Genomic DNA, 57,671 nt, shown 5'->3' on the forward strand with positions numbered 1-57,671 from the left:
AAGAGTGGAATCTTCGGATACTTGAAGTACCACAAACCATTCGGTTTTTAGTGGCACTCCGTATCCGACCTCACTCTCATCCCACCCCTAAAGGGAGTGCTAATGCACCGTAGTGGGCTTTCACGTTCGGGAAATCTGTAAATAGCTAGTCCAATAGAATTATTTTTCAATCAAAAATAATAAAATGGGAACGTATGTGCTATAATGATGGTAGCACAGTATTGTAGGGTGGGCAGTGGTCACTCCTTCACAGAAGGGGGGTCCTGCAGATGATCACAGTATATGAGGCGTTATCTCTTATGGTTACGTTCGGCTCACTAATCGTAGCAGTGATTGCAGTTGTTATTTCCCTTGTTAAACGGAAATAACCCACCCTGCATGGCCTTAGCTTGGGTGGGCTATCTAATCTCGGGCCACTGCACTTCATGCAGTATGTTGTGCCGGGAGCATTGGTTGCAGCCAATGCTCATTTTGAGTTTCATCTGTTAACAGCATTATATACAAAATCCATCTTATATTCAACGGTCTCAATAAGATGTAAATTATTTATATTAATAACTCTTAATATTTTCATAATAGTATTATGTAAACGAAAATGTTTTTGAAAAATTTGAAAATTAACAGGGGAATTTAAGAAGATATGAAGAATAATATATTAAAAATAAAATTATATGAACACCTTTTCCGTATCTAAATTTAATCATTTTAAAAGTGGAGGGTTTTTTTTGAAGCTTTCATTCGATCATCTAGTTCATTTAGTGAATCAACCTGAGGAGGCGATAGAAGCTTTTGCAAAGATTGGATTAAAAGCTTTTCTCGGGGGGAGACATGAGAATTGGGGTACATACAATGCTCTTAGCTATTTTGGTTTAAGCTATATTGAATTTTTAGGGATTTTTGATAATGAAAAAGCCAACAAAATATTAGAAAATGATTTGGTTGTTCAAGCAGCAAAATTATTACCTGGTAGAGAAGGATTTGCAAGAATTGCTTTACGCACAAACGATATGGCTGCAGTTGTAAACTCCTTAACAACAAGAGGAATTAATATTATTGGTCCGATTAAAGGCGAAAGAAAGAGAGAAGATGGAATAACGTTAAAATGGCAAATGCTCTTCATTAATGATGGTTCAACAGAATTACCGTTACCTTTCATTATCCAATGGGGAGAAGAGGATGAAATCAGACAAAAAGATATAGATGCTATTGGTACCAATAGTATGCAATTACATGAACTCGTGTTTGCAGTTAACAATCATATTGAAGCTGCAGAAAAATGGTGTAGCATTTTTCAATTAAAAAAGAGCGATGTATATAAAAATAAAAAATTGAAATCGGATTGTATTCAAATTGAGCTTGAAGGTTGTAATCTTGTATTTGCCTCTCCTTCTGGACAGGGGGAAATGTCAAGGATCCTCGAGTCATCAGGAGAGGGACCATGTTTATTAAGAATTTCTAATGATAATATCGTGTTGGAAAGAGAAATATTCGGTGGCCGTTATCAATTTGTTTAAAATCAAGCTAAAAAGTGAATAAAACTTCGATAAAAGGAACTTTTATCCTCTACAGAAAAAAATACGTTAAGAAGAAAACCGGTGAAAAAATGATTTCACCGGTTTTATTACTATTTACTTTTCTTTCATTATCTCAGATACGATTTCATAAGAATGAAGTCGTGCTGGATGGTCAAATATTTGGGAGTTAATAATAATTTCATCAGCTTGTGTATCATTTAAAAACGTATGAAGTTTTTCTTTAACCGTTTCCTTATCCCCGATAATAGAAGAGCCAATTCTTTGTTGTAAGAGAGCTTTTTCATAATCACTGCATAACTCTTCAAAATTCTCCACTGGTGGCTGCAATGGCATTGGATTGTTTCGAATAAGGTTTAGAAATTGCTGTTGCATAGAAGTTGCTAAAATTTCCGCTTCCCAATTAGTATCTGCAGCAATTACATTTACTCCAACCATTGCATAAGGTTTATCCAAGACTTTAGAAGGTTTAAAGGTACGTCGGTATAAATCTAACGCAGGCAAAGTATTCTCTGGTGAGAAATGGCTGGCAAAGGAAAACGGAAGGCCGAGAAGGCCGGCAAGATGCGCACTAAAGCCACTTGAACCTAATAACCAAATTGGAATGTTTAAACCTTCACCAGGAATTGCACGAACATGTAACTTTTCAGTTGCGAGTGACGGATCAAAATAAGCGCGTAATTCAGCTACCGTTTCCGGGAAATCCTCAGCATCCATACGGCCATCTCTTCGTAAAGCGCGTGCAGTAAGTTGGTCTGTACCAGGAGCACGGCCTAAGCCAAGATCAATTCGCCCGGGAAATAAAGATTCTAGCGTACCAAATTGTTCGGCAATAACAAGTGGTGCATGATTCGGAAGCATGATACCACCAGAACCTACGCGAATTGTTTTCGTTCCAGCAGCAACATGACCAATAACTACTGCAGTTGCGGAGCTTGCAATGCCAGGCATACTATGGTGTTCAGCAAGCCAATATCGAGTATACCCCCATTTTTCAGCATGTTGGGCTAGATCCAATGTATTTTGTAATGAGTCAGAGGCTGTTCCTCCTTGGACGATGGGAGAAAGATCTAACAAGGAATAACGAATATCGCTCAAATTAACCATTATTTCATCTTCTTTCGTGTGAAATCGAAAATATTATATATGTACATTTTATCAGCGAAAGTATGGTTCTCAAAATTTATTGCTTTTAAAGAATAGATGTCCAACTGAAAAAGAAGGAATATAAGTTATAATAGGAAAATTTGTAAAGTAATTAACAAGGGGTACTTTTTAGCTGATTTCAAATTCATAATCACAAGTACGTAAGAATATGAATTGGGTGTAATTTTATATGAAGTCCATTTTTTATTATATTTCGGGTATTGAAATAAATATTCTATTTGATATGATTACCTTATAAAAATAAAATATTAAAAATAGTGTTTAATTTGATAATATTCAAGATTAGTAAGGGATAAAATGAAACAGTATTATTATCGGAGGTTATAAAACATGCCTGAAATTCAAACTCAATTAAGAATTTCTTCAAAAGTTAATCAAGTATTTAACCAATTAGTACAAGAGTTTTGTGTAAAACAAGGATTGGAATTTTTGAAATTAGATAATGAAAGCACAGTTAAGGAACAAATTGAATTAACTTTAATACCTGCACCTACTTTTCAAGAACAAGAAAGAGGGGAATTTTATAAAAATAGATTGATAGAATTAGGATTACAAAATGTGAAAGTGGATTCAGTTGGAAATGTCTCCGGGCTGCGACCTGGATCCAGAAAAAGTCCTAAACTTGTAGTTTCAGCCCACTTAGATACTGTTTTCCCTGAGGGAACTTATATAAAGCCGAGTCAAAAGGATGGAAAAATATATGCACCGGGTATTGCCGATGATGGCAGGGGACTGGCATCAATTCTAACTCTTATTCGTGCACTAGACGAAGCAAAAATTAATACGATTGGTGATATTGAATTTGTAGCAACTGTAGGAGAAGAGGGGTTAGGCGATTTGCGAGGGGTGAAACATCTTTTCGACAACCGAAATGATATCGATGGTTTCATCTCTATCGAGCCAGGAAGTCCTGAAAGAACGACATACTTAGCAACTGGAAGTCATCGCTATAGTGTGACATATAAGGGACCTGGCGGACATAGTTTTGGCGACTTTGGAATTCCCAGTGCCATTCATGCATTAGGACGAGCAATTTCACATCTATCCTGTTTGGAAACTCCGAAGGAACCAAAAACCACTTTTACAGTTGGTACAGTAACCGGTGGTACATCTGTCAATACTATTGCAGCAAAAGCGAATATGGTGATCGATTTACGTTCTACATCACAACAAGAGCTACTGAAGCTGGAAGAGAAAGTTTTAACTGTGATAAAAAAAGCGGCTGAAGAAGAAAATGAACGCTGGAAATCTGAAGATATTCAGGTTGATATCGAACTTGTAGGTGACCGGCCAGCTGGATCACAATCAGCTGACTCTATTATTGTCCAATCAGCTTTGGCAGCTACCAAAACACTTGGATTTTATCCAATTTTGGATCCGCCTAGCAGTACAGATTCCAACGTTCCAATTAGCTTAGGCATACCAGCTGTAACTTTAGGTGGAGGAGGAGCATTTGGCGGAGTACACACCCTCGAAGAATATTTTGATCCTAATGATGCATTTTATGGTGTCCAAAAAATATTTTTAACCATACTCGGTCTTGTCGGAGTGGAAAATGTAATTGATCCATTGTTAAAAGCAGGAAAATAATGATAAAAGAGAGGAGTGACCCAGTTGGAAACAATAGGTGTTAAACAATATTTACATGTTCGTACCGCAGAGCACCCTGTATATTCCCCATGTGGTGAGAAGATTTCTTTTATAACGAATTATACTGGTTTGCCACAAGTATGGGAACTAAAGCATGATGAAAGTTGGCCAGCACAAATTTCTTTTACAGAAGAAAGAATTATATTTGTTCAATACATATCCAAATCCAATCTCCGTATTATTGGAATGGATGTCGGCGTGAACGAGAAACAACAACTTTTTTTATTAGATGATAGAGGTGAATTGACCCCATTAACCAATTCACCTGAACATATTCATCATTATGGTGGAAGTTCACCAGATGGAAAATGGATAGCTTGGTCAAGTAATCGGCGTCATCCAGCATTTTTTGACTTATATATCCAAAACTTAGATACGCTAGAAATTCAAAAAGTATTTACAGGAGACGGACTATTTGAAGTGATTAAGTGGCATCCAAGTGGAAACTGGCTCCTAATAAAGAAAATAAATACGAATTTAGATAATGATTTGGGATTGTTACAACTTGCGACAGGTGAGGTTAAATGGTTAACAGTTCACGAAGGTGAAGCTATTTTCGAATCACCTCATTTTAGTGAGGATGGCAAGAAACTCTATCTATTATCAAACAAAGATTGTGAATTTACTGGCTTAGCGGTCATAGAGTTATCAACAAATAATTTTTCATGGTTGGATCAAAGAGAATGGGATCTAGAAGGTTTGTCGACGAGTCATAACAAAAAATTATTAGCTTATACTGTAAATGAAGGTGGAATATCAAAAGGAGTAGTGTTTAATCTTCAGGAAAATACTATTTATACTTGGAAAACACCAATTGGAGTGATAACGGAGATTACATTCTCACCAGATGATAAGAAGCTTGCTTATGTATTCAATAGTCCAACACTTCCTTCAGACATATGGGAACTTCATCTCACGTCTAGTCTATTAAAGAGGATAACCTTTGTTTCTCGTTCGCCGATAATTGAAAATCTTTTAATTGAACCAGAATTAATTGAATTTTCATCGTTTGATAAATTGAAGATACCCGCATTTTTCTATAAGCCAAAAACTGCCGCTGATAATGTACCCGTTGTTATTTTTGTACACGGAGGACCCGAAAGTCAGATACGTGCGGTATATAATCCATTTCTCCAATATTTTTTAAATCGTGGCTATGCTGTTTGTACACCAAATGTTCGTGGAAGTACTGGGTATGGAAAGAAATATACCCATCTTGATGATGTTCGTAAACGAATGGATTCTGTAAAAGATTTGACATACTTAGTAGAGTGGTTGAAATCGAACGGAAATGCAGATCCCGAAAAAATTGCTATCATGGGAAGAAGCTATGGTGGATTCATGGTTCTTGCTGCGGTTACTCATTATCCTGAATTATGGGCTGCAGCTATAGACATTGTTGGTATCTCAAGTTTTAAAACATTTTTAGAAAAAACAAGTCCTTGGCGCAGGAAATTGAGAGAAGCTGAGTACGGAAGTATTGAACAAGATAGTGAATTTTTCGCTCAAATTGATCCGATCCATCATACCGATAAAATCCAGGCACCATTAATGGTATTACACGGTGCAAATGACCCTCGTGTCCCTATTGAAGAAACTGAACAAATTGTAAATGAATTAAGAGAACGAAATCATCCGGTACAATATATTCGCTTTGAAGATGAAGGACATTTTTTTGTGAAACTTCAAAATAATATTACTGCATATACAAGTGTAGCCGATTTTCTGGATCAATATATTGGACGTTAATGAGTAAACACGCTAATCAAAATGAGATTAGCGTTTTTTTATTTTTTAGGGTCACATAAAATCGGAAAGAGGTAACGAACAATCCACTTTTTCAACACTACAATGCTGTGAATTCCTATTAATAAATTCTAAAAAATCTGCACGAAGAATTCTTAAGTTAATAGGTTTTCAGCCAATTGGAGCTGGAAAGTCAATAACTTATACAAGACCTTTAGTTTAATCGGAATGTAAAACAAAATATATAAAAGCAAAACGGGGCGCTCCATTTGGATGCCCCTTTTCATGTTCAAGAATGCTTTTATATCACGAATTTGCCCTTTTCTGACCTCAAACTAAAAAGTACGAGATGATTCTATTTCAATCTCCACATTCTTCTTCCTAGGTGAAATTACAATTGGGACGATTAATCCAATTAATAAAACTGGCAGAAGTAGTGATATATCTAACGGCGGAGTAATTAATACACCTGATTTATGAATGCCATATAAAGTTAGAAAGTAAGTAGCACTTCCCAGAAGACCTGCGATCCATGAATATCTTTTTATTAAAAGATAGAATAATGGAATAAATAATAGAGTTATTGGTACATAGGAAGTAGGGTATCCGACTGCAAAAAAGATCGATTTGCCTATAAATCTTAAAATAATGTACAATGCGGTTGCCGCTATTGGAATCGTATAGCTGCGATAAAGTCGGATAATTAAAACAGTAAAAAGTGCAACCATTAATACAGAATAACTAGGGTATAGCCAAGGAGGGATTCCTCCAAAAATTTGAGACTCAGGGTCAGACAGGATGGCTAATATTTCTTTTGATGCGATGGATTTTCCATGAATGTATTGATCATATGAGATTGCTCCATTTTCTTGCTGCATATTTGGAAACACAAGACATTCTAATAGGAACATCGCAAACCAAGTATGCATCGATTTCCACGCCGGTAAGTTCTCATTATTATACAGAGTATATCCACGCCAAACTCCTACAATCATAATTGCAGTTGCAATATAATAAACAAAATGAGTCGGACTCCAAGTCGTCAAATCAATACCGTATGCGATATGATAGCTAAAATCTAGAGGTATTCCGATCAAAAATAGGACATAACCGATGGTTGTTAGATTTCTAGAAAAACCATCCATATATTTAAGACGTCTCCATTCTTGAAACAAAAGAAAAGCTCCTAATGCAAACCCAGCAAAGTTTACTAAGTGAGGGATGGAGTATTTTTCAAATAAATATCTAAAGTGATAGGATGCATCCCAAGCCGAGCCTATGAATTTAAGAAGTAGTGCAAGGACCCATAATCGGTAAAATTTCAAATCAACATCTCCTTTCCTTTATCCAAGTAAATCAAATACACTCCCGAATATTAATACTAGTAAATAATTTATTACAAGAGCTATTCCAAAAGTAATCGCCGTTTTTTTCAAAGTCTTCTGTTTGAATAATTTGTACATAAAAATAAAGCCAGTAACGACAAGAAAAAAATTGCATACGAAGATCATCCATAACTGCCATTCACTTTCTGTATGGGGTTCATCTGTAATATGCATTAAATATAAAGGAAGTAAAGAGATCATAATCCCCTCCTAGATAAATAAAAGTGCGTTCAAAGTAATACTAGTAGAATAAATGATAAGATTCAATAGGGTTTTTAATAGTTTTACTTCTTCACCTTAAAGATCCGGAAATTCCACTATTAATATTATATGCATAATTTTGGGGAAAATGGTATAATTGACAACAAATTTTATAAAAAAAAGGTTATACAATGCAAGAAATCATGTTTTCTGGCCATTAAAAAAAGTAGTTTACTTATATGATAAAAGTGAAAAACATTTTGAAATTAATACTGTCTTACTTCCACAAGAATAATAGGGGTTGTAACCATAAAGTAAATAATTAAAAAAATTTAAAATTAATGAAGATATAATATGAAAACTATATACCTTGTTCGACATTGTCAGGCAGAAGGGCAATCGCGTGAAGCTAATTTAACGGAATTAGGGGTAGAACAATCTAAAAATCTAGCAGATTTTCTATTAACGAAAAATATCGAATACATCATTTCAAGTCCTTTCAAGAGAGCATACAGTTCGATTACTCCTCTAGCTGAAAGCCTCGGGATGGAAATTGTAAAAGATGAACGATTGTCAGAGCGAGTATTGAGTTCGGTCGATCATCCAGATTGGTTGAATATGCTGAAGAGAACTTTTGATGATTTGGATTTATGCTTTGAAGGCGGCGAATCCAGCAGGAATGCCGCAAACAGAGCCATTAATGTTATAAATGACATACTAGAAAGACCCTATCAAACTTCAGTAATAGTTACACATGGTAATCTCATGTCGCTCATTCTCAACAATTACAATAAACATTTTCATTTTGATCAATGGAAGGAATTATCAAATCCCGATGTATATCAGCTCGATATTTTTGATCAAAAGCCAAAAATTAATCGTGTTTGGAAATAGCAGTGCCCGACACTGACGGTGTCAGGCACCACTTTTTATTTATGACTGTTTTGTTAGGTTCTCTAGTTCTTCATCAATTCTTTTGGTATCGATTCTTTCAAATAGTGGTACCACTCCGTTTATTTTTTTGGATTGAACATAAGTAGGTTTCCATGTTAGCTCTTCAAGTTCTAATATCTCTTGAATAGTTTTGCTTGAAAAAGGTAAAAACGGATGTAGCAGCTTTGAGATGTTTGCAATAATATGCACACAGGTTGCAAGTGAATGTTGACAGGACACGGCATCCTCTTGAATCTGTTTCCAAGGTTGAGCTTGATCAAAAAACTTATTTGAAAACCGAATGAACGCAAATATTTCTTCAAGTGCCTGCTTAAAATGAGTATTTTCAATATGTTTCCCAATAGAATCGTAAAGTGCTTTCACCCTATTTTCGATGTCTGGATCTACTTCGCCTTCAGGAATGACACTAGAATAATATTTTTCAATAAACTTTAAAGTTCGATTGACGAAGTTCCCGTATGCCCCTAATAGTTCGCTGTTATGACTATATATAAATTCTCTCCAAGAAAAATCTGTATCCCTATTCTCTGGTGCATTAATTGTTAAAAAATAGCGTATAGAATCCGGATGGTATGTTTTAAGTATATCTGGCACCCAAACAGCCCAGTTCTTACTTGTAGAGAGCTTCCTTTTTTCTAAAGTTAAATATTCATTGGAAACGATATGTTTCGGTAATGCTTTATTATTAATACCCATCAAGATTGCTGGCCAAATTATTGTATGAAATGGGATGTTATCTTTTCCGTGTACATAGTAAGTAACTGTATTCTCATTCCAAAACGGAGAATCATCAATAAGATTGTTTTTTGCCCAAAGTTTACTTGCAGAAAGATAACCAGATACAGCTTCAATCCAGACATATATCTTTTTATCTTCATATCCCTTAACAGGGACATTAACACCTAAAGGTAAATCCCGAGAGGCTGCCCGATCATGAAGACCTTCTTGCAAGTATCTTTTTGTCAGTTGAATAGCATTCTCTCGCCATGTATGGTTGTCTTCTGTAGTAGCTACGTAGTTTACAAGCTTTTCATGAAATCTGCTTAATAAGAAATAAAAATGCTCTGTATTTTTTATAACAGGAATGGTACCGCAAATTTTACAAGTTCTTTCAAGCAAATCCAGCGGATCTAATATTGTTGAGCAATGATCACATTGGTCACCTCGTGAAGGATTGCCGCATTTAGGACAAATTCCTTCTACGTAACGATCAGGAAGAAATTGTGTACAGCTTGGGCAATAGGTTTGTTCGACCTCTTTTTTATCTATGAAGCCTTTTTCAAGTAAATCCAGAAATATTTGTTGAACAATTTCATGGTGATGGTTAGAGTCTGTCCTTGTATAGCAATCGAATGAAAACCCAAGCTTTGAAAAGGAATCCTCGAATTCTTCGTGATAACAATCAGCAATTTCTTTAGGTAAAACATTTTCCTCTTTTGCACGTATAGCAATTGGAGTTCCATTGCAGTCGCTCCCTGAAACATAAAGTACATTTTTTCCTGTTAATCGGTAATATCGCGCTAAAATATCTCCCGGTAATAAACTTGCAACATGCCCTATATGTAAAGAGCCGTTTGCATAAGGCCATGCACCGCCAATAAAAACATTCATCTTTGTTTCCTCCTTTTTTAATAACCTGGCTTTGTTAATAAATATGTTAGATAAAATTACTTGTAGGATTTGTGTAAAGCCGAAGTATATCTAGCTGAACCCATCCCTACAAGCTTTTTCAGATATAAAAGCATTGATTTGGAAAGCCAATCAAATAAAAAAGCCCCGCCCTTATCTTGGAAAAGATAAGGACGAGGCTTGGATCCTCGTGGTACCACCTTAATTCACTAATAGCTCACACCATTAGTCTCTACAAGTACGGAGAAAAGTACATTTCCTCTTATACTGTGGCTTTTGTAACAAGTACCAACACTTGTCGTAACCTACTAGTATGAAAAAATACGTTCAGCACGAAGCTCAGAGGCCATTTTCAAATGAGTCGTTTTGCTTCTTTTCAGCTACCGAAGCTCTCTGCAGAAAACATCGTCATTTTACTTTCCCTCATCATAGCTTTTATTAAGGTGAAATTAATGGAATTATATCTAAAATATTTTTAAAAGTAAAGACAAAAAGTTTGAAAAATTCTATATGGTACATAAAACAGGATAATTCAATAAATAGAACGAATAAGAGATATTATCCTTTTTGTCAAAGCGGAGGGAATGAAAAATGAATAAACAAAGCATCCAAAATAAAAAAGCGTGGGAATATCGCGCATACGAATTCTGGAATAAAAGTTTCGGTTCTCCAAAGGAAAAATCCGCTCAACTATTAAAAAATCCACAATCATATCTTAAAAAACATAAACAATATTTTGAACATATTGAAGGAAAGAAGATCGCTAATCTTTGTGGTTCGAACGGAAGAAAAGCAGTTCCATTGGCATTATTAGGAGCTGAAGTAACAGTATTTGACATTTCGGAAGAAAATAAAAAATATGCTTTAGAATTAGCAGAATTTGCAAATGCCTCAATCAACTATATTGTTTCTGATATTTATGATATAGACATCAGAAAGTTTGGAGGATATTTTGACATTCTTTATTTAGAAGGGGGAATATTACATTATTTTAATGATATAGATAAACTAATGACTATTCTCTATTCATTATTAAAAGATGGTGGACAAATGGTTTTAAGTGATTTCCATCCTCTTAGGAAATGTTTTACAGAGAGCGAGGATGTCAATTATTTTGATAAGGAATTACAAAAAGGAGATCTAGCATATAAGAATTTCTTTAATGAGCATGAACAACAAGATTTTCCCAATGTGTCTATTAGATTATATACGCTAAGTGAGATTATTAATTCAGTAATCAAATCTGGTTTTAGATTAGAAAAATTTGATGAACACCCTGGCTGGAATAATGAAAATATACCATGGGAATTTACTATTCTAGCAAGTAAGTCTATTTTAAAAAAATAAAAAAATGAAAATCATAATCTGTAGAAAAAGAATGCATTTTGATCTTTCAAAATGGATTTTTTTTATTGGCATTTAAATTCATAACCAATATGCATGAATATCATGCATATTCGGGATTGGTAGTTATATATAGTGTGGAGTATGATAATAATGAAAAAACAATATATAGATGAGGTTTTTAATGATGGAATGGCATCAAATTCAATATTTTCAAGTGGTTGCTAAGACCCAGCATATTACTCGTGCAGCTGAACAACTTTCAATTTCACAGCCTGCTCTTAGTCGAGCTATATCAAAACTCGAGGATGACCTAGGTGTACAGTTATTTGACAGGAAAGGCCGAAACATTAAATTAAATCAATATGGAAAAATGTTCCTCAACCGAGTGGAGCGTTCAATAAACGAAATTGAGATCGGTAAACAAGAAATTCGGGACGCTATACACCCTGATCATGGTACGGTATCTCTAGCATTTTTACATTCGCTTGGAATAAGCTTCGTCCCTGAAATTGTTAGTTCATTCCAAAACAAGTTTCCCGATGTAAAGTTCTGTCTAAATCAAGCTGCAACACAAAATGTATTGGAACAAATTCAAATGGGAGAAATAGATGTAGCACTTATTTCCGATATACAAAATTTTAAAGAAATCATTTGGAAACCTTTGCTGACTGAAGAATTATTTTTAATTGTGTCCATACAACATCCACTGGCAAAATTTGATGAGGTCGATTTAAATGAAATTAGCGAGGAACCTTTTATCGCCTTTAAAAATGGATACGGAATGCGGACGATTATTGATAATCTCTGTGATCAAGCAGGTTTTTCTCCAAAAGTGGTTTTTGAGGGAGAAGAAATTGGAACAGTTGCAGGGCTTGTTGCAGCTAAGTTAGGTGTATCACTTGTGCCTGACATGAAAGTTTTGGACAAAGCAAAGGTGAAGCTTTTACGTATTAAGAATCCAAAATGTTCGAGAGTGATTGGAATAGCTTGGAGACAAGATCGGTATTTATCTCCTGTAACAAAAAGATTTATCCAATACGTTGAGAATTTATCTATAAAAGAGATGTGAATCTCTTACTTTAGATGAAAAGAATATTGTTCTATTAGTAGGATTTTAAACATCATTTGAAAAAGCATCAATGTTTATGATAGGCTGTTTTCGTAAAGTTTGTTGCTTTTTTTGTGATATTGTATTAACAATCTGAGTTGATTGTAGCGGAGGGCACTTCCCTCCCCGCGGAAAGCAAGTGTCTGGAGCGGAAATCAACGGACTAAGTTTATTGTCTAAAAACAACAATTTATACGAAAAGAGCCTTATGATAAAGGAGTATATTTCATCATGAGTTATATAAAACGTGGAACTGCCACTTTTCGTTTGGCGAATTTAGCTTTATTTGCAGGTGGTTTTAACACATTTGCTATTCTTTGGAGCACCCAGCCATTACTACCAGAGATTGCTAAATAGTTCCATATATCACCAGATTTATCTAGTTTAACACTATCATCTACTACGATAGCATTAGCTATTAGCATGTTACTTGTCGGTTCATTATCTGAGGTGTTTGGACGTAAATCGGTCATGTCCATTTCTTTAGTCGCTTCCTCTATACTGGCGATCTTAACAGCATTTAGTCCAAACTTCCATTTCTTACTCGTTTTTAGAATCTTGCAAGGTATTGTTTTAGCGGGATTGCCTGCCATAGCGATGGCATATTTAGGGGAAGAAATAGAACCAAAGAGCCTAGGTATGGCAATGGGATTATATATAAGCGGAAATTCTATCGGAGGAATGGGTGGCAGAATAATCAGTGGAGTGTTAACGGATTATTTTGATTGGCATATTGCCTTAGTAGGGATTGGCGTAATTAGTTTCTTGGCAAGCATACTCTTTTGGTTCACTTTGCCAAAATCAACTCATTTTCAGCCTAGAAACTTTGAAATTGGAAAACTAGTAAAATCACTCATAAGTCAATTTAAAGAGCCAGGATTATTCTATTTACTTGGAATCGGTTTTTTATTAATGGGGAGCTTTGTAACCTTGTATAATTACATTGGTTTTCAATTAGTTGCTCCACCCTATTTATTAAGTCAAACAGTAGTAGGATTTATTTTTATTGTATATCTTGTTGGGACATTCAGTTCAACATGGATGGGGATGTTAGCAGATCAACATGGCCGAAGGAAAATTTCACAAGTTTCTTTACTCATTTTACTTATAGGGGCTTGTATTACATTAAATACAAACCTTTTATTGAAAATAATTGGAATTGCAATCTTTACCTTTGGCTTTTTCGGAGGTCACTCCATTGCTAGCGGCTGGGTTGGTAAACTGGCTACCCATGATAAGGCCCAAGCATCAGCACTTTATTTGTTCTTCTATTACGTAGGGTCAAGCATTGGAGGAACTGCAGGAGGTACTTTTTATAGCGATTTTGGATGGATCGGAGTAATAAGTATGATTGTTTTGTTTGCGGTGATTGCTATTGCAATGTCCGTTCGTCTAGGAGTCATTGCGAAGAAACGGTTACAGCTTTCATCAAATGTCATCTAGTATAAATAAACTTGCATATATAAACAAAAAGAGGCTGGGACATAACTAGCTTCATATAATGAGAAAGATGAAATTGATCATCCTCAATTCATCTTTCTTTATTTCTGTTAATAATTTTTGTTAATTTTTAGCTAATGGCCGTGAATTTTCGTAAATTCACGGCCATTAATGCTATACCCATTTCGTTTTCAACCTTCGATTTTCCCCGTACAGAAAATCGAGTGAAACGCAAATTAGCCTTCAAGAATCCAAAAACTGGTTCCACATCGATTTTTCGTTTTCGATAGATTGAACTCGTTTTTTCTTCTGAAAGCTTCGCTCTCACATATTCTTTTTGTTGTTCCCACTTCTCATTCACCATTAACTTTCGATTATTTCCCTCTTTTGCTTTTGTACATGATGAACGAAATGGGCAACCTGAACAGTCTTCACATTCATAGATCTTAAACTCTCGTTTGAAGCCTGTTTTATCCGTACGTACAGAATAATATTTAAAAACTACGCTTTGTTGATTTGGGCAAGTGTATGTATCGTTATCTTCATCATAATGCCAGTTGTCTGGATTGAATTCGTTTTGTTTATATTTTTTCTTTTGCTCTTTGAGGTACATGCCATACGTAATTAAAGCTTCTCGTTTACGATTCGACATGACATCATCATAATTCTGTTCACTACCATAACCTGCATCTGCGACAATGTGCTTTGGTAACTTAAAATAATCTTCCTCAATTGTGTCTAAGAAAGGGATTAATGTACGTGTATCTGTGGGATTTGGAAATAGACTATAGGCAAGCGCATATTGACCTTCTGTTGCGACTTGTACGTTATAGCCTGCCTTCAATTGACCATTTTTCATATAATCATCTTTCATGCGCATAAATGTCGCATCGTGATCCGTCTTTGAATAACTATTTCGTTCGCCAAAGATTTCAAAGTCTCGTTGATAGTTTTGTTTTCGTACAATATAATCCATTAGTTGTTTCCGTGCTTGTTTCGGGAATTTCCGCTTACTTCTTAAGACTTTACGTTCTTCTACATCTGAGGAATCTCCGATTCTTTTGTCATATTCAGTAACGACATCGTCTACCTTTTTGACCAATTGAGCGAGTTCTTCAAGTGATAACTGTTCTTCACTTTCTCGTTTAATTTCAGGTATAATTTCTTTTTCAAGTAACTCATCGTATAGTTCATTTGACTTTTCAATTAATCCAATATGATACTTTTCGATAGATTTCTTCCATACAAAGGTAAATTTATTCGCATTTGCCTCTATCTTTGTACCATCAATAAAAACAGCTTCTTGATCGATAAGCTTTTCTTCGATCAATTGGCAACGGAATTGGACGAAACATTGGCGTATTAATTCTTTCACTTCTGATTGAACACGGAATCGGTTGATTGTGCGGTAGCTTGGTTCATACCCTTGAGCCAGCCACATCATACGGATACTGTCTTTTAATAGGGCTTCAATTTTGCGCCCTGAGAAGACAGATTGCGAATAGGCACATAAGATAATTTTAAGCATCATGCGTGGGTGATAGGCAGGACAGCCCTCATTTCGTAGAAATGGTTCGAACGCTTCCTGAGGAATACTTTCAACTAAATGATGGACATGGAAGGCGATATCATTACTTAGTAATTTTACTTCTAAATCTAAAGGCAAAACTATTTGATTCATGTTATAATTTTTAAACATAAGGACACTTCTTTCTGATTAGATTTTGTGTGGTAACTTAATTTTATCAGAAGTAGTCCTTATTTTTATTAAAAAATAAACAAAGCCGGTGAAATTTTACGACAAGTAAAATTTCACCGGCTTTTTCATCTTAAAGGTGAGTTTTGTCCCAGCCTCTTTTTGACTACTCCAAAAACCTGTCTCTTTCCTCTTTTGTAGGCAACATGCAGCTTTCTCTAATCCCGAACCATTTATAACGGTTCTTAGCGATTAAATCGTAAAAAAAATCCCTGATTGGAGGTGGAATGATTAGAAACAAATACAATAGCCTCCACAACCCCTGAAGGTTTTTGCACATTCTCAATGCAGCGCTTGATTTTATATAATATGTGTTATCTTCTATTAAAACAAAACTATCGATTTCATCATGTATGCCATGTTCCCGTAGAAGCTTTTTTCCAATTTCACTTTGAAGAGAAGCGAACTTGAAACATCCAGCTGGGTCTCGCTTAATAATAAACTGAACACTGCTATTGCAAAAATTACAAACACCATCAAATAATATAATGCCAGCCATGTACTCACCAGCTTTTCGTATATAAATTTAGAAGTTCTATATGTTTAGAATAACATACACTTTCTTGAAAATGGGAAGTACTTTTAACATATAAAAAACCTCCACATAGTTAGATGGAGGATAAAAGTTTATAGTTTACTTTATTTCGACTTTGGAACATGCTTAAATATTTCTCCGCTTTCAAAAAAATCAATTAATCGTGTAAGCCAATGATAATAATCTGACCAGATTTTCATTTCTTTTAATAATTCATTAACTTGAGCTTCGATTTCTTGGTTTAATTCCTCCTTTTCCTTCAGCTCCGAAAGCTCGCGAGTTAATTTTTTTTCAAATATTTTATTTCGATTGATCGTTTTTCTCCAATTGGAAGTAAAGATAGATATAAATGTTTCATAGTAGTCTGATTCTACATCATATATATCTTTGCGAACGCCTTTTTCAAATACTTTTTCAGCGATATTTATATCAAGCATTTCACGAACGACTTGGCTCATTCTTGTTTTACTCATACCTGTCGCCACAGATAGCTCGTCAAGTGTCATCGGTTTACGATTCATATATATGATTCCAAGTACCCTTCCAACTGTAGTGGAAACTCCATAGGAACGCATATTATCAGCAATTTTTTCAATATATTGTTCCTTTGCTTGGTTAATCATTTTTAATGATTTATCTTCCATTGGTAGCAAGCTCCTTTTAAATACCAAATATACTAGGACAATGTAACATAAATCATGGGAAAAATAAAATGGGAAGTAGGTCAGGAAATCGAAGTATTTGTAAGTAATAGTAAGAATGAAATTGATCATGAGTGTTACAGTATATATATTTCATAAAATAAGTGTAATATGTACAATTTGTAAACTTTTTATTTTACGAAGTTTACGGTAAGATAATAAGGTAACCCAACACTGACAAAAATAATTACGGAGGTGCGGGCAATTTGCTTAAATTTGAACATGTAACAAAAGTGTATAAGGGAGGAAAAACAGCGGTTGAAGATTTGAACTTGGAGTTTAAATCGGGTGAGTTCATAGTTTTCATAGGTCCGAGTGGCTGTGGGAAAACGACAACTATGAAGATGATTAACCGTTTAATTGAACCCACGAGTGGAAGCATTTATATTAATGGAAAAAACATTTTAGAAAAAGATCCAGTACAACTTAGACGAGAAATTGGATACGTCATTCAGCAAATCGGTTTATTTCCCCATATGACCATTCAGCAAAACATATCACTCATACCTAAGCTTCTAAAATGGCCTGAAGAACAGCGCCGTAAACGTGCAAAAGAATTACTTCAATTAGTAAACATGACGGAAGATTATTTAGATCGGTATCCACATGAATTAAGTGGCGGGCAGCAGCAAAGAATTGGTGTTTTAAGAGCATTAGCAGCAGATCAGCCACTCATCTTAATGGATGAACCATTTGGTGCATTGGATCCCATTACTCGAGATTCATTACAGGATGAATTCAAAAAGCTGCAGCAATCATTAGGGAAGACCATTGTCTTTGTAACCCATGATATGGATGAAGCGATTAAATTAGCTGATAAATTAGTGATTATGCGTGCTGGAAAATTAGTTCAAGTTGGAACACCAGAAGAAATTTTACGTGAACCCGCGAACGATTTTGTTGAGGAGTTTATTGGGAAAGAACGTTTAATCCAAGCACGGCCGAATATCCAAACGGTCGAACAAGTAATGAATCCTGACCCAATTACGATTACGGAAGATCGATCCCTTTCGGAGGCAATCCAACTTATGAAGGACAAAAGAGTGGATTCCCTCCTTGTTGTTGATCATAATCGAGTTTTGAAGGGGTATATCGATGTTGAAATAATTGATCAAAACCGTAATAAACCGGTTCGAGTATCTGATATGGTAGAATCAAAAATTTTCGCTGTAGAAAAAGAAACTTTACTTCGGAATACGATAAGAAAAATTTTAAAAATGGGAATGAAATATGTTCCGATTGTGGATAAGCAGCAGCGGCTTGTTGGTATCGTGACTAGAGCTAGTCTTGTCGATATTGTTTATGATTCCATTTGGGGTGAAACACAAGATGAAATTTTAAAGGAGAATATCGGATAGGAGGGGAGTCAGTTGAATAGTATTGTTCAATTTTTAGATAGCTATTGGAGTGAATTGTTATTTAAAACATGGCAGCATTTCTATATATCTATCATTGCTGTTCTCCTTGGTATTATCGTTGCCGTTCCAGTTGGAATTTCTTTAACAAGGATTCCGAAAGTGGCAGGATTTATTATGGGAATTGCAGGTGTAATTCAAACGTTTCCAAGCCTCGCTATTTTAGCTTTTTTCATACCAATCCTTGGTGTTGGTAAGGTTCCGGCAATTATTGCATTATTTTTCTATTCAGTCCTACCCATCTTGAGAAACACCTATATTGGTGTAAAAGGTATTAAACGAAACTTGCTTGAAGCAGGACGCGGGATGGGTATGACTGGATGGGAACGGATCCGCTATGTTGAGATTCCGCTGGCGATACCAGTTATTATGGCTGGTATTCGATTATCAACAGTTTATTTAATTGGTTGGGCAACACTCGCTTCATTTATTGGAGCAGGAGGACTTGGAGATTATATTTTTAGCGGTCTTAATTTGTATCAAACTGAATTTATTATCGCAGGTGCCATACCCGTAACGATACTAGCCTTATTAGTAGATATACTTTTAGGAAAAGTAGAAACTTGGGTAACACCAAAAGGTATTCGCGATTTAAAAGAAGCAATATAGGAAGGAGCATATGTGAACATGAAAAAACGGAAATGGATGGTTGTCTTCGTTTTGTCAATGTCTTTGTTAATCAGTGGATGCTCTTTACCTGGTTTACGTGCTTCATCAGATAAATCAGTTACAATTGGCATGATGAATACAACAGAATCACAAATTCTAGGATATATTCAAAAATTAATGATTGAACACTATACAAATGTAAAAGTTGATATGGTCAATAATTTAGGATCCTCTATCGTTTTACACAAGGCGATGTTAAGTGGTGAAGTAGATCTATCATCTGTTCGTTATACAGGAACAGATCTGCCAGGTGCATTAGGTATGGAGCCTGTAAAAGATCCTAAAGAAGCATTGCGGATCGTCCAAACTGAATTTAAAAAAAGATTTGATCAAACATGGTTCGATTCTTATGGGTTTGCAAACTCCTATGCTTTTACTGTAACAAAGGATTTTGCCGAAAAAGAAAAGATCAAGAAGGTTTCAGATTTAAAACCTTTGATCAACGATTTGAGCCTAGGTGTTGATAATTCTTGGTTGAAACGAAAAGGCGATGGCTATGAAGGTTTTGTAAAGGAATATGGCTTCGAATTTGGCCATACCTATCCAATGCAGATTGGTCTTGTATATAAAGCTGTTAAAAGCGGAAAAATGGATGTTGTTTTAGCTTATACGACGGACGGACGAATTAATGCGTACAATTTGGAGGTTCTTGAAGATGATAAACATTTCTTCCCGCCTTATGATGCCTCACCGTTAGCTCGTAATGAAGTGTTAAAACAGCATCCGGAATTAAAAGATGTTTTGCAAAAATTAGTTGGTAAAATCAATACGAAAAAAATGCAGGAATTGAATTATGAGAGTGATGGCAAAATGAAAGAACCATCTATTGTCGCTAAGGAATTTTTAGAAGAAAATCATTACTTTGAGTAAGTCATTTTTCTTAAATATTGTTGTTGTTGAATTGTAGGTCAAATCATTTTGGAAAATCCATGTTTCTAAGAAAAGAGGCCCTAAAACTAGCAATATTAGGTTGTTAGCTATTATACAATTAAACAATAAACTATTCGAAAATAGCCTTAAATAATGTGGGAGGTGTGGGGGAAATTGAATACACTCCAAGGAATATTCGATTATTATGCTCAAAATGGCAGCTATGTTTGGGAACAATTTTATCGCCACTTTCTTATGTCTGCCTATGGTGTATTATTTGCAGCGATTGTTGCGATTCCATTAGGTATTTTAATTGCCCGTTATCGTAATCTGAGTACTTGGATCATATCTCTAGCCAATATCATTCAAACGATTCCTGCTTTAGCGATGTTATCGGTACTTATGTTAGTAATGGGCTTGGGAACAAATACAGTTGTTCTCGCACTATTTCTATACTCACTGTTGCCGATTCTAAAAAACACATACACAGGAATTGTCAATGTTGATCATTTCCTCTTAGAATCAGGAAAGGCGATGGGGATGACCAAGTTTCAAGTATTACGAATGGTTGAGTTGCCACTTGCATTATCGGTAATTATGGCTGGATTACGAAATGCGCTTGTAGTTGCAATTGGTATAGCAACAATTGGAACGTTTGTAGGTGCCGGAGGACTGGGTGATATTATTGTCCGTGGTACAAATGTAACGAATGGTTCACCCATTATATTAGCCGGTGCAATCCCAACGGCACTTATGGCTGTAGCTGCAGACTTTATTATGGGTTGGTTGGAAAGAATTTTGTCACCTGTAAAAAAGAAAAAAGGAATAAACGTTGATATGAAGGAAGCTGCTTGATGAAAATATTCAAAAATAATAAGGTGTGCCGAAATAGTGGCACACCTTATTATTTTGCTTGATTTACTTATGTTATGGAGGTTGGATCATCAAAAGACCTATCACTCGCCATAAATTAAGGGGCAATGTTCATTCTATCCGAAATTAGAATTTCTATATCTTTACATAATTACAATAATCTATATAAAATGTGCCAATAATTAAAGGTGGGTATTTTTTTCAAAATTCAATCTCTATCGAGAAGTTAATTAAAAAAACAGTTCGGTTTAGGGAAAAAGAATTACTCGGTTATAGTCATACTTGCTAATATTTTGATCATGTATTGATTTCATGTCCATATTTCTATATTCTTGAATTAATATTTCGAATATTGAATTACTTATTCTTGAAAAGAGGGGATTTGTATAAGAAGTCGTTTCATCGTTTTTTGCATGATATTGATTTTCTCTGTATTTACAACTTTAACAAATCCTTTAATTTTTGCAAAAGAAAAAATGTATAAAATTGCAGGAGACTGGGCACTTCCTCCTTTTTCGTTCAAAAATGATCAAGGAAAGTTGTCCGGTATAAACATTGATTTAATGGAAAAAATCGCTAAAGAAAATGGGGTTATTTTCGAATATATTCCAATGGGGATTCGCGAAGCGGAGAAAGCTCTAGAAGCTGGTGAAATTGATGCGATTGCAGGTATGACTTATAGTACGGAAAAGGATCGAGTATTTGATTTTTCGATTCCATTCTTTACTATGTCTGAATCATTAATTATTCCCATCGATAAAAAGAACAAAGTTAAAGGCATTACTGATGTAAGAGATATGCAAATTACCCTTCAAAATAATTCACCTGTGCTTAGTACATTATTAAATATGAGAAATACGAATCTTACATTGGCGACGAATCAATATTCGGGACTTTTGACACTTATGAATAACCGTGCAAATGTTTTAATCGGGAATAAATGGACGGCAGCTTTCTTTTTGAAAAAATTTAACCAAGAAAAAAATTACGTCATTCTTGATGAAGTATTAGAGCCAGCAGATTATGCGATTGGTGTAAAGGAAGGAAACAATGCACTCCTTACAATGATAAATAAGACTCTTACAATTCTAAAAGCGAAAGGAGAAGTAAATGAACTAATTGATGAATGGGTGAGACCCCAATCTGAAGCAAAAATCGCACGTTTAGAAAATTTTATCTATCTATTAATCTCGTTTCTGTCTGTTGGAGCTCTTATTCTCTTATTAATTTATATTTGGAATCAACGATTAAAAAAAGCTGTCAATGCCCAGACAAGTAAACTACGTTTTCTGAATGAAGATTTACAGATGCAACGCCAAAGGAATGCTGATAGTAATGCGTTTAAAGATCAAATCCTAAACAATATCGATACGGGTATTATCACATTTAGTCTAGATTATAAAATATCAAGTTGGAATAAACGGGCAATAGAGATTCTTGAACTATCTAAATCATCCATTTCTGACATTCAAAAATCCCCAATATTCAAGAAACTATTTGAAACTAATCCTTTTGTACAAGCTTCAAATCAGGAGGCGGGGCAGCTTTATCATATTTTAGAAATGAACGAAGGTGGGGAAGGGAAGGTCATTTATTATTCCATGCACAAGATGTATGATTCACAAAACATTCAAACGGGGTATTTACTATCTATAAATGATGAAACAGAAAAAAAGAAACTAGAGCAAAAATTAATTATTCAGGAGAAGCTTCATGCACTTGGACAGCTTGTGGCAGGGGTTGCTCATGAAATTCGTAATCCGTTAACATCTATAAAAACGTTCATAGAACTTCTTCCTAGCAAATATGACCGTCCGCAATTTCGAGAGGTCCTGATGGAGCATTTGCCAGTGGAGGTGAATCGGTTAAACATGATTGTAACAGATTTAGTCGAATATGCGAGGCCGCGTCCTCCAAATACCCAAAGCTGTTCAGCATATGAACTTACTTCTTTGCTTGCCTTTCTTCAAGTTACAATGAAGAAAAATAATATAGATTTTGAACAAAATATAGAATCTGACCTCGTTTTTTTCATTGATCCTCAACAAATTCGTCAAGTTCTTTTAAATCTATTATTAAATGCTATTCATGCAGTGGAAGGGACAAGTGTAAAGAAGATAAATATCCTTATGGAAAAGGAGAATCAAGAACAAGGAAGAATCCAGATTATCGATTCTGGAAAAGGAATGAACCGGGAAGAATTAAACCGTATCTTTGAACCATTCTATACAAGCAAGGAAAAAGGCGTAGGTTTAGGATTGACCTTATCTTACAATTTAATCAAAGAAAATCATGGTGACATTCATGTAACTAGTATTCCTAATAAAGGTACGAAATTCACGGTTATATTGCCTTTATACTCGGAGGAGGAGATTCGGATTGAAACCACAAATACTGGTTATTGATGATGAGCAAGCGATTTGTTCCTCTATTTGTTTTGCATTAGAAGATGATTATCAAGTTATGACTACAACTGACCCCGAAAAGGGCCTAATCATGATTGAACAAACTCATGTTGATATAGTCCTGCTAGATCTTCGAATAGGAAGTTTCAATGGACTAGATGTATTACAAAAAATTAAACAAAAAGATTCAAAAGTTACTATTATTATGATGACTGCTTATGCATCTATTGAAACATCTATAGAAGCAATAAAAAAAGGTGCCTATTATTATATAGAAAAGCCTATTAATATGAAGGAGCTTTCTTTACTATTACTAAGGGCATCGGAATTTAAACGAATGTCACATAAGATAGAAACATTAAACGAAGAGCTAGAGCAAAGAAGAAATACAGAAACATTTCTAGGAAACAGCAAAGCTATGAAACATGTTTTTTCAATGATTGACCGAATAAAAGATATTGATTCTAGTGTACTGATAACGGGGGAAAGCGGAACTGGGAAAGAACTAGTAGCTCGAAGTATTCACAATACTGGGAAACGTAAAAATCAGCCGTTGGAAATTTTAAATTGTGCGGCAATTCCTGAAACCTTGCTTGAATCGGAATTGTTTGGCTATGAAAAAGGTGCTTTTACTGGAGCGACACAGCGAAGAGAAGGAAAGTGGGTGGCAGCAAATGGTGGAACCTTGTTTCTTGATGAAATTAGTGAAATGCCACTTTCTCTTCAAGCAAAATTATTACGAGTGATCCAAGAGCGTGAAGTCACACCTCTAGGATCAAACAAGAAAATTCCACTCGACGTTCGTATCATCAGTGCAGCTAATAAAAACCTTGAACAGATGGTAATGGAAGGGACGTTTCGTGAGGATTTGTATTTCAGATTGAACGTAATTCCAATACACACACCTCCCTTAAGAGAAAGAAAGGAAGATTTGCCACTTTTAATTGATTATTTTATGCAAAAGTATTGTAGAGAAATGAATCGAGAAAAGAAATCATTCACTGCTGCTGCAAGGAAACTTTTACTCGATTATCATTATCCTGGAAATGTACGTGAATTAGGGAATATTATTGAATACGCTGTAGCTCTTTCAATTCACAATGAAATTGATGAAATTGATTTACCTCAATATGTCCAAGAACAAAAGAAAGTACCTGTAGAATTTTCTACTGATCGTGAACAACATGGTCTTCACATTCCTTTAGGTTTGTCAATGAAGGAAATCGAGAAAAAAGTAATATCTGCAACACTAAGACATTATGATAATCACCGGCAAAAAACAGCTCAAATTTTGCAAATTTCCGAAAGAAGTCTTCGGGATAAAATTAAACTCTATGAAATTAAGAAACAACTTAATGGAAAAAACTGAAATTCGGCAAAATTTGCATGATGTATCGGCAAATTTTGCCGTTTGTATTCGTGTAAAATTGACAAAAAGATTGTAAGCGTATGCATAGTAAAAAGACTGAAAATTGGCACGATACTTGCATGTATTGTTTATATGAAAGGAGGACCAGTATTGAAAACAGGAACACTCCTAAACTTCTTGTTCCTTTGGGTAATTTTATTAACAGGATGTACAAACGACAATCAAAAGGTTACTTCACATTTTGTTTTTCCAACCCCGGAGAAAATTTCAGACGATCAGCGCTCTTTGATTATTGCAACAGGTGATATGTCAGGTGTTTATTTTTCTTTAGGACAAGCTTTGGCGGATTTATTTGAGAAGTATAATGGAACAGCTTCGGGAACCCAAGTGACAAATGCTTCCATTCATAACACGAAACTGGTGAGCCAGAAACAGGCTGAACTGGGATTTAGTACTGTTGATGTCCTTGCATTACCCGAGACAAATAAAACAAAACTTCGTGCTCTTACAGGACTTTACTCTAATTACATTCAGATTGTAACAACAAAAGAAAGCGGAATTCATTCTTTAAAAGATTTGCGTGGTAAACGAGTTAGTTTAGGAACAGACGGGAGTGGAACGAAACTCATGTCAGAACGGATCCTAAAGGCTGCTAATCTTGCAAACCATCAAATGCAATTATTTTCTCTTTCATTTACTCAATCTGCAGATGCTTTAAGAAATGGTACGATTGATGCTGCATTCTTTTCTTCAGGTTTACCGAATCCTGAAATTTCTGCTCTTGATAAAGAACTGGACATTAGACTTGTCCCAGTACCAATACAGATTATCGAACAACTTCATGATCAATATGGATTCTATAATAGGGATGTAATTGGCAGCCAAACCTATCATGGTGTTTCCAATAAAATACAAACCATAACAGTAAAAAATGTGCTGCTAACATACCCAGACTTGCCTAATCAAGAAGCATTCCAACTCGTAAAAACAATATTTGAACATTTACCAGAACTGAAAACCGTCCATCCGGCAGCTGCTGATATCAATGATTTGGAAGCAATTAAGGGGATTCCAATAGATTTTCATCCGGGTGCGAATCAATATCTAAAAGATAATATCAAAAAATTCAAATAACAATATAAAAAATGGAGGTCTGAAAAATGAAAAAGTTATTCACTTTCATTTCTATAATTTTGCTACTAGCTTTATCGGCCTGTGGAAACCCGACACCGAAAAAGCCCGGTGAAACAGCAAAATCGAGCGGTGGAGGAACAAAGACTATAACAATTGCTGGAAATGGCGGGGTTATTGAAAAAGCCATTCGTGATGTAATTGCACCTAAATACAAAGAAGAAACAGGAATAACGATAAATTATTTACCTGGACTCTCCGGTGAGATTTTATCCAAAGTAGAATTGCAAAAAAATGCTCCACAAATTGACATTGCATTATTCGTTCCTGTTGATGTTCAACGTGCCAAAGATAAAGGGTTAACAGATACTTTGGATGAATCTAATGTTCCTAATATGAAAAATGTCAAACCTGATTTGGTAGCAGTAGAAGGTGCAGCGGCTCCTGTATTTGGCTTAGTAATTGCCCCTGCTTATAATACAGAATCATTTAAAAAGAATAATTTGAAACCTATACAATCTTGGAACGACCTCGCATCTGGTGACTATAAAGGAAAAACGGCATTTGCAGATATATCAAATGATTGGGGCTTTAATACATTATATGGGCTGGCACTGGCAAACGGAGGCAGTGTAGATAATATGGAGCCTGGTTTAAAGAAGGCAAAAGAACTTGCAGGATTTTCATCAACTTTTTATAAAAATTCAACACAGATGATGCCGGCTGTTCAGCAAGGTACGGCAGATGTAACGGTAATGGGAAGCTATGCTATTGGGGAGCTTGCATTATCCGGTATACCGATTAAGATGGCTGTTCCAAAAGAAGGTGTTCCACTTCAAGCTTTTAGTGCGGCAATTGTGAAAAATAATTCTCACTATGATGAAGCTCTGAAATTTATTAACTATTTAATCAGCGAGGATTCGCAAAAGTTAATTTCGGAAAAAGGTTTTTATCCAGTTGTCGAAGGTGTGGAACTGCCAAAAGAATATGAAGAATCAATCGGCCTGAAAGAATCAGATAAAACATTCAAGCCTGATTTTGCTAAATTTGCTGAAATCCGTGCGGAATGGTCAGATCGTTGGGCGAAAGAAGTAACCCCTGAACTTGGAAAATTGCTTAAATAAGAATGGAGGGACTTTCAATCGATGAATGCAATTAGAAACGATGTAGAGATAAAAGGTGCAATAAAGCAATTCGGCCACAATACTGTACTGAATGGAATTGATTTAGAAGTGAAACAAGGTGAATTGCTTACACTACTTGGTCCTTCAGGCTGTGGAAAAACGACCACATTAAATTTAATTGCCGGCTTTCTTGAAGCGGATAGTGGCGATGTTTATATTAAAGGGAAGAAAGTGAATAAAGTCCCTCCATATAAACGGGATTTAGGCATGGTATTTCAAACCTATTCCTTATTTCCTCATATGACAGTTTATGAAAATCTTAGTTTCGGATTAAAGCTCCGCAAAATAGCTAAAGCAGAACAAAAAAAGAAAATCGATCGAGCTCTTGAACTTGTAAGAATGTCAGGCCTTGAAAATCGCTATCCCCGTGAATTATCAGGGGGACAGAGACAACGTGTTGCGATCGCCCGTGCCCTTGTTGTTGAGCCTGAATTGCTGCTTCTTGATGAACCTTTGTCAAATCTGGATGCCAAATTACGACATGAACTACGAACAGAAATAAAACGTTTGCAAAATGAAATTGGCGTAACCACGATTTTTGTTACCCATGATCAGGAGGAAGCTTTATCAATGTCCGATCGTGTGGTAGTAATGAATGCAGGCAAAATAGAACAAATTAGTAGTCCGACATCCATCTATAATCATCCTGATACTGAATTTGTTTTTCAATTCATTGGTAAATCCAATTGTTTTGATGGACGAGTAGTAGTAGTAGAAAACAGAAAAATTTCAGTTCAGGTAGGAGAGGAAATGACATATGCCGATGTAAGCAATATTATGGGGGAGGATCGAACGTTGAAGCCAGGGGATGAGGTGAAGCTTTATATTCGTCCTGAGAAAGTTTTCATTACCTCTGTTAGCAAAGCTTCATCTTCAACGCTGGAGCTTCATAAAGCGAAAATTAGCCAGCTTAACTATCTCGGAACATCTTGGGAAATTGCTGTGTCATTACTCGGAAAATCTGTTCAAATCTTAACGAATGAGTATGACTCGTCTTGGCAGTATGGAAGTGAGGTGTATGTTGGGTGGAACCCGTCAGACATTATGCTGATCAAGAAATAGATAAACAACCAACAATAACAGTTGAACCAGAAAAAAAGTTAAAAATTAAAAAAAGAAGAAGTTGGATACCTGGACTTCTTCTTCTAGTCCCAATTCTGTTATTCATCTTTGGCTTTTTTGTCGTCCCAATGCTGTATATTTTATATTTAAGCTTCATATCTACAGATAGTGTGAATGGAGCAGATGCTGTGTTTAGCTTGAATAACTATGTACAATTATTTACTGATAGCTACTATTTATCGTCGTTATGGTTAACGGTAAAAATCAGTTTATATTCTGTCATTGTTGCACTTTTACTTGGTTATCCAATCGCATTAACGATGGCAAAAAGTTCACCTCGTGTTCGCGGATATATAACTTTACTTATAGCTTCACCACTTTTAGTTAGTATTGTCGTACGAAACTTTGGTTGGTATTTATTATTATTACCGAATGGAACGATTAATCAAACTTTGATGAATTTAGGGATAATAAACGCGCCACTAAAATTATTATTTTCAGAGCTAGGTGTCGTTATCGGTTTATCGAATGCCTATTTGCCTTTCATGGTTTTAGCTATTGTGACAAGTTTATATAATATCGATCCTTCGTTAGAGAAGGCTGGGGCAATCCTTGGTGCTAGTCCACTTCGAAGCTTTTTCTCGATTACGCTTCCACTCAGTTTGCCGGGAATAGTATCTGGATGTGTACTTGTCTTTAGTCTATCAATGAGTGCATATGTAACTCCAGCATTAATGGGAGGAGCAAATGTTCCAGTTATGCCAGTCGTTGTGTACGATCAAATTAATAATCTACTAAAATGGACATTTGGTTCTGCTTTATCATATGTTCTCTTAGCTACTACACTTCTATCTGTTGTCATTTTTACACGTACATTAGAGAAAAGTAAGTTCAAGGAGGTGTTTCGATGATGAAAGCTCTTGGAAAACTGCGGACTGTATTAGCCATTATAGGGATTTTGTATATACTAATCCCATTAGTTGTCGTTATACCTGCCTCTTTTACAAGTGCAAATTTTCCGAGCTTTCCAGCAGAAGGATTTTCGTTACAGTGGTATTCGAAGATTTTGGAGCGTCCGGAATTTATGGAAGCTTTCTTTAATAGTGTGAAATTTGCTTTTCTTGCCGCATTTTTTTCTGTTTTATTTGGTACATTAGGGGCACTTGGTATTGCAAAATATGAAATACCTGGAAAAGCCTATATTACTTCTCTTTTAACAGCGCCGTTAAGTGTACCTCAGCTAGTTTTGGGAATCGCCTTGCTTATTTATTTTACGCCGATGATGCTTTCTGGTACATCAACAGGATTTTTGATTGCTCATATCATTATCTGTATTCCGTATGTCATTCGTCTAGTGTTAACTGGTTTAAGCGGTTTTGATTACAATTTGGAACGTGCTGCAGCCATTCTCGGTGCGAATCCAATGGTGGTATTTTGGAGGGTAACACTCCCACTTATAAGACCTGCCATCATATCTGGAGGATTATTCGCCTTTCTTACATCATTTGATAATGTAACAGTTTCATTATTTATGATTTCCCCAGATATGAGGACGCTGCCGATCGAAATTTTTTCGACTATGCAGGATGCGTATAATCCGATCGTTGCATCTGTTTCGAGCGTGGTAATTTTTATTTCGGTCATATTAATTGTGGTACTTGAAAAACTTCATGGTGTCGGAAAGGTATTCGGGGGTTCACATCATTCGAATGGATAAAATAATCTGGAAGCTTTTAATCTAAGACCTTTTTACAGCCGGTTACTGCGCTTTTTAAGTGTAGTACCGGCTGCTGTAGGTTTATAAAACATGGTTTTTCAAAAATGCTAGGCATTTTTTTACAGTTGCTTGGGGAGCGGTAAGAATAGGAACAGATGTATGAACTTGATCTGCTACATGTGACATGCTGTATTGAGAGAGAACAATCACATCCACTTTTCCGTCCATTTGCTGTATCATATTTCTCACCTTCTCATCATGTTCTTCGTTCTTACCTTGAAAAAGGAGATGGATAATTCCTGGATCTACCAAAGATTCGATGAAGCAATCTGGTTTCTTTTCTCTTATGTAACTGATTAAGGCAGCTGGTGTTTCTTTTACAGTGGAAATTAAACCAATACGTCCGTAGGTTAAGGCTATGTCAAGCATAGCTTCATCTGAACGAAATAGTTTCACAGAGTAAAGCGGTTGGATGATTGAAGTAATATTATTAAAGGCAGAACAAGTCAATTGTATGCAATCGACTCCAGAATCGGCAGCAAGATTTACTAAGGATGTAAATCTACGAATAATTCCGGGAGTAATCGTGCCGCTTGCTTCTATTATTGAAAGTAAACTAGTATCCATAAAATGAAGCAGATCAACTTCTGGAGCTTCTTCTTGGAACGCTTCTTCAATAGGTTTTATGGCAGTAGTTGTTGCATGAATCAAGGCTATTTTCAAAATAGTAATCCTCCTATAAAAAAATAAAGCACCGAATTGGTACTTTTAATTAATTCAGAATGTTCCTCCTCCTGGTGGTGGTGGGTTATTTCTATAGTCATAAGGATTTTTTTTAATATCCTTATTTATGCTCTTTTTTGTATTAGAAGAATTTGCAAAGAAAATGATAGGCAAGAGAATGAGTATCCCTAACACGATATATAACCACCACATTTTTATCACCTTCTTTTTACTTTATAATAACATAATAATTAACAAAAAAGAATGAATTTTCAAATTTATTCCCCTTTATTTTGACACTTTTTTTTGTCGAAAGATTTTTCCAAAAAAAAGTAGGGATTAGCAAAAATTTATAGAATACTTTATTCCTTTAATATACTTTTTAAAAGTTAACGAAGCTGTGGAGATAGATACAAGGTAAATTACGAAGTGAAAAGAGGAGATATACTATGCTTAACTTTTCATCCCCAGAGGTAAATCAATTTCTACACACTTATGAAATCAGTTTGTTTGCAGTCAGTCAGGATGAACAAAGAATAGCGATATCTACAAATTTATCAGGTGAATTTGATGTTTGGATGCTTGACCTTCCTTCAACATATCCATATCCGATGACAAAAGTAGGGCAAAAAACAGAACGACTTATGTTCGATCCTTTTGGTCGTTATTTAATAGTTTCGTTTGACAAAGATGGAGATGAAAGTCCTCAAATATATGCATTAGGTCCATACGGTGGCCAGCTCCATCCAATTGTTGAAGCAAAAGGCAAGAAGATTCATGCACAAGCGCTTTCTGGTGATGGAGAACGAATTTATTATGCATCAGATAAAGATAATCCAATGTACATGAATAGCTATAAAAATGACATTACCTCAGGCGAGGAACAAACTATTTTAGTAGGAACAGATGCACTAACATTCATTACTGCCGTAGCACCAGATGAGAGCAGCTTTACCTATAATCGAGCGTTTTCAAATATGTACATGGGTGGATATGTTCAAATTGGAGAACAATCGGAGAGTCTAACGCCTAACCCTAATCTTGTGCATCGTGTACGTTCTCCTATTTACTGTGACGCTGATACGATATTTTTTTGGACGGATTATGAAAGTGAATTCGCCTATGTTGCAAAATATACGATAAGCTGTAAAGAATTTATAAAAGTCTTTGAGATGGATAATGAAGAAGTAACAAACATACAAATAGATAAACAAAATAGACTATTATATGCATTTACTTCCAATGGGGTCGAGGATCATCTGTATCAAATTTGTTTACATAACATGTCTTCAATAAAAATACCATTGCCAGTAAGCGTTGTACAACATACTCAAATTGTTTCAAGCGGCAATCTGTATATCAGTGGGGTGACAGAGACTAAGCCATCAAATTTATTTAGAAGAGATGCCTGTACAGGTGAATGGATACAATTGACGCAAAACCGGGTTATGGGAGTTCACCCTGATGAACTAACTAAAGCACAAAAGGTTTCTTATTTATCGAATGATGATTTAGAAATTGAGGCATTATTATTTGAACCAAAGGAAGAACGCTTAAATGGTTACACGATAATATGGCCACACGGCGGTCCACATTCTGCTGAAAGAAAAAAGTATCGTGGACTGTTTCAATTCCTATGTCACCAAGGTTACAAAATTTTTGCTCCGAATTTTAGAGGAAGCACTGGTTATGGTTCCTCCTTTGCAAAACTGGCTGAACAAGATTGGGGAGAAGGTCCACGTCTTGATATGGTCGAAGGTATAGAATGGTTGCTAATGGAAGGAAAAGCCGATCGCAAAAAATTGTTTCTAATGGGTGGAAGTTTTGGTGGTTACATGTCTTTGTTGTTACTTGGAAGACATGCCGATTATTTTCAAGCAGTAGTTGACATGTATGGTGAATCGGACTTAATTTCTTTTTTGGAATCAGTACCAGATTCTTGGAAACCACTGATGAAATTAAGGCTGGGAGATCCAAAGGAAGATAGGGAACGATTAATGAATGATTCTCCAATATCATATGTAGATGGAATGACTAAACCAATTTTCATCATCCAAGGTGCAAACGACACTCGTGTTGTTAAAGAACAGTCAGATAAAATTGTTCGTGCACTTCGAGAGAGAGGTAGAATTGTAGAATATCTCGTTTTAGAAGATGAAGGGCATGGATTTTCAAAAAAGGAAAACGAAATACTCGTGTACAAACGTATCGCTGCCTTTTTTGAAAAATATAAAATATGATCTGACTTTCGGAACGGGAAGTATTAGGAAATGTTTTTACTATTGTTATGTTCTAAGTGGTTTGGTAATTGAAGAGAGTAATAATGAAACCAATATAAAGACTATGCTGGATTTTAGTTTTATTAAAAAAGTAGTCAAAAGAAGGAATTCTAACTCTTTTTACAGAAATTATTATTAATGTACATGCAGGTAAAATCTTTCGTCTGGATTAGAAAAAGTATTTTATAGAAAAAGATAAGTTTTTATTTTTGGCTATTTTCGTAAAGTTTTTTGCTTTTTTAGTGATATTTTATTAACAATCTGAGTTGATTGTAGCGGAGGACACTTGACTCCTGCGGGAAAAAGAGGGAAGTGGGAGACCCCACAGGCAGTAATGCCGAGGAGGCTCCCATCCCTCCCCGCGGAAAGCAAGTGTCTGAAGCGGAAATCAACGGACTAAGTTTATAGTCTAAAAACAACAATTTATACGAAAAGAGCCTTATTTTTATAAAATTCATACTGATTTTTGAGAATTAGATATTTATGAGGTGGATATATTGTTTGGTACAATTTTAATAATCATTGCTTTAATTTTAGTTATTCTAGCTATTATTATAGTCTGGAATACCCAGACTATAATTAGAGAATTGTCTGATATAAAGGGGAAGTTAGGAATAGTAGAACAAAAGAAGAAATCTTTTCTTGATCATGATCTTGATAATGATTAATTAAGAACTAAATTGGGATTTTCTCGTGACGGAACATTTTTTTAGACCATAATGAACAGACCCAAATTCTACATTAAAGAAGATTATTCGGAATGGGGAAGAAATTGAAATTATACATATTTTGCCACTAGTATAAGTTAAATCAAATTCACATTAATTTTTGATTTGCATATGTTTATATCAATAGTTACTACTTAAAGTGAAACAAACCGGTCTGAATATGACCGGTTTGTTTCACTTAAATTACTCCATTTGTTTTAGAGCTTTGATCCTTATTTCTTTTATTTCCTTTACTATTGTCTCCACTAACAGGAACTTGTCCGTGTAATTGAGGTGAATTTTGATTCTGGCTGCCTTTATTAAATTTTTTTGTCATGCCCTTCATCTCCTTTCTTACTTCAAATACAGTTTATCCCTTTTTAATGAACTTATGATTTTCTTTTCAGATATAGATCTCTCCCTCATATACTCAAAATAAATAATGTATAAATCTGTTAAAAGACCACAAACTATCTTTTAGTACAAATGTGTGAATCGTAAATGAAATATTGGGAGGGTGTTTTTTTATGGATAAAAAACCTAAAATGAGTTCTACGGAACTCGGTGCATTATGGACGACTTACCACAAAAAAACAATGATTCTTAGGATTTTGGAGTATTTTATTGAGAAGTCAGATGATCAAAAAGCAAAGGATTTAATGTCAGACTTGTGGGAAAAACTTCATCCAAAGGTCGTTGAAATAAAAACTATGTTAGAAAATGACGGGGCAGTAACACCAATCGGATTTACAAAGGAAGACGTAGATCTTAATGTGCCAAATTTATTTGAGTACGGTTTTGATATTATGTTCTGTCGGATATTAAAGGAAATCAGCATGGGTATGTATGTACTACATATGACAGTTTCTTATCGTGAAGATATAGTTCAGTTTTATAAACAACTTACTGATTTAACCCAAACCTATTATAACTATTTCACACAATATCTTATCGAAAAAGATCTCCTTCCTCGCCCAAACTTTACAAATATGCCAGAGTCAATTGATTTTATAAATGACAAATCATACATGAAAGGAACTAATTTTTTTGGTCGTAGGAGAACCTTAAACACTGTTGAGTTTGGATTGCTGTATCATTCTGTTGAAACAAATATTTTCGGTATGCAATTGATGAGGGGGTTTGCCCAATGTGCTAAGGAGGAAGAAGTGAAAAAATATTTTGCAAAAGGGAAAGATCTTTCGAAAGAAATTTTAAAAGAAACTGGGGAAATCCTTCTTCAAAATAATATTCAACCACCTGCTACACCAGGAGGCATAGTTACAGGTTCTGCTAAGGCTCCATTCTCTGATAAGTTAATGATGTATTGTACATACCTTTTATGTGGATTTAGTCTCGGGGGACAAGGATTTAGTGCTGCTTTCATTTTACGGAATGATGTGATGATGAAAACAGGTATATTCGCTAAAGATGTATATGAATATTCAGTGGAAGGCGCTAAACTAATGATATCCAAAGGATGGTTAGAGGAACCGCCTAAGATGGATCTATAAGTTTATATGTTCTTTTATAGTTATCAAAATTGTTAGCAATTATGATTAGAAATTTGATGTCGGATTTATCCGAATATTTCTGGGCAGAATTTAGGTTATCAGAAATTTATAAAAGCCTTAGTTAGAACAAAACAATATCTTTTTTGAAAATTTGACATAAATAAAATACTTTATGAATTTTCAATAGGTTACAATAAAGGAAAAAAGAGGTGATACTATGATCGCTTGGCATATTAATAAAAAAACCAATATATGGGTGTTTTTGTTAGTCTTGGTGATAGGTTCAAATTTAATATTATATAGGTCACCAATTTCGCCTATCGTATTACCTGAAGAGACAAGATGGGTCATCCTTGGTTCTTTATTTGATTTAGCCATTGTTTCTCCACTTTTAATGATAGCTATAAATAAGAATCGGAATTTTACGGTAAAGCGATTTATTATTTTGATGGCAGGAGGGCTAATCTTAGCAAGGTTTCTCATTCCAGCAAAATATTTTGAACCATTTGTAGGAGTTTCTTATATAGGTTTTGCCGTTGAAGGTTTGTTAATATTCTTAGAATTAACATTCCTTTTCATACTAGTACGTTATATGCCGGCAATTATTCAACAAGTCCGTAGAAGTGATGAAAGTCTGATTTTTTCTTTTCCAGCAGCAGTTGAGGAAAAAGTTCGAAAGCATCCAATTATACAAGTTGCAGCATCAGAATTACTTATGTTTTATTATGCATTTTTTTCGTGGAAGAAAAAGCCGCCAATAGGTGAGGAAAATTTCACAATGTATAAAAAATCGAGCCTAATGGCATTTCAAATAATGATGATTCATGCCACTATAATTGAAACACTTGGGATCCATTGGTGGTTGCATAATAAATCCTTAGTTTTATCAATCGTATTGCTTATTCTTAATATCTACACAGTCATATTTATTCTTGGCTATATACAATCTGTACGCTTAAATCCATTAAAGCTGGATGATAAATATTTGTACCTATCCCTAGGATTAGCAAAAAAAATGGTTGTATCATTAGATGATATTGACTCGATAACCATGAATCATGAATTGCTTAAGCAAAAAATAGATAACAAAACAACGATTGAATTTATTGCCAGGGACTTTGAAACTGTATGTCCTCATATGATTCTAAATCTAAAAAGCCCTAGCCGTGCGACACTCTTTCTAGGATTTGAAAAAAAATATTCGAGAATCGCTTTACGTTTAGATGATCCAGACAAATTCTATGAAGCACTAAAAGAACATCTTTCAAGATAAAAATATTGATTTAAAGATAATTGTATCAGTTGGGGCTTTGGGGAGAGAATAACATGAATCTAGAAATGGTGTTTGGAGATTTCCCAGTATTGGAATCTGCGAATCTAGTATTAAAAAAAATCGAAAATGTACACTTACAAGATGTTTTTACAATCTATGATAACGAAAATGTATTTGAATATTGCGGGATCATTCCTAAACATAACATACAGACAGTAAGTAAGATGATTGGCCATTTTGATAGGGATTATCATAAAAAAAGTAGGGTTAAGCGGGGGATCTTTCAGAAGAGTCATAGTAATAAATTGGTAGGAATTATGGAAGCAATGGATTTTAACCAAAAAGTGAATATGGTAACTATCGGGTATTTTTTAGCAGAGGACTATTGGGGGAAGGGCATTGCTACTGAATCTGTTCAAATGTTAGTAAAATATTTATTTGAAGAAGTAAATGTAAACAGAATTCAAGCAGAGGTCATGCCTGCAAACCATGTTTCAAAGAAAGTCCTCTTAAAAAATGGTTTTATTAAAGAAGGATTATTAAGACAAGCTTCTATTTGGTCTGGGAAAGGTGTAATCGATTTAGAAATATACGGCATCTTAAAGGATGACTATATTTAATACATTTATTAAAGGGAATTACTAATAAGATACTTCTAAAAAAAGAGTTTAGAAACGGACTTTTTAAGTGATATATGAAACAAATAAGTATTGGCGATATATTTTGTGTTTTAGATTTGGATGGGAGAAAAAATAAAGATATGGGGGAATTAGTATACTTTCTAATATAAGGGTTGGCAGAGTTATTAAAGTAATTGATGATATTAATAGAAAAGAGGTTTTTGAGGAAGGGAGAGAGTTTCGTTCTTTTCCAATTAGCATATTTTATCCTACAAAAGAAAATGCAACAGACGAACAAAAAACAGATCTTACGTCTCTATTCTATCCTGCTATCGATGAAGTAATAGGTCTCTTTTCAAAGGTCGGGATTAAGGAAGAAAAGTTGAAAGAAGTTGTTATTTCGGTTAAGGAAAATGCTAAACCTATACAAAATGCTTCATTTCCAGTAGTCCTATTATCTCCAGGTTTTGGAATTGATCGAGATTTGTACATTGAGAACATAACAGCTATTGTTCAAAAAGGTTATATAGTCATTACACTTAGTGTCCCCTATGATAGTTTTTATACAGTTTTCCCTAATGGGAAAGTGGTTTTACAAGCAGAAAGGTTTCCGGACGATCGGTCACAGATAGTAACAAGAATGCAGGATGTTCATCTTGTATTAGATCATCTGGAAAAATGGAATCAAGAGGAATTTTTCAATGGAATATTTGACACCAATAAAATTGGTGTGATCGGACATTCCCTTGGCGGGGCTACTGTTTTCAATCTAGCCGCTATCGATAAACGCATACGCTGTGCCATATTATTTGATGCAAGTTTGCATTTAATCGATGACAAAATACCAAATATCCCAATACTAAATATTCGTCAAGAAGCTGCTTCGTTTAAAGAGTATCTTCATGCAATTATGGACGAAGAGGACTGTGCGACAAGTGAGTCTATCGCTAAGTGTTATATAGAAAAACAAATGAATATGTATGAGCATATACCAGCAAGCAGCTCATTTATGAAAGTAATAGGGGCTAATCACTTGTCATTTTCAACAATTGGGAACCTTATCTCCGATGTATCCCCTGATGTTACAAAAACAATTCAGGAACTAACAACTGTATTTCTCAAAGAGTTTTTGAAAGAAGAACAAGGTACCTATTCAGAATGGATTAACGGAAAAAATCGACCGTCAAATTTGGTCGAAATTAATGGAAGTGGATTGCCTGTTAATTAATGCCACTCTTGGAGAGTGAAATGATCCCAATAAGGAAGATAGCTTTAAGTAATATTTGGGGTTTGAAATCGGTATTTTTACGGTCTCAACCCCTTTTTTAATAACAATGTTTAGCTTTAAAATGTTTCCTTACCCACTAAATCGTTTTACGACTTGTTCTGCATTTCACTATGTTACTGATATGTTTCTTAAATGAAAAAACATAAAAAACATCCCCCTTGGTCACCGAGATAGACCCACATACTCGAGAGTGAAGCAACTGTTTCATAATATAAAACCGATCTTCTTCACGAAAATTAATTTTTCCTCCATTAGATGTGCGCTTTTTTAAGTTTCTTAATATTAATGCATCGTTACAATGAAACTCAATATATCCTTCACTGTTTTTCGGAGAAACCATCCAAAGATATGTAATCAAATTAAATTAATCAGCGGTCATTTCATTCTCTATGAATGAGTATTCACGAAATGCCTACCGTAGATTAAGAATCGGTTATAGTTCTTAAACCCGGTATGGTCTTTGCAATAGAACCAACAATTTATGAGGAAGGGGTAGGGATGTGTACCGTCGAAGAAAATATCCTAATTACTGAAGATGGGTATGAACAGTTAACACCTATTGACGGTGCTTTAAGGATTCTTTAAAAACAATAGAATTATAGGCACCCTCAAAGATATAGAATAAAATTTGAGGCTGTTTTGTCTGTTTTGGAATTTTTAAAGATTTGAAATGTTAGAGGTAGCCATTATAGGAATAGTTTTAGGAAGGTCTGCGACTTGGCAAAGCTAAAAAAATTTATATCTATTACAGGGATAGCATCAGGATAACCGCATTTTCCTGACACTACCTCTTATAGTATCTTTTATCTCTGTAAATATCAGAATATTTTGACTGGTATATAATATATTTACAGACTATTTATACTATTGTAACATTATTTTTGGGAGGGGAGTGAAAATGAAAAAGTATTTTGTAAGCGCTAAACCGTTAAAAACGCAATCCTATAACGTAATTAAAGAAGCTATTATTAAGGGGGTATTATCTGATAATGAAGCACTGACTGAAAAAAAGCGATGGAGTTATTTGGTATTAGTAGAACTCCTTTTAGGGAAGCAATTCAAAGATTAGAAGCAGAAGAATGGTTGATATCTATTCCATATAAAGGAAGTTATGTTAGCCCGTTAACGATGAAAGATGTAGAAGATATTTTACAAATTCGATTGATTATTGAAACAGCAATGGCAAAAAGAGTCGCAGAAGATATTACAAGTGAACAAATTGAAATACTTCAAAACATAGTGAGTCAAATGGAATTGGTTTCATCTATTCAATCAGATTATGAGTTTACTTTAATAGATCAAAAATTTCATAAAACAATAAATCAATTTGGTGATAATAAGAGAATTAATTTAATGAGTGATCAAGTATATGATCTCATGCGAAGAATTGCGATGACAGTTTTAAAAAGCCCCATTAGAAGAAAAGAAGTAATTGAGGAACATTTGAAAGTGTTAAAATGATTACAAACTAATAATGTGGAGGAAACATTGGTCCATCATTATGATCGTGTGAGATTCGAGGCACAAAAGTATTTTTCAACTTTATAACAAAATCAAAGCAAAGGATAGGTATTTGTATGAAAAAAAATTATCGTTATCAAATTATGTTAATGATGGTCCTGATGGTTATTATCAACTATATTGATAGAGGCGCGATTTCATACTCTCAAAAAGACATTATCGGCGAGTTTGGATTTGACGCCATTGCTTGGGGAGCCGTACTTGGCTATTTTGGATTCGGTTATTTATTTGGCTCTCTTTTTGGAGGAATGCTCGCAGATAAAAAAGGGACCCATCCCCTGTTACTTTTGACGAATACCTATTATCACTAGCGTAGCTTTGAAAATTACTTACTTTGTATCAATGTCAATAATAGAAATGAAGATCATACTTCAAAACTAATTCCTTTATAACATTTTGACCTCGATATATCTCCTTTATTTTATGAATATGACATGAATCTTGATTCGATAACTTCTAGTAATATAAAAGATTATTTGTTCACTAGTTCCTCTATGATACTTTATATCAATGTTGAAACCTTCAATAATTAAAATATTCTCCAATACAAGCCCTATCTCTTGATAACGATCAGAAAATAATTCGGCTATTGTTAAGCGACGATCTAGATAATTTTTGTGAATTCTTTTGATTGTTAAATAAAACATACCTTCGATAGAAACTGATAATGCTTTTGAAAAACTCAATTAGTTTTACCTATGGATACCATAGGTAATTTGATATTGTTTACTTTTATGGCACCTTCTATAATTTAAATTCAGTAGCAATGCTACAAAAAAATGATGATGGTAAATGTCAAATGCAATTTTTTATCATGCAGGTTGTACAGTTTGTGTAAATGCGGAGCAAATGGTTCTTGATTATCTTGACAAATCAAAAATTACTCCGGAAGTAGTGCATCTTGGCACTGACCAAAATCGTATTGAAGAAGCAGAAAAGGTTGGAGTAAAGTCAGTCCCAGCATTGGTGATCGGTGAAAATGTATATCATATCAATTTTGGTGCAAGTTTAGCTGATGTTAAGGGATAAGTTCTAAAAGAAGGTGCTGTTTGGGCACCTTCCCCTTTTTTCAATAAGGTTTATTAAAACATGCCTTTAATTAATCTTTTTACCACATATAATAAATAGAGAAACCTATATTATGCTTCATAGCATAATCATTTGATAAATTAAGTTTGGAAAGGTATGAAATGTTATGATGTTCGATCCCCAATATCGAAAAGATAATCGATCTGCAAGAATGAGTATGGCTTTATTTCGAATCTCGCAGGCAATCAAAAAAATGACACAGGCGGAAAGTGATGCACTCGGATTATCACCTGTACAAACTCAAGGACTATTATTTGCTGCTTATACTAGAAGTGATATGGCTAAAGTGGGAAATTTTGCTAGTGCAATCGGTACAACACATGTAACAGCAGTTAAAATACTGAATAGATTGGTAGAAAAAAACTAATTTATAAAACACATAAGGGAGATGATAGACGTGTGACCCTAATTTCTTTAACTGAAAAAGGACAAAAGGTCATTTCTAACCTTGATGACTGGGAGCAATCATTAGAGGATGCACTACAGTCTCTACCTGAAAATGTCTTGTCACATTTAGAACTCGGACTTGGATCTGTTGTTTCTACTTTACAGAAAAAAGGACATCTAGTTGTATCAGAACCTTGTTTAGGTTGTATTTATTTTCGCCCAGGTACCGGTGACTCAGTTACACCGCATTATTGTGAGTTAATTCAAAAATATTTAACTCACAAGGCTTCCCTTAAACAGTGTCCAGAACATGCACCTTTTTAAAAATCAAAAAACTAGTGAAAAGAGTTTAACTTAGGAAGTTTCGTAACTATTCTATACTCATAGGAAATAACTATCATAGTAAAATAATCATAAAAATAAGTAATGATGATATTCTATATTAAGTTAATTTTTTGTGATAATTACCAATATTTATGTTTTAATTTTAAATCTTTACTTAAAAATAAAACATTTACTAATAATGATAGGTAAAACCAATCATTATTAGTAAAATATAGAGATTGAACTTATGATTTGAAGTGGGTAATATCGAATATAACGCAATACACTTACTTTTGGGAGTATAGCCAAAGTGGAAAGGCGAAGGTCTGCAAAACCTTATATTCTGGTTCGAATCCAGATACTCCCTCCTAATAATTCCTTTTAAAGAAATGAGGAAGTAAAATGAATTTTTTGTGGATTGAGGACAACCTGAAGTTTGTTAGAGAAAAAATAAATTTAACATGTCAATCTGCAGGTAGAACCCCCAAAGATGTAAAGCTACTATTAGCAACGAAAACGGTCCCAGCAGATAGAATTAAGCAGGCTCTTGACACTGGTGAGACTTTAATTGGAGAAAATAAAGTTCAAGAATTACAGGAAAAGTATTCTTTACTTCAAAATGAAAATATGGAATGGCACTTCATAGGTCATTTACAAACAAATAAAGTGAAGCAAGTATTAAAATATGTAACATGTATTCATTCAGTTGACCGTTTGAAGTTGGGGAGGGTATTACATAAGGAACTTACAAAAGAAAATAGAAAGTTAGATATTCTTGTACAGGTTAACACATCATATGAAGAAAGCAAATTTGGAGTTGCACCTGAGGAAACTTTAAATTTGATAGAAAAACTTTCTGAATTAGCTACCTTAAATATTAAAGGTCTAATGACAATTGGAAAACTGACTACTGATGATAAAGAGACTAGAGAATGTTTTCGTCTCCTAAAGTCAATTCAGCAACAGGTTATTGATCAAAATTATCCTGGGGTTGAAATGGACATACTGTCGATGGGTATGTCGGGGGATTTCGAGATAGCCATAGAAGAAGGGGCAACGCTTGTTCGAGTAGGAACTGCAATATTTGGAGAAAGAGAGTACCCTGACAGTTATTATTGGAATGAACAATTACGAATGAGAGATTAATTTAATAAGTAGTTAAGTTACATTAGCAAATGTCCAACAAATAGAATTCTCAAGATGTCACTCTCGTTGTTAAGAATAACAATGAGATTTTTTAATCCACCTTACAGTAAAAAAGTACAGAATATTAGATCATAAATGTTGAACTTGCATATTAAGATTGCAATGAAAAGAGTAGCTAGTGATTGATTTTCTATATGAAATAATTTATAAAATTGAATTCTAAATTAAAAAATAAAAAATTACTATGTAATGAAGTTATACATCAGGGAGGAAATGTAAATGGAGAATTTGTTTAAAGAAGATCCTGCTATAGCAAAAGCAATTCAGCAGGAGCTATATCGACAGCGCGATAAAATTGAATTGATTGCTTCAGAAAACTTTGTTAGTGAAGCTGTTATGGAAGCGATGGGTACAGTCCTAACAAATAAATATGCGGAAGGCTATCCTGGACAAAGATATTATGGAGGTTGTGAGTATGTTGACATAGTAGAAGAATTGGCTAGAGAAAGAGTTAAAGGTTTATTTGGTGCAGAACATGCCAATGTACAGCCGCACTCAGGTTCGCAGGCTAATGCAGCAGTTTATTTTGCAGCTGTAAATCCAGGAGATACGATTTTAGGCATGAATTTATCACACGGTGGTCATTTAACACATGGAAGTCCCGTTAATTTTTCTGGTCAGCTATATCATTTTGTTTCTTATGGTGTCGACGAACAAACCCACCTAATAGACTATGATGAAGTGAGGAAACTTGCCCATGAACATAAACCTCGAATGATTGTAGTGGGAGCAAGTGCTTATCCACGTACAATTGATTTCGAAGCTTTTTCTGAAATTGCTAAAGAGGTAGGTGCGTTATTTCTTGTAGATATGGCTCATATTGCTGGTATTGTTGCAGCTGGTTTACATCCAAACCCTGTACCACATGCTGATTTTGTAACAACGACAACACATAAAACACTGCGAGGTCCAAGAGGAGGAGTCATTTTATGTAAGAAATCCTGGGCACAAGCAATTGATAAAGCAGTCTTTCCAGCTATTCAGGGTGGACCGCTGATGCATATGATTGCTGCCAAAGCGATAGCATTTAAAGAAACTTCCTCCTTTAAATTTAAACAATATATGAAACATGTACTTCAGAATGCAAAAGTATTAGCTGAAGCATTGATGGCAGAAGGTTTAAATGTTGTATCGGGAGGTACTGACAATCATCTTATCCTCTTAGATCTTCGCAATATTGAGATCACAGGAATGGATGCACAACTCCTCCTTGATGAGATTGGCATCACGGTAAACAAAAACGCAATTCCATTTGATCCGACAAGTCCACAAATAACAAGTGGAATTCGTCTTGGTACGCCAGCCATAACTACAAGAGGAATGGGACCAAGTGAAATGATAGAGATAGCACGCATTATTTCACAAGCATTGAAGAATCCACAAGATTCAACATTAATCAAACGACTTAGTGATGAGGTCAAAGAAGTAACTTCGAGGTTCACCTTATATGAGCGGAAAGATTCATTGAGGGGGGAAAATAAATGAATACAAAAAGAGTGGATTCTTACTCCACAGCATTATTCGAACAAGCAAAAAGTGTGATTCCTGGAGGAGTGAACAGCCCGGTACGTGCATTTTCGTTGGTTGACTCTCCTCCTGTTTTTATTAGAGAAGGTCGAGGATCTCACATATTTGATGTTGATGGAAATGAATTTATTGATTATATATGCTCATGGGGACCTTTGATACTTGGACATGCCCATCCAGCAGTGGAGGAAGAGATACAGAAGGCAGTAAGAGATGGATCAAGCTTTGGATTGTCTACTGAGATTGAAGTGAAAATGGCTAAATTAATATGTGAAATTGTTCCATCTATTGAAATGGTACGTATGGTGACATCTGGAACAGAAGCTGTAATGAGTGCATTACGTTTAGCGAGAGGATATACAAGGCGGCAAAAAATTGTGAAATTTCAAGGTGGCTATCATGGACATGCTGACGCTTTGTTAATCAAAGCAGGTTCTGGGGTAGCCACATTAGGATTGCCCGATAGTCCGGGGGTACCCAATAATGTCACTATTGATACTATTACAGTACCTTATAACAGTATGGAGAGTATCCATCATACCTTTGAACAATTTGGGGAACAAATTGCAGCTGTTATTGTCGAGCCAGTTGCAGGAAATATGGGAGTTGTTCCTCCAAATCTTGGATTTCTCCAAGGATTACGTGAGATTACCAAACAGTACGGTAGCTTGCTTATCTTTGATGAAGTAATGACTGGTTTTCGCGTAGACTATCATGGGGCACAGAATCTATACGGAGTCGATCCCGATATTACTTGTTTAGGAAAGATCATAGGAGGGGGATTGCCTGTGGGAGCTTATGGAGGTAAACGTGAAATCATGGAGCAAATTGCACCCGCAGGACCTATTTACCAAGCAGGTACATTATCAGGGAATCCACTTGCAATGTCAGCTGGATATAAAACTCTGCGGTTACTTGAGCAGATTGAAATCTATGATGAGTTGGAAAGAAAAGCGGCTAGATTAGAAGAAGGTTTCAAACAAAATGCTGAATTGACAAGTGTGCCATTAAAAATCAACAGGGTAGGCTCCATGCTTTCTACCTTTTTTACTGAACAAGAGGTTGTTGATTATGAAACAGCTAAGAGTTCGGATATGCAAGTTTTTAAAAAATATTATACGAGTATGCTGAATTTGGGAATTTTGACAGCCCCTACACCTTATGAGGTGATGTTCATATCGGAAGCACACTCTGATGAAGATATTGAAGATACAATCAAGGCTCATTATCAAGCACTTAGTAATGTCAAAAGTATAGGGTGAGAATAATAATGGAATCGATCAATATACAAAAACAATTTCCGATACTGAATCAAAAGATTCATGGGTATCCGTTGGTTTACTTAGATAACGCAGCATCAACACAGAAACCGCTCCAAGTCATTGAATCATTGCAACAATACTATGAACAAGATAATGCTAATGTACACAGAGGAGTACATACGTTAAGTTCACGTGCTACAGATGCTTATGAAGGAGCACGGAAGAAAGTAGCTAATTTCCTTAATGCAAAGACGGAAAAAGAAGTTATCTTCACTCGTGGTACGACATCTTCTATAAATCTAGTAGCTAGTAGCTATGCATGGGCTGTCTGCAATGAAGGGGATGAAATTGTGATCTCAGCAATGGAACATCACAGTAATCTGCTTCCTTGGCAACAAGTGGCAAAAGCAACTAAAGCTAAATTAAAATATATCCCACTCCAAAATGACGGAACATTTTCTATTGGAGATGCCGAGAAAGCAATTACTAGCCACACGAAAATTGTAGCCGTTTCGCATGTTTCTAATGTATTGGGAATTGCTAACCCAGTGAAACAAATGGCTGCAATTGCTCATAAACATGGCGCTGTCATCATGGTGGATGGTGCACAAAGTGTCCCTCATATAAAGGTAGATGTTCAGGATTTGGGCTGCGATTTCTATGCCTTTTCAGGTCATAAGATGTGTGGACCAACTGGTATTGGAGTGTTGTACGGAAAAAAGCAATTGCTTGAGAAAATGGAACCGATTGAATTTGGAGGAGAAATGATCGATCATGTTGATTTACATGATGCATCTTGGAAAGAATTGCCTTGGAAATTTGAAGGAGGAACTCCAATTATCGCAGGTGCAATTGGTTTAGGTACAGCTATCGATTTTCTAGAAGGAATAGGATTAGATACGATAGAAAAGCACGACAAACTATTAACTAGCTATGCGGTGCAACGAATGAAACAAATTGAAGATGTGACAATGTATGGACCTGATGATGGACGTTTTGGGTTGGTTACGTTTAATTTAGGCAAAGTTCATCCGCATGATCTAGCCACGGTTCTCGACACTTATGGTATAGCAATACGCGCTGGGCATCATTGCTGCCAACCATTAATGCGACACTTTGAAGCTAGTGCTACGGCACGTGCCAGCTTTTACTTATACAATACGGAAGAAGATGTCGATCGATTCATTTTAGCACTAGAGAAAACGAAAGAGTTTTTTAAAGAGTGATTTTATTTGAATATCCGCGTAAATACACTCTATTTCGATGGAGGGATAAAAACGCTAGGTCGCAAATTAAAGACTAAGAAAATTTAGATTTATAAACAAGGGAGGACTTGATCATATGTGGGTACCTAGGGCTTTATCAATAGCGGGTTCTGCTGCAAGGGGAGGTGCTGGGATTCAAGCTGATTTAAAAACTTTCCAGGAGATGGGTGTGTTTGGTCTAAGTTCTGTCACCGGTATTGTTGCGTACCATCCGTACACCAACCAAAATGTATTTCCTATAGGATTAAGTGCTATTGAAGCACAGGTATACACAGCTCTTCGTGACGTCGGGGTAGATGCGATAAAAACGGGCATGCTCTATACAAAGGAGAATATTTGCCATGTAGCCAAGTGGATTGAAGAAGCTGACACTACCAATGTTGTTGTGGACCCAGTCATGGTTGGTAAAATGGACACGCCTTTGTTAAAAGACGATGCTATCAATACCCTTAAAACAAAATTAATACCTTTAGCGACAATTATTACACCAAATATGCCAGAAGCAGCACTATTATTAAAATCGAATCAACAACTTACAACTGTTGATGACTTAAAACTAGCAGCAATAGAATTGAAGAAATTAGGTTCAAAATATGTCCTTGTCAAAGGAGGACGCCTCAAAGGTCCAGCTGTTGATGTGCTATATGATGGAGAGAAATTACATATATTCGAAGTGCAGCGTATTGATACAATTCATACAAACGGAGCAGGATGTAGCTACTCTGCAGCGATTACAGCCCAGTTAGCAAAAGGTAAATCTGTCCAAGAAGCTGTTAAAGAAGCGAAAAAGTTTATTACAGCTGCCATTCGCCATTCCATTACATTTAAGCGAGGCGTAGGTCCTCCTGACTTTGCCGCTTATCATAGGCATGGTGGAGTAGGAGTCAAAGAAAAAATTATAGAATTTCAGAAATAAGAATACTAGAAAAGGAGAGCTATGAAGATGTTTAAAATATCTCCAGCCAAATAGGAGGACAGAAGTATGAAACAAGTTTATAACTTTAATGCGGGGCCAGCAACATTACCTTTGGAAGTAATGCTACAAATACAAGATGAACTCCTCGATTTACAGGGAACTAATTTGTCTATTTTAGAGATATCCCATAGAAGTAAGGAATATGAGAATATCAACGGGGAAACACAACAATTGTTGAAGGATCTTCTTAACATTCCTCCTGATTATGAGGTGTTATTTCTACAAGGCGGTGCAAGTATGCAATTTGCCATGGTACCTATGAACTTTTTAACCGAAGGACGTAAGGCAAGTTACTTGCATAGCGGAACGTGGTCAGAAAAAGCGATAGCAGAAGCGAGGAAATTTGGCAAGGTTGCTATTGGAGGAAGTTCGGAGGACGCTCATTTTAAAAAGGTTCCTGACCTTTCTAGGGTGAAGATTGACCCAGAAACTGCGTACATTCATCTTACTTCTAATGAAACAATACTAGGTACCCAATATCAGAGTTTTATAGATACTGGCAAAGTACCACTTATTGTAGATATGTCCAGTGATCTTTTGTCTCGACATATTGATGTTTCAAATTTTTCTCTCATATATGCAGGCGCACAGAAAAACTTAGGACCTTCAGGTGTTACAGTAGTGATTGTCAAGCGTGACCTAATGGAAAGTATTCCAGAGAGTATTCCTGATATTATGAACTATCGAATTCACGCAAATAGCCGATCCTTATACCATACCCCTCCAGTGTTTGCAGTTTACACTGTAAATCTTATGTTGAAATGGATCCGAAATAATGGTGGAGTAAAAGCTATTGAAAAGCGTAATCGTCAGAAAGCGGATTTAATTTACAGTACAATCGATAAGAGTGGCGGTTTTTATAATGGATTAGTTCATTTAGAAAGCCGCTCAAAGATGATTGTGACATTTAGTATCTTTAATGAAGAAATAGAAAAACTTTTTTTACAAGAAGCAGAGAAAAGTGGTTTTATTGGGGTGAAGGGTCATCGGGATGCAGGACACCTTCGGGTTTCTATTTATAATGCAGTTACATACGAACAATGCCAGGTGTTGACGAATTTTATGATTGATTTTCAAAAACGTTTTGGGTAGTAGAGGAATTAGACACTTATATTGTAATAAAAATGTAATTAGGAATTACCAGATAAATTTTGAGGCTAATAAAACGACAATAGTCATCTTTTTATTTATATAATCATGAATAAGAAGTCGGTCAATTCATTTTGTTTCTACAAAAGATAAAAGAATATTTCAGGGAGTGATGTATTTTGGTGTTACATTTTAATGATAGGAATTTTCTATTATTATACGACAAATGATATTGTATTGCTAATGGATTTATAGCGGGAATTGTGAGTGAAAAAAAGGAGGTTTTTAATATGATTCAAGCCGTTATATTTGATGTGGATGGGACTCTTCTTAATTCAGACCAAGCGATCATTCTGGCTTTGCAGCAAGTTTTAAGAGAAGAAAAGAAAATGGAGTACCCAAGTGAAGAATTGATTCCTGTATTGGGTATGACTAGTGAAAATAGTTTGAAATTCTTGGGGGTTTCGGATGAAAAGCGCATTGCTGAAAAGCTAACGCTTTATGTAAAAAGGAATAATCATATGATGATCCTCTATCCTGGGATTGAAGATATGCTTAAAAAGTTGGTTGGAAAAGGCATTCATACGGGTGTTGTTACATCCAAAACGCGTGAGGAATTCAAAGTTGACTTTATGCCTCATGGTATTAGCGAACTCTTCTCACACATTATTTGTGCTGACGACACGTCTAGGCATAAGCCTGAGCCTGACCCACTGCTCAAGTATGTAGATCAAACCAAGATCAACCCGACGACAACGCTTTATGTTGGGGATACTGTATTTGATCAGAAATGCGCGAACGGGGCTCAAATCGATTTCGCCTTAGCGATGTGGGGGGCCAAGCAACCAGAATGCACTGTGGCAAAATACAGATTAAATCGACCTGATGATCTGCTTCACATTGTCGGTCTTGATTGATTAATTAAAAGAATTTGGAAAAGAGACGTGCAGACTGAAATTTCAGTCTGCAGAACTATTTGTGATAGAGAAATGCTTTATTATCATAGGCAAAACTAATCATTATTATTTAATTATTAGAATTGATCCTATGAAAGAAAGCGGGTAAGATTTAATTATCAAGAATAATTATTTTATCATTTCCTATGGAGGTATAGCCAAAAGGTAAGGCAAAGGTCTGCAAAACCCTGATTTCTGGTTCAAATCCAGATACCTCCTCCAATATCATTTTTTTCTGGAAGATATGAGGTGGAACAACATGCAGAACAGCAGTGGAGCTTCAGGCCATTCGTTAATAGAAATTCAACCTTGGAGAGATTGGGTTTCTGTTACTAAACCAGGAATTTTGGCTTCTAATTTATTTTGTACGTTTGCTGGTTATTGTCTTGCTTCAAGATTGAAGTTTGACGATTTAACTTTGATATTCATTCTGTTTGGAACAACATTAGTTGTTGCGGCTGCTTCGATGTTAAATAACTTCTTGGATCGTGTACGAGATTTAAAAATGGAACGGACTCGTGTTCGCCCGTTACCGAGCAGGCGATTGAAACCTCGGAATGTATTGATAGCTGGGATTATAACGGGGTTCGTTGGATTGGCTACTTTGTATATTTTCGTTAATCCATTAAGCGCAGCCTTAGGCTTCATTGGACTTTTTGTTTACGTAGTGATCTATACGGCTTGGCTTAAACCGACATCAACCTGGAGTACTTCAATCGGAGGTATTTCCGGATCTATGCCGCCAATGATCGGATACTGCGGTTTTTCAAATGAGCTGGAACTCGGCGCATGGCTTTTATTCTTGTTTCTTTTTTTATGGCAGCCACCGCATTTTTGGTCACTTGGGATTTTAAAAAAAGAAGAATACCGAGCAGCAGGGTATCCACTACTTCCCGTTATAAAAGGTGTATATCGCACAAAAATACAGATGCTACCGTATGTTGTGAGCTTATTTTTCGTTAATTATTTGTTATTTGATTATAACTACGTTGGTGTAGGATATTTGATCGTTTCTGGTGCGCTGTTAATAATTTGGTTGATCGCATGTCTACATGGGTTGATTACAAAAAATGAAGCGAGATGGGCTTCAAACAACTTTCGACTTTCTCTTTATTTCCTGACGTTTTCTTTGTTGATGATGATATTTGAGATTGCTCTATTTTAGTCATCTGATTGGCATAGGTGCAGCTTTCGGCACATTTAATATGTTAGCGAACTTGCTCTATGTTATATCTACCTTGAAGGATAATGGTAAACCAGATCGAAAGACTGGGACGCAAAACCACGGGTCTTCTGCTTAATGCAATGATCGCCGGGTTCCCCTCTCGAAATACACGATGTTGAGAAACAGATGCAGCTCGGAGGGGGCTGTGTCTGTTTCTGTTTTTAAAGTGGAAAAGAGGTTATTATTTATGGATAGATTGGAGAATTATTCAGAAGAGATTAAAGAATTGATTCTCAGATAGAGACGGAGCACAAAAGTATTACTGGCTGGCAGTGACCACGATTGGCAACAACGTCTCGCTCGTTAATCAATTCTGAACCGTATATGATAGTATCGGGAATTGTTTCAACAAAAGAAACAGCGATTCAAGCGAGTATGCAATTACAGATAGACGTAATGGTTTTGGGTGTCATTTTAAACTCAACTCAGCACGAAGGATTAGACACCATAACAGAAATACTCCATAAAAAAGAGTTACCGATTATTGTCCTGTCATCACTAGATGATCGGGAGATTATCATTGATGTAGTTTCAGCAGGAACGATAAATTTCATCAGAAAGAGTAACTATTTAGACATAATAAGTGCCCTCAGAGAAGCATTTCATGGGGATTCTTCCCTTCATTCGGATGCTGCAACAATCCTTCGTAATGAGATTAGACATATAAAACACAAAGAGTGGCTTTGTATGCTGACCCCGACTGAAAAGGACATTCTTACCTTTATAGGTTGGGGGTATAGTCAACCTGCCATCAGAGAATTGCTTGGTGTTTCATCGAATACGATGAAATCTCTTGTACGGAATATTATCCGTAAATTAGAGGCACACACAATTCGAGAAGCTGCTCAAAAGGCAAAGCAAAGGAGATTTACGGCATTTAAAATTAGATTCGAGCTACTTCGACACAGAATAAGCAAGGGGTGTGAGAAAAAGATCATCCTCCCTGTTTCAAAGATTATAGGTACAATGAAGGAGTGTGGGGAGTAGGAGTAATATCCTAGTGCCGAAGGAGGGAGATTAAAAAACGACATTTAATTATTCGAAAAAGGTTGTTATTGACTAATTTAGACGAGGCCACTCCTTAATATCACTTGTAGGGAGACGATACCAATGGCTCGAAAAGAAACGGAGCGTGAGCTATGTTCAGAAGCAGAGGTTGATCTGCAAACTGCACAACTAATCTCTTATGAGAAAGTAGAAACTTGGCTTATGTCGTATAGTAATGGAAGCTACGTGTGGAATATTTACAATCCGAACTCTCCAACATTCCGAAGCTTACAAGAACTTTGCATTTGGTAGCTGCCCGAAACTGCACCCCAAAACAAGACTCGGTATTAAAAACGGTTTTTCGGCGAATGGAAATTACGGAATATGAGATTCCGTTATTATTATCCAGAAATTGACCAAGCTGTTGACCTCATTGAAGTTGTACTGAAAAAGTATTGAAAAGCATAAAGATTATTCCTGATAAAACTCTAGTTAAAGCGTTCATCTTTAATTGTTTTAATCAATTGGTCCATAAAAACACGACTAGCAGCACATAAATGTTTGTTCTTTCGATAGGCAATGCCAATCTGTGTGGTGATTACCGGATCTTGAATAGGAATCGTTTTAATATGAATATTATCAATATAATCTAAGTAAGCTTTTGGTAGTATCGTAACACCGACGCCTTTGCTTACCATTTGAATGATAGATTCCATCGTCGTCATTTCAAGTACTGGTTTGGGTGCGAAATTCATTAAGCGACACTGTTCGTTAACAACTTGTCGTAGAAAATAGGTTTCAGGTAATAAAATAGATGGTGTCTCTTTTAAAACTTGAAGTGATACACACGCCTCTTTTGCAATGATGTGATCTATAGGTGCAGCAAAAACAAGATCTTCTTTATAGAGCGGAATAGCTTCTAGGTCTTCATGTTCCAACGGTAAAAAAACGATACCCAAATCCAATTCATTTTGTAATAGTCCTTTGTAAATATCTCCAGTTCGTAACCCTTGTACAGAAAGTTCTACATTGGGATAAGCATTGTGAAACCCGATAACTGTTGGGGAAAGCAAATAATTAACAACTGTGAGTAGGGAGCCTATTTTGAGCGTGCCCCTCTCTAATCCCTGAAGCTCGCTAATTGCAGCACGTGCCTGAGAAATTTCATGAAAAACATTGTAGCTGTGATGGAGCAATGTTTTACCTGCATCAGTAAGTATATTTTTTTTGCCAATACGATCAAATAAAGGCATCCCTACTTCATGTTCTAACAAGCCAATTTGTTGACTAAGAGAAGGTTGGGCAATACCTAGTTTCTCCGCCGCACGTGTAAAATGCAGCTCTTGACATAATACGATAAAGTATTCCAATTGTTTTAGTTCCATCGAATTTCCTCCCAAGTATTTATATTTATAATGATAGGTTTTAACTATAATTATATACTAATTTATTATATATTTCTAATAGATAAAATTTATGGTGGAAAATGGTTTAAATATTTGAGTTTATGCATTACCATCTCAAAATTATGAGAAGCGGAAATATGAATCAAAATTAATTTTAAAAAGGAGTTTGATATCGGTGAGTCAACCTGTGATAGATAAAATAATGGTAGGAAAGCCACAAACATTCGGAAATAAAGATGCAAAAACATCCAATGGATCGTGAGTGGACCACTGGAATTGTAAAATATTCAGTTAAAGGAAAGATTTGGGCAGGGAAAACAAATCTTGGAGGGGACGGACAAGCAGATCTTAAGCGACATGGCGGACCGGAAAAAGCAATTTTTGTCTATACGGTTTCTCATTATGATTATTGGCAAAAAAAATTACAAAGGCCAGACTTTTCCGTCGGTGCATTTGGTGAAAACTTAGCTGTTAAAAACATCAATGAAGATAATTTATGTATCGGTGATGTATTTCATATTGGTGGGGCTGTCGTTCAAGTTTCGCAACCAAGGCAACCATGTTGGAGACCAGCAAGACGCTGGAAAATAAAAGATTTAGCTTTACAAATACAACAAGAGGGCTTAACAGGATGGTATTTTCGTGTTCTTAAAGAGGGTGAGATACAAGCAGAAGATTATCTCCAACTTCAAAAAAGACCATTCCCTGAATGGACTGTGGCTAAATGCAATGATGTTATGCACAATAAAAAACATGATTTAGAATTAGCAGCTAGACTTGCTACTTGTGAACTCCTCGCACCTAACTGGCGAAATACGTTATCTAAACGTGCTGAAGGTAAAGGAAAATTGGATATTCGTAATCGTGTAATTGGTCCAAATGAATAATCATGATGTTGAAAGACTACAGTGATTTGACTGGGGATAAGGTAGTGTAAAACAATTAAGTATTTGTACCATATTTTAATGCAATTATCTAAATTTGAATACTTTGATAAATCTTTAAATTGAGTTTCTGTAATATTGTAAGTTTAACTTTTTAGAAACATTTATTACTTAATGGTGATGACTGTATAGATAGCCAGTAGATAAAACGGCAGTTTTGAAAGAAAGTATTCAAAACTGTCGTTTTCCTAATAAACAATTTTGAATAGTGTAGTTTCACATTCTAAGTAGTATAAAGGGAATACAGTCATATTTATATGTTTGACAATATTTAGTATCCCCAAAAAGGCTCTCTATTTTCTGAATATAGCTACAACTGTATGATTTTTAAATGCACCTCGTAATAACATATGTAATTTATTATGTCCATTAAAAAGTACCCTATAGGTAGACTTTTTTGGTGTCTACTCTATAGGGTACACTTTAATTAGATGATGGACCGGAAGGTTGGAGGAATTGGAGATATTGTTATACTCTTGATATGAAAATGGAGGGATGGGTTCCTGAGCAAATCATACAAAAAGTTGATAAACAAGGAATTATAACAGAAGAATATTCTGCAAATGAATTAAATGCGAACGAAAATGATGTTGTGACTAAGTTTAGGGAGCTAAATGGCTGGGGATGGTGCCAATGTGATGGAGATGATGAATTAGGCTGGATTCCAATGGAAAATTTAAAACTACTGGATTAATTAAGGGATTTTGATATTGAGAAATGGCTATATTTATATATTTTCACTGCTAGATATATTTGAATTAGTAAATAAATATTTTTTTGCAGAAATGACAGGAATTTCAACAACTTTGTGAAGACTTAGATTTTTACAAGGAATTTGTTCTTCTTTATTGAAAGAATAATTCATATACAAAATTAAAGGAGAACTATATGAATAAGTGGAATAAAAAATTATTAAGTACATCTCGCGGGTCTTTTGAAATATTCATAAAAGGAGAAGGGGAGCCGCTTTGTGTTACTCACCACTACTCTGAATTTAATGAGACGGGAGATTATTTTGCAGAGACTTTTATAAAAACAAACAAAGTGTTCTTAGTAAATTTAAGGGAAGCGGGATATTCAGAAAAAGCCTTAGAACCTTTTCAGCTTAGTATGTTAGAAACTGTATATGACTTAGAAGCTATTCGTGAAGCTTTAGGCTTTGATCAATGGGGTTTTGCGGGTCATTCAACTGGTGGAATGTTAGGAATCATTTATGGAATTTATTTTTCAAACAACTTAAAATTTAATGTAATTGTCGGAGCAGCAGCAAGAGACTATATGACATTATCACCAGAATGTATATATAATTCAGAACATCCTCAGTTTAATAGAATGCAAGAACTTATTGAAGCATTAAAACGTTCCGATATATCGAATGAACAAAGAAATACTCTATCTATTGAAAGAACAAAGCTCTCTTTATTTCAGCCAGAAAGATATCAAGAATTATTTACATTAAATATTAGAAAGAAAATGTCTGCCATTCGACTGAACTATTTTAGCCGTGAGTTGCAAATTTATGATGTGACAAAAAAACTACCATTCATTTCAGTACCAACATTAATCATGTGTGGAAAGCATGATGTACAATGTCCATTATCATACTCAATCGAAATGAATGAGCTAGTCCCAAATTCTAAACTAATTATTTTTCATAATAGCAATCATTATCCATTTCTAGAAGAGGCGAATTTATTTATGGAAGAGTTTAAATTTTTTCTAAGAAATAATTTATTTTTTCAATAATTATACAAAAGGAATAATGCGGTAGAAAGGAGGAATGAGTGATAGGAGTATGTTATCTCGAAGACGGAAGAGGTTCAAAATAATATTATGTATCCTATGTATATTTATCATTCTACTAATTTTTCCATCATGGACTCCAAAAATAAGAGATGATAAGGGAGCGGTGCTGCCAAACAGTGTCTCTATTCTAGAGCAAATTGAACTTGACGGAATAAAACAATCGATTCTTATTCGCGGTAAGGATAAAAGGAATCCTATTGTCCTTTTTCTTCATGGTGGGCCAGGTTATCCTCAAATTTCCTATGCCCGGAAATATCAGAGTGAGTTGGAAAATGATTTTATTGTCGTGAATTGGGATCAGCGCGGTTCGGGAAAGTCTTATCATTTAGGGATGTCTGAAAACGATTTACAGATCGACAACCTTATTCAAGATACTGTTGAATTAACAGAGTATTTAAAACAGAAGTTTGATCAGCCGAAAATTTTTATAGCCGGCCACTCATGGGGAAGTCTATTAGCTATTTGGACCGTTCAAAAACATCCTGAGGATTTCTATGCTTATATTGGCATTGGACAAGTTGCAAATTCCCCGCTTGGCGAACAGTTATCATATCAATTTGCACTTGATGAAGCAAGGAAACAAAAAAATAAACAAGCGATTACGGATTTAGAATCAATTGGATCTCCTCCTTATAAAAATCCTCGTAAAGATACAACTTTAGAAAGAAAATGGGTCACTGCTTTTGGAGGTTCTGAAAGGAAAAGCAATAGTTATAATGAGTTAATGAAGGGGATATTCTTTAGACCTGAATATACGTGGGCAGATGGAATTAAACTGGCATTAGGAGACGCATTTTCCAGAAAAGTAATTCTTCCACAAACCGAAGATACTGATTTATTTAAAACGCTTCCTGAATTAAATGTTCCTGTTTATTTTTGCATGGGAAGATATGATTATATGACACCATCCGAAGTTGTTTACAACTATTTTGAAAAGCTAGTCGCACCCGAAAAACAATTCATCTGGTTTGAACATTCAGCACACTTTCCTCATTTTGAAGAAATTGATAAATTTCATGCAGTATTGGTGAACATCAAGAAGAAGATTATTTCAGGTGGTTAAATATCAGCTTGTTGAAGGTAACTAACACATTGAAATTGTATGTTATCCAAGTAGGTTAAATTAATCTAGAAGTCTATTATTAAGATATTTTTGTTAACCATAGTTTTTAGGACGTGGATAAAGGATGTGGGTATCGTGTCAAAGGAGGAAAGAGAAAGATTACAAGCAAAAGAGCAGCAGAAAAACCCAGGTGGAACGCTAAATAATGCTTTAGCACGAGCATTTATAGGTTCCCCTGGTGGAGGGTGTTTAATTAATATTCTTTCAGCAATAATAATCTTAGTGATTATTTTGTTTATAAGAGCGTGTTCAGGTTGATTACTTCCATGCTCTAAAAAGTTCGGTCTTAATATTTCTGAAAATTATTTTAGTCTTTAAAGGGGTCCCGCCA

At 35.3% G+C, this 57,671-nt stretch carries 54 protein-coding genes, 2 tRNA genes, 2 pseudogenes, 1 riboswitch and 1 other annotated feature; of the genes and pseudogenes, 48 read left to right on the forward strand and 10 right to left on the reverse strand.

Annotated elements, in window-relative coordinates; genetic code table 11:
* Window positions 1-269: 269 nt before the first annotated feature.
* Window positions 270-368: a putative holin-like toxin gene (locus tag ACQKP0_RS21935; protein ID WP_427407959.1), complete on the forward strand. Its 99-nt coding sequence runs from the start codon at window positions 270-272 to the stop codon at window positions 366-368.
* 357 nt (window positions 369-725) lie between these two features.
* Window positions 726-1,514: a VOC family protein gene (locus tag ACQKP0_RS21940; RefSeq protein WP_427407960.1), complete on the forward strand. Its 789-nt coding sequence runs from the start codon at window positions 726-728 to the stop codon at window positions 1,512-1,514.
* A gap of 114 nt (window positions 1,515-1,628) precedes the next feature.
* Here ACQKP0_RS21940 and ACQKP0_RS21945 read toward each other — a convergent pair whose 3' ends face one another.
* Window positions 1,629-2,639, reverse strand: coding sequence for an LLM class flavin-dependent oxidoreductase (locus ACQKP0_RS21945; protein WP_427407961.1), 1,011 nt, complete (start codon window positions 2,637-2,639; stop codon window positions 1,629-1,631).
* A 390-nt stretch (window positions 2,640-3,029) separates the two neighbouring features.
* Between ACQKP0_RS21945 and ACQKP0_RS21950 the strand changes: the two genes are divergently transcribed.
* Window positions 3,030-4,289, forward strand: a complete 1,260-nt coding sequence (locus tag ACQKP0_RS21950) for a M20/M25/M40 family metallo-hydrolase (protein WP_427407962.1) — start codon at window positions 3,030-3,032, stop codon at window positions 4,287-4,289.
* A 24-nt stretch (window positions 4,290-4,313) separates the two neighbouring features.
* Window positions 4,314-6,098 (forward strand): alpha/beta fold hydrolase, encoded by a 1,785-nt coding sequence (locus ACQKP0_RS21955; protein ID WP_427407963.1) that lies wholly within the window; start codon window positions 4,314-4,316, stop codon window positions 6,096-6,098.
* A gap of 332 nt (window positions 6,099-6,430) precedes the next feature.
* Here ACQKP0_RS21955 and ACQKP0_RS21960 read toward each other — a convergent pair whose 3' ends face one another.
* Complete coding sequence (locus tag ACQKP0_RS21960) at window positions 6,431-7,420, reverse strand: hypothetical protein (protein WP_427407964.1); 990 nt, start codon at window positions 7,418-7,420, stop codon at window positions 6,431-6,433.
* Window positions 7,421-7,438: 18 nt separating this feature from the next.
* Window positions 7,439-7,681 (reverse strand): hypothetical protein, encoded by a 243-nt coding sequence (locus ACQKP0_RS21965; protein ID WP_427407965.1) that lies wholly within the window; start codon window positions 7,679-7,681, stop codon window positions 7,439-7,441.
* Window positions 7,682-8,035: 354 nt separating this feature from the next.
* Between ACQKP0_RS21965 and ACQKP0_RS21970 the strand changes: the two genes are divergently transcribed.
* Entirely contained in the window at window positions 8,036-8,575 is a 540-nt protein-coding gene (locus tag ACQKP0_RS21970) for a histidine phosphatase family protein (protein ID WP_427407966.1), read from the forward strand.
* 39 nt (window positions 8,576-8,614) lie between these two features.
* On the opposite strand, the gene metG is transcribed toward ACQKP0_RS21970, so the two are convergent.
* Window positions 8,615-10,285 (reverse strand): methionine--tRNA ligase, encoded by a 1,671-nt coding sequence (gene metG, locus ACQKP0_RS21975; protein WP_427408011.1) that lies wholly within the window; start codon window positions 10,283-10,285, stop codon window positions 8,615-8,617.
* Between the two features lie 145 nt (window positions 10,286-10,430).
* Window positions 10,431-10,703, reverse strand: a binding site (T-box leader).
* Window positions 10,704-10,855: 152 nt separating this feature from the next.
* Here metG and ACQKP0_RS21980 point away from each other — a divergent pair.
* From ACQKP0_RS21980 to ACQKP0_RS21990, 3 genes and pseudogenes are all read left to right on the forward strand, one after another.
* Complete coding sequence (locus ACQKP0_RS21980; RefSeq protein ID WP_427407967.1) at window positions 10,856-11,611, forward strand: class I SAM-dependent methyltransferase; 756 nt, start codon at window positions 10,856-10,858, stop codon at window positions 11,609-11,611.
* Between the two features lie 184 nt (window positions 11,612-11,795).
* Window positions 11,796-12,680 carry a LysR family transcriptional regulator gene (locus ACQKP0_RS21985; protein WP_427407968.1) on the forward strand — a complete coding sequence of 295 codons (885 nt, stop codon included), beginning with the start codon at window positions 11,796-11,798 and terminating at the stop codon, window positions 12,678-12,680.
* 270 nt (window positions 12,681-12,950) lie between these two features.
* Window positions 12,951-14,162, forward strand: a pseudogene (locus ACQKP0_RS21990) (MFS transporter).
* Between the two features lie 127 nt (window positions 14,163-14,289).
* On the opposite strand, the gene ACQKP0_RS21995 reads toward ACQKP0_RS21990, so the two are convergent.
* The 3 genes from ACQKP0_RS21995 to ACQKP0_RS22005 all read right to left on the reverse strand — a co-directional run bounded on the left by ACQKP0_RS21995 (window position 14,290) and on the right by ACQKP0_RS22005 (window position 17,094).
* Entirely contained in the window at window positions 14,290-15,858 is a 1,569-nt protein-coding gene (locus tag ACQKP0_RS21995; protein ID WP_427407969.1) for an IS1182 family transposase, read from the reverse strand.
* 163 nt (window positions 15,859-16,021) lie between these two features.
* On the reverse strand, window positions 16,022-16,414 hold the full coding sequence (locus ACQKP0_RS22000) for a thiol-disulfide oxidoreductase DCC family protein (protein ID WP_427407970.1): 393 nt from the start codon (window positions 16,412-16,414) through the stop codon (window positions 16,022-16,024).
* A gap of 140 nt (window positions 16,415-16,554) precedes the next feature.
* On the reverse strand, window positions 16,555-17,094 hold the full coding sequence (locus ACQKP0_RS22005) for a GbsR/MarR family transcriptional regulator (protein WP_427407971.1): 540 nt from the start codon (window positions 17,092-17,094) through the stop codon (window positions 16,555-16,557).
* 263 nt (window positions 17,095-17,357) lie between these two features.
* Between ACQKP0_RS22005 and ACQKP0_RS22010 the strand changes: the two genes are divergently transcribed.
* The 11 genes from ACQKP0_RS22010 to ACQKP0_RS22060 all read left to right on the forward strand — a co-directional run bounded on the left by ACQKP0_RS22010 (window position 17,358) and on the right by ACQKP0_RS22060 (window position 29,846).
* A complete protein-coding gene (locus ACQKP0_RS22010) occupies window positions 17,358-18,509 on the forward strand; it encodes a betaine/proline/choline family ABC transporter ATP-binding protein (protein ID WP_427407972.1) in 1,152 nt (383 codons plus the stop codon).
* A gap of 12 nt (window positions 18,510-18,521) precedes the next feature.
* Window positions 18,522-19,175 carry an ABC transporter permease gene (locus ACQKP0_RS22015; protein ID WP_427407973.1) on the forward strand — a complete coding sequence of 218 codons (654 nt, stop codon included), beginning with the start codon at window positions 18,522-18,524 and terminating at the stop codon, window positions 19,173-19,175.
* Between the two features lie 18 nt (window positions 19,176-19,193).
* Window positions 19,194-20,105 (forward strand): osmoprotectant ABC transporter substrate-binding protein, encoded by a 912-nt coding sequence (locus ACQKP0_RS22020; RefSeq protein ID WP_427407974.1) that lies wholly within the window; start codon window positions 19,194-19,196, stop codon window positions 20,103-20,105.
* Between the two features lie 174 nt (window positions 20,106-20,279).
* Window positions 20,280-20,960 carry an ABC transporter permease gene (locus tag ACQKP0_RS22025; protein ID WP_427407975.1) on the forward strand — a complete coding sequence of 227 codons (681 nt, stop codon included), beginning with the start codon at window positions 20,280-20,282 and terminating at the stop codon, window positions 20,958-20,960.
* 494 nt (window positions 20,961-21,454) lie between these two features.
* Window positions 21,455-23,383 carry a transporter substrate-binding domain-containing protein gene (locus ACQKP0_RS22030; RefSeq protein WP_427407976.1) on the forward strand — a complete coding sequence of 643 codons (1,929 nt, stop codon included), beginning with the start codon at window positions 21,455-21,457 and terminating at the stop codon, window positions 23,381-23,383.
* On the forward strand, window positions 23,358-24,752 hold the full coding sequence (locus ACQKP0_RS22035; RefSeq protein ID WP_427407977.1) for a sigma-54-dependent transcriptional regulator: 1,395 nt from the start codon (window positions 23,358-23,360) through the stop codon (window positions 24,750-24,752). Before ACQKP0_RS22030 ends, ACQKP0_RS22035 begins: the two co-directional genes overlap by 26 nt.
* Before the next feature lie 150 nt (window positions 24,753-24,902).
* On the forward strand, window positions 24,903-25,886 hold the full coding sequence (locus ACQKP0_RS22040; RefSeq protein ID WP_427407978.1) for a TAXI family TRAP transporter solute-binding subunit: 984 nt from the start codon (window positions 24,903-24,905) through the stop codon (window positions 25,884-25,886).
* A gap of 26 nt (window positions 25,887-25,912) precedes the next feature.
* Window positions 25,913-27,007, forward strand: a complete 1,095-nt coding sequence (locus ACQKP0_RS22045; RefSeq protein WP_427407979.1) for an ABC transporter substrate-binding protein — start codon at window positions 25,913-25,915, stop codon at window positions 27,005-27,007.
* 21 nt (window positions 27,008-27,028) lie between these two features.
* Window positions 27,029-28,129 (forward strand): ABC transporter ATP-binding protein, encoded by a 1,101-nt coding sequence (locus tag ACQKP0_RS22050; protein WP_427407980.1) that lies wholly within the window; start codon window positions 27,029-27,031, stop codon window positions 28,127-28,129.
* Window positions 28,130-28,143: 14 nt separating this feature from the next.
* On the forward strand, window positions 28,144-29,040 hold the full coding sequence (locus ACQKP0_RS22055) for an ABC transporter permease (RefSeq protein WP_427408012.1): 897 nt from the start codon (window positions 28,144-28,146) through the stop codon (window positions 29,038-29,040).
* Window positions 29,040-29,846 carry an ABC transporter permease gene (locus tag ACQKP0_RS22060; protein WP_427408013.1) on the forward strand — a complete coding sequence of 269 codons (807 nt, stop codon included), beginning with the start codon at window positions 29,040-29,042 and terminating at the stop codon, window positions 29,844-29,846. The genes ACQKP0_RS22055 and ACQKP0_RS22060 overlap by 1 nt, the downstream gene beginning before the upstream one ends.
* An 81-nt stretch (window positions 29,847-29,927) precedes the next feature.
* Here ACQKP0_RS22060 and ACQKP0_RS22065 read toward each other — a convergent pair whose 3' ends face one another.
* Window positions 29,928-30,569, reverse strand: coding sequence for an aspartate/glutamate racemase family protein (locus ACQKP0_RS22065; RefSeq protein ID WP_427407981.1), 642 nt, complete (start codon window positions 30,567-30,569; stop codon window positions 29,928-29,930).
* 449 nt (window positions 30,570-31,018) lie between these two features.
* Between ACQKP0_RS22065 and ACQKP0_RS22070 the strand changes: the two genes are divergently transcribed.
* Window positions 31,019-32,809, forward strand: coding sequence for a S9 family peptidase (locus tag ACQKP0_RS22070; protein ID WP_427407982.1), 1,791 nt, complete (start codon window positions 31,019-31,021; stop codon window positions 32,807-32,809).
* A gap of 945 nt (window positions 32,810-33,754) precedes the next feature.
* On the opposite strand, the gene ACQKP0_RS22075 is transcribed toward ACQKP0_RS22070, so the two are convergent.
* Window positions 33,755-33,892, reverse strand: coding sequence for a hypothetical protein (locus ACQKP0_RS22075; RefSeq protein WP_427407983.1), 138 nt, complete (start codon window positions 33,890-33,892; stop codon window positions 33,755-33,757).
* Window positions 33,893-34,082: 190 nt separating this feature from the next.
* Here ACQKP0_RS22075 and ACQKP0_RS22080 point away from each other — a divergent pair, with 190 nt between their 5' ends.
* The 23 genes and pseudogenes from ACQKP0_RS22080 (at window position 34,083) to ACQKP0_RS22190 (ending at window position 52,373) form a co-directional block, all read left to right on the forward strand.
* Window positions 34,083-35,066 carry a DUF3231 family protein gene (locus ACQKP0_RS22080; protein ID WP_427407984.1) on the forward strand — a complete coding sequence of 328 codons (984 nt, stop codon included), beginning with the start codon at window positions 34,083-34,085 and terminating at the stop codon, window positions 35,064-35,066.
* 217 nt (window positions 35,067-35,283) lie between these two features.
* Window positions 35,284-36,339, forward strand: a complete 1,056-nt coding sequence (locus ACQKP0_RS22085) for a beta-carotene 15,15'-monooxygenase (RefSeq protein WP_427407985.1) — start codon at window positions 35,284-35,286, stop codon at window positions 36,337-36,339.
* Window positions 36,340-36,392: 53 nt separating this feature from the next.
* Window positions 36,393-36,959, forward strand: coding sequence for a GNAT family N-acetyltransferase (locus tag ACQKP0_RS22090; RefSeq protein ID WP_427407986.1), 567 nt, complete (start codon window positions 36,393-36,395; stop codon window positions 36,957-36,959).
* A gap of 382 nt (window positions 36,960-37,341) precedes the next feature.
* On the forward strand, window positions 37,342-38,187 hold the full coding sequence (locus tag ACQKP0_RS22095) for an alpha/beta hydrolase family protein (protein ID WP_427407987.1): 846 nt from the start codon (window positions 37,342-37,344) through the stop codon (window positions 38,185-38,187).
* Between the two features lie 495 nt (window positions 38,188-38,682).
* Complete coding sequence (locus ACQKP0_RS22100; protein WP_427408014.1) at window positions 38,683-38,832, forward strand: M24 family metallopeptidase; 150 nt, start codon at window positions 38,683-38,685, stop codon at window positions 38,830-38,832.
* A gap of 313 nt (window positions 38,833-39,145) precedes the next feature.
* Window positions 39,146-39,316: a hypothetical protein gene (locus ACQKP0_RS22105; protein ID WP_427407988.1), complete on the forward strand. Its 171-nt coding sequence runs from the start codon at window positions 39,146-39,148 to the stop codon at window positions 39,314-39,316.
* A complete protein-coding gene (locus ACQKP0_RS22110) occupies window positions 39,262-39,708 on the forward strand; it encodes a GntR family transcriptional regulator (protein ID WP_427407989.1) in 447 nt (148 codons plus the stop codon). Before ACQKP0_RS22105 ends, ACQKP0_RS22110 begins: the two co-directional genes overlap by 55 nt.
* 116 nt (window positions 39,709-39,824) lie before the next feature.
* Window positions 39,825-40,067 (forward strand): annotated as a pseudogene (locus ACQKP0_RS22115) (MFS transporter); the annotation flags it as partial.
* Between the two features lie 493 nt (window positions 40,068-40,560).
* Entirely contained in the window at window positions 40,561-40,797 is a 237-nt protein-coding gene (locus tag ACQKP0_RS22120; RefSeq protein ID WP_427407990.1) for a thioredoxin family protein, read from the forward strand.
* A 166-nt stretch (window positions 40,798-40,963) separates the two neighbouring features.
* The gene (locus ACQKP0_RS22125; protein ID WP_427407991.1) at window positions 40,964-41,224 is read left to right on the forward strand and encodes a hypothetical protein; all 261 of its coding nucleotides are present in this window, start codon (window positions 40,964-40,966) and stop codon (window positions 41,222-41,224) included.
* Window positions 41,225-41,256: 32 nt separating this feature from the next.
* Window positions 41,257-41,568, forward strand: coding sequence for a hypothetical protein (locus ACQKP0_RS22130; RefSeq protein WP_427407992.1), 312 nt, complete (start codon window positions 41,257-41,259; stop codon window positions 41,566-41,568).
* A gap of 295 nt (window positions 41,569-41,863) precedes the next feature.
* Window positions 41,864-41,935 (forward strand) — tRNA-Cys (locus ACQKP0_RS22135).
* 35 nt (window positions 41,936-41,970) lie between these two features.
* A complete protein-coding gene (locus tag ACQKP0_RS22140) occupies window positions 41,971-42,714 on the forward strand; it encodes a YggS family pyridoxal phosphate-dependent enzyme (RefSeq protein WP_427407993.1) in 744 nt (247 codons plus the stop codon).
* Between the two features lie 279 nt (window positions 42,715-42,993).
* Window positions 42,994-44,259 carry a serine hydroxymethyltransferase gene (glyA, locus tag ACQKP0_RS22145; RefSeq protein ID WP_427407994.1) on the forward strand — a complete coding sequence of 422 codons (1,266 nt, stop codon included), beginning with the start codon at window positions 42,994-42,996 and terminating at the stop codon, window positions 44,257-44,259.
* Complete coding sequence (gene hemL, locus ACQKP0_RS22150) at window positions 44,256-45,563, forward strand: glutamate-1-semialdehyde 2,1-aminomutase (RefSeq protein WP_427407995.1); 1,308 nt, start codon at window positions 44,256-44,258, stop codon at window positions 45,561-45,563. Before glyA ends, hemL begins: the two co-directional genes overlap by 4 nt.
* A gap of 8 nt (window positions 45,564-45,571) precedes the next feature.
* Entirely contained in the window at window positions 45,572-46,789 is a 1,218-nt protein-coding gene (locus ACQKP0_RS22155) for a cysteine desulfurase (RefSeq protein WP_427407996.1), read from the forward strand.
* 115 nt (window positions 46,790-46,904) lie between these two features.
* On the forward strand, window positions 46,905-47,744 hold the full coding sequence (thiD, locus tag ACQKP0_RS22160) for a bifunctional hydroxymethylpyrimidine kinase/phosphomethylpyrimidine kinase (protein ID WP_427407997.1): 840 nt from the start codon (window positions 46,905-46,907) through the stop codon (window positions 47,742-47,744).
* Window positions 47,745-47,810: 66 nt separating this feature from the next.
* Window positions 47,811-48,896 carry a 3-phosphoserine/phosphohydroxythreonine transaminase gene (gene serC, locus ACQKP0_RS22165; protein ID WP_427407998.1) on the forward strand — a complete coding sequence of 362 codons (1,086 nt, stop codon included), beginning with the start codon at window positions 47,811-47,813 and terminating at the stop codon, window positions 48,894-48,896.
* A 287-nt stretch (window positions 48,897-49,183) separates the two neighbouring features.
* Window positions 49,184-49,810 carry an HAD family hydrolase gene (locus ACQKP0_RS22170; RefSeq protein WP_427407999.1) on the forward strand — a complete coding sequence of 209 codons (627 nt, stop codon included), beginning with the start codon at window positions 49,184-49,186 and terminating at the stop codon, window positions 49,808-49,810.
* A 187-nt stretch (window positions 49,811-49,997) separates the two neighbouring features.
* Window positions 49,998-50,071, forward strand: a tRNA-Cys gene (locus tag ACQKP0_RS22175).
* Between the two features lie 37 nt (window positions 50,072-50,108).
* A complete protein-coding gene (cyoE, locus tag ACQKP0_RS22180) occupies window positions 50,109-51,014 on the forward strand; it encodes a heme o synthase (RefSeq protein WP_427408000.1) in 906 nt (301 codons plus the stop codon).
* Window positions 51,015-51,089: 75 nt separating this feature from the next.
* Window positions 51,090-51,174, forward strand: a riboswitch (cyclic di-GMP riboswitch).
* A gap of 182 nt (window positions 51,175-51,356) precedes the next feature.
* Window positions 51,357-52,061 carry a response regulator gene (locus ACQKP0_RS22185; RefSeq protein ID WP_427408001.1) on the forward strand — a complete coding sequence of 235 codons (705 nt, stop codon included), beginning with the start codon at window positions 51,357-51,359 and terminating at the stop codon, window positions 52,059-52,061.
* A 123-nt stretch (window positions 52,062-52,184) separates the two neighbouring features.
* Window positions 52,185-52,373 carry a hypothetical protein gene (locus ACQKP0_RS22190; RefSeq protein WP_427408002.1) on the forward strand — a complete coding sequence of 63 codons (189 nt, stop codon included), beginning with the start codon at window positions 52,185-52,187 and terminating at the stop codon, window positions 52,371-52,373.
* 176 nt (window positions 52,374-52,549) lie between these two features.
* On the opposite strand, the gene ACQKP0_RS22195 is transcribed toward ACQKP0_RS22190, so the two are convergent.
* Window positions 52,550-53,446 (reverse strand): LysR family transcriptional regulator, encoded by an 897-nt coding sequence (locus ACQKP0_RS22195; protein ID WP_427408003.1) that lies wholly within the window; start codon window positions 53,444-53,446, stop codon window positions 52,550-52,552.
* 257 nt (window positions 53,447-53,703) lie between these two features.
* Here ACQKP0_RS22195 and ACQKP0_RS22200 point away from each other — a divergent pair, with 257 nt between their 5' ends.
* The 5 genes from ACQKP0_RS22200 to ACQKP0_RS22220 all read left to right on the forward strand — a co-directional run bounded on the left by ACQKP0_RS22200 (window position 53,704) and on the right by ACQKP0_RS22220 (window position 57,598).
* Window positions 53,704-54,354: an MOSC domain-containing protein gene (locus ACQKP0_RS22200; protein ID WP_427408004.1), complete on the forward strand. Its 651-nt coding sequence runs from the start codon at window positions 53,704-53,706 to the stop codon at window positions 54,352-54,354.
* 544 nt (window positions 54,355-54,898) lie between these two features.
* Window positions 54,899-55,105, forward strand: a complete 207-nt coding sequence (locus ACQKP0_RS22205) for an SH3 domain-containing protein (RefSeq protein ID WP_427408005.1) — start codon at window positions 54,899-54,901, stop codon at window positions 55,103-55,105.
* 194 nt (window positions 55,106-55,299) lie between these two features.
* The gene (locus ACQKP0_RS22210) at window positions 55,300-56,157 is read left to right on the forward strand and encodes an alpha/beta fold hydrolase (RefSeq protein WP_427408006.1); all 858 of its coding nucleotides are present in this window, start codon (window positions 55,300-55,302) and stop codon (window positions 56,155-56,157) included.
* 34 nt (window positions 56,158-56,191) lie between these two features.
* On the forward strand, window positions 56,192-57,280 hold the full coding sequence (locus ACQKP0_RS22215; protein ID WP_427408007.1) for an alpha/beta fold hydrolase: 1,089 nt from the start codon (window positions 56,192-56,194) through the stop codon (window positions 57,278-57,280).
* 135 nt (window positions 57,281-57,415) lie between these two features.
* Complete coding sequence (locus tag ACQKP0_RS22220) at window positions 57,416-57,598, forward strand: DUF6366 family protein (protein ID WP_427408008.1); 183 nt, start codon at window positions 57,416-57,418, stop codon at window positions 57,596-57,598.
* Window positions 57,599-57,671: the final 73 nt, after the last annotated feature.

This window comes from Heyndrickxia sp. NPDC080065 (assembly GCF_050281185.1).
Classification (GTDB): domain Bacteria; phylum Bacillota; class Bacilli; order Bacillales; family Bacillaceae_C; genus Heyndrickxia.

Bases quoted from the DNA above. Each gene is read 5' to 3' on its own strand.
- ACQKP0_RS22050 (WP_427407980.1), top strand. From the start codon at position 27,029: ATGAATGCAATTAGAAACGATGTAGAGATAAAAGGTGCAATAAAGCAA.
- ACQKP0_RS22080 (WP_427407984.1), top strand. From the start codon at position 34,083: ATGGATAAAAAACCTAAAATGAGTTCTACGGAACTCGGTGCATTATGG.
- ACQKP0_RS21995 (WP_427407969.1), bottom strand. From the start codon at position 15,858: ATGTTTAAAAATTATAACATGAATCAAATAGTTTTGCCTTTAGATTTA.
- ACQKP0_RS22070 (WP_427407982.1), top strand. From the start codon at position 31,019: ATGCTTAACTTTTCATCCCCAGAGGTAAATCAATTTCTACACACTTAT.
- ACQKP0_RS22110 (WP_427407989.1), top strand. From the start codon at position 39,262: ATGGAGTTATTTGGTATTAGTAGAACTCCTTTTAGGGAAGCAATTCAA.
- ACQKP0_RS22020 (WP_427407974.1), top strand. From the start codon at position 19,194: ATGAAAAAACGGAAATGGATGGTTGTCTTCGTTTTGTCAATGTCTTTG.
- ACQKP0_RS21985 (WP_427407968.1), top strand. From the start codon at position 11,796: ATGGAATGGCATCAAATTCAATATTTTCAAGTGGTTGCTAAGACCCAG.
- ACQKP0_RS22155 (WP_427407996.1), top strand. From the start codon at position 45,572: ATGGAATCGATCAATATACAAAAACAATTTCCGATACTGAATCAAAAG.
- ACQKP0_RS22030 (WP_427407976.1), top strand. From the start codon at position 21,455: ATGTATAAAATTGCAGGAGACTGGGCACTTCCTCCTTTTTCGTTCAAA.
- serC (WP_427407998.1), top strand. From the start codon at position 47,811: ATGAAACAAGTTTATAACTTTAATGCGGGGCCAGCAACATTACCTTTG.
- ACQKP0_RS22200 (WP_427408004.1), top strand. From the start codon at position 53,704: ATGCAAAAACATCCAATGGATCGTGAGTGGACCACTGGAATTGTAAAA.
- hemL (WP_427407995.1), top strand. From the start codon at position 44,256: ATGAATACAAAAAGAGTGGATTCTTACTCCACAGCATTATTCGAACAA.
- glyA (WP_427407994.1), top strand. From the start codon at position 42,994: ATGGAGAATTTGTTTAAAGAAGATCCTGCTATAGCAAAAGCAATTCAG.
- ACQKP0_RS22210 (WP_427408006.1), top strand. From the start codon at position 55,300: ATGAATAAGTGGAATAAAAAATTATTAAGTACATCTCGCGGGTCTTTT.
- ACQKP0_RS21965 (WP_427407965.1), bottom strand. From the start codon at position 7,681: ATGATCTCTTTACTTCCTTTATATTTAATGCATATTACAGATGAACCC.
- ACQKP0_RS22000 (WP_427407970.1), bottom strand. From the start codon at position 16,414: ATGGCTGGCATTATATTATTTGATGGTGTTTGTAATTTTTGCAATAGC.
- ACQKP0_RS21935 (WP_427407959.1), top strand. From the start codon at position 270: ATGATCACAGTATATGAGGCGTTATCTCTTATGGTTACGTTCGGCTCA.
- ACQKP0_RS22085 (WP_427407985.1), top strand. From the start codon at position 35,284: ATGATCGCTTGGCATATTAATAAAAAAACCAATATATGGGTGTTTTTG.
- ACQKP0_RS22090 (WP_427407986.1), top strand. From the start codon at position 36,393: ATGAATCTAGAAATGGTGTTTGGAGATTTCCCAGTATTGGAATCTGCG.
- ACQKP0_RS22060 (WP_427408013.1), top strand. From the start codon at position 29,040: ATGAAAGCTCTTGGAAAACTGCGGACTGTATTAGCCATTATAGGGATT.
- ACQKP0_RS21980 (WP_427407967.1), top strand. From the start codon at position 10,856: ATGAATAAACAAAGCATCCAAAATAAAAAAGCGTGGGAATATCGCGCA.
- ACQKP0_RS21970 (WP_427407966.1), top strand. From the start codon at position 8,036: ATGAAAACTATATACCTTGTTCGACATTGTCAGGCAGAAGGGCAATCG.
- cyoE (WP_427408000.1), top strand. From the start codon at position 50,109: ATGCAGAACAGCAGTGGAGCTTCAGGCCATTCGTTAATAGAAATTCAA.
- ACQKP0_RS22215 (WP_427408007.1), top strand. From the start codon at position 56,192: ATGAGTGATAGGAGTATGTTATCTCGAAGACGGAAGAGGTTCAAAATA.
- ACQKP0_RS21950 (WP_427407962.1), top strand. From the start codon at position 3,030: ATGCCTGAAATTCAAACTCAATTAAGAATTTCTTCAAAAGTTAATCAA.
- ACQKP0_RS22205 (WP_427408005.1), top strand. From the start codon at position 54,899: ATGGAGGGATGGGTTCCTGAGCAAATCATACAAAAAGTTGATAAACAA.
- ACQKP0_RS22045 (WP_427407979.1), top strand. From the start codon at position 25,913: ATGAAAAAGTTATTCACTTTCATTTCTATAATTTTGCTACTAGCTTTA.
- ACQKP0_RS22005 (WP_427407971.1), bottom strand. From the start codon at position 17,094: ATGGAAGATAAATCATTAAAAATGATTAACCAAGCAAAGGAACAATAT.
- ACQKP0_RS22120 (WP_427407990.1), top strand. From the start codon at position 40,561: ATGTCAAATGCAATTTTTTATCATGCAGGTTGTACAGTTTGTGTAAAT.
- ACQKP0_RS22105 (WP_427407988.1), top strand. From the start codon at position 39,146: ATGAAAAAGTATTTTGTAAGCGCTAAACCGTTAAAAACGCAATCCTAT.
- thiD (WP_427407997.1), top strand. From the start codon at position 46,905: ATGTGGGTACCTAGGGCTTTATCAATAGCGGGTTCTGCTGCAAGGGGA.
- ACQKP0_RS22170 (WP_427407999.1), top strand. From the start codon at position 49,184: ATGATTCAAGCCGTTATATTTGATGTGGATGGGACTCTTCTTAATTCA.
- ACQKP0_RS22125 (WP_427407991.1), top strand. From the start codon at position 40,964: ATGATGTTCGATCCCCAATATCGAAAAGATAATCGATCTGCAAGAATG.
- ACQKP0_RS22190 (WP_427408002.1), top strand. From the start codon at position 52,185: ATGGCTCGAAAAGAAACGGAGCGTGAGCTATGTTCAGAAGCAGAGGTT.
- ACQKP0_RS21945 (WP_427407961.1), bottom strand. From the start codon at position 2,639: ATGGTTAATTTGAGCGATATTCGTTATTCCTTGTTAGATCTTTCTCCC.
- ACQKP0_RS22195 (WP_427408003.1), bottom strand. From the start codon at position 53,446: ATGGAACTAAAACAATTGGAATACTTTATCGTATTATGTCAAGAGCTG.
- ACQKP0_RS22075 (WP_427407983.1), bottom strand. From the start codon at position 33,892: ATGACAAAAAAATTTAATAAAGGCAGCCAGAATCAAAATTCACCTCAA.
- ACQKP0_RS22140 (WP_427407993.1), top strand. From the start codon at position 41,971: ATGAATTTTTTGTGGATTGAGGACAACCTGAAGTTTGTTAGAGAAAAA.